The following is a 56,408-nucleotide window of genomic DNA, read 5'->3' as shown; positions in this document are numbered from 1 at the left end:
CCGGTGCACCACCTGTCGTTGTCGAAGCGGTAGGCGAGAACCGACAATCCGTCCCGCGCCACGCGTTCGGCCACGGCGGCGGCGTCTTCGTCACTGATCTCCAGACCGCCGGCGTCGTCCAGCGGAAGCGACGGATGGTTCACCACTGGTGCGACGACAGCGGGTTCGAGCGCCATGGTCAAGGCGAAGTTGCCGGTAAAGCACAGACCGACGGCGCCGACGCCGGGCCCGCCTCGCTCGGCGTGCGCCAGGCGGGCGAGGCCGCGCAGCCATGTGACGACGGGGCTGGTACCGCCACCGGCAAACGCCCGGAACTCGGCGCTGACACACGCGCGTCGAACGATGGTCTCCTGTGCGCCGGCGAGCGGATAGGCACCGTCGACGCCGAAGAGAGAGGGCATGTACACGGAGAAGCCGGCATCGCGCACCCAACGCGCGAACCGAGCGACGTCGGGGCTGATACCCGGCATCTCGGGCATGAGGACGACTGCCGGTCCCGACCCGGCCATGTACACGGTCTTGTCGACGTCATCGATGCTGACGACCCTCCGTGAGAAGTCGTCCAAAGGGTCGTTCCGTCCTCGCATGGTGGTCATGATCGGGATGATGGTGCACGGCCGCTCTTCCTGAGAAGCGGCGGCATCGCCATGTTGCCCGGTAATATCGCCACCTGTTCCCAAGGAAGGTGCCGGAGGGGCGGCATGAGTCCGCTGCGAGTTGGTGTGCTGGCCTACCCCGGCTGCTTCGCTTCGGAGGTGTTCGGAGTCCCCGACCTCCTGGCGATGGCCACTCACGTCGCCGCGGCACAAGGGTCGGTTCGGCCGGCCTACGAGGTCTCGGTCATCTCGCCGCGGCGACGGGTGATCGCGTCCGGCGGCTCGGCCATCGACGTCTCGGCGGTTCGCCCGGTGGACGTTCTGATCGTGCCGGGCTTCGAGCTCTCGCCCACGCTCGATCTCGACGCGACACTCGCAGACCTGGGACCGGAGGTAGCGGCGATTCGATCGCAGGCGGCTTCGGGAACCGCTGTCGTATCGATCTGCGTGGGCGCCTTCCTCGCCGCTGAAGCCGGGCTCCTCGACGGGCGCGAAGCCACCACGTCCTGGTTGTTCGCGGACCGGTTCGCCCGCCGGTACGCCGATGTTCGCCTTTGCTCGGAGAAGTTGGTCGTGACCGACCAGGGGGTGACGACCACAGCGGCCTTCAGCGCCATGTACGACTTCGCGCTGCAGTTCATCCGCGAGCACGACGGTCCCCGCGTCGCCCGCAGCATCGCGCGCATCGCGCTGGTCGATGACGCACGCTCCACGCAGGCCCCCTACGTCGACTCGCGGCTCATCCCCACTGCGGGCGGTGAGTTCTCGCTCGGCGTCAAGCGATGGCTCGACCAGAACCTCGGCACTCGCTATGACCTGCCCGCCCTCGCCCAGGAGTTCCACGTAAGCACGAGAACCATGCTCCGTCGCTTCGGCGACGAAGCCGGCGAGACGCCACTCACGTACCTTCAGACGGCCAGGGTGCGTCGAGCCAGACATCTGCTGGAGACGACCGACAGGACCGTCGCAGGCATCGCCGCCGATGTCGGGTACCTCGACCCCGGGACGTTCAGTGGCATCTTCACCAGACACACGGGCCGGCGGCCGGGGGAGTACCGCGCGATGTTCCGTCGTCGCCGCGACAGGTAGCGCACCCCGCACCGCTGCGCTGCCGCCAGGGCCTTCCTCGTGATCAACCCACCGTGTCTCATTGACGGGGCGGTCGGCTGATCCGGTCGACGCCCCGTCAGCTCCTGCGCACGCCCGGGGCAGGCGCAACGCCATGAGCGGTGTGCGTGACCGAGGACCGCACGCCGAACCACTGCTCGGCGCCGTACTCCTCGAACCGCTCCAGCTCGGTGAACCCCAGCTTCGCCGCGAGGCGCATCGAGCGGTCGTTGGCGGTCTGGGTGCAGAGCACCACCCGCTCGCCGGGAAGCGCGTCGGCGAACCAGTCGAGTGCCGCTGCGCAGGCCTCGGCGGCGTACCCGTATCCCCATGCCTCCGGCAGGAACAGGTAGCCGATTTCCGCTTCCCCGGCATCCGGACGGACGAGACCCGGACGCTCCGTGTCGCGCCGATCGAGCGTGACCATGCCGATCACCGCTCCGTCGAGATCGATCACGAAGAGGCCGGGGCGTCGCCCGGGCACCTCGGGCACCGTGCGTTCGAGCTCATCACGCGGTCGAGAGTCACCGATGTAGGTGCCCACCTCCGGCGAGGCGAACAGCTCGATGAACGCCGCACGGTCCCGGGCCTCGGGCGCGCGGAGTACGAGCCGCTCGGTCCTGATCGGGGCAGGTGGCCAGGCGACGGGTCCGAGTTCAGTCATGGCGGGCAATCTAGTGCAGCCCGCCGGGCAGGAGCCTGGGACGACCACGGACAGCAGAGGCGAGGCGGATCTTTGTGGGCAGCCTGCCGCAGGGCCTGCCGGCCCGATGGTGTGGTCTGCCGGTTCGCCTGCTTGTGGCCCTCGGAGGCCGGCGTGGCCGGTACCTTCAACGCCTCTGCCACCCCAACTGAGGGCCACCGCACACCAGTCCCTCCTTACGGGGTGGTGGCATCGAGCCAGTCGTCGACGGTGACGACGTCCGCCCACTGGGGGAACAGTTTCTCGGTGAGGAACCGGTGAACCTCGGCGTCGGTGTCCAGGCAGGCATCGGCGAGGACGGTGAGGCCGAAGTCCAGGTCGTTGGCCTGGCACAGGGTGTGCAGCACCACGGCGCTGGTGGCGATGCCGGTGAGGACGAGGCTGTCGATGCCTTGCGCCCTGAGCACCACGTCGAGGTCGCTGCCCGAGAACGCGCTCGCCCGTCTCTTGGTGACCACCACCTCGCCCGGCCGGGGCGCGATATCGGGGTGGATTTCGGTGCCGGGGTCGCCCTCGACATGGAGCCCGGCTCGCGCGACGGCGGTGAGTGCCCTGTTGCGCGGGCCGACTTCCGGAAAGCCCGGGCGCAATGCGATGACCACGTAGATGACAGGAATGTCTGCCGCCCGGGCACCGTCGATCGCCTTGCGCAGGCGCGGCAGGTATCCGGAGCCGTCGTCGGCGATGTCCACGACGGCTCGCTGGACGTCCATCACGAGAAGGGCGCTGCTCATACGGTCTCCAGGAACGATGGCGGTTCGGCGCTGAAGCGTGCCGGATTCTCCATGCTCGGGTGGCGCACGGACGCCGGCACCGTGGCAGTGTGCCCCGCCGGGGACGGGTTTCGCCAGGCGGTCTGCCACGGCGAGATGGTCCGGCGCACTGCTGATCGCGCACTCGGGGACGCCGCTCCCGGGCGGGCGCTCCCGCTCGGCGTCGACCGGTACCGGATGCTCCGCCTGCCCGGCCGGTGCGAGTCCGAGGGGCCCTCGGCTTCACCATGACCATCGAATGGTCGGTCTCAACCACGACCTCCGGCACGCCTGTTGAGGTCCTGCCGCCAGGACCGGGGAGCACTCGCGCCCCGAACGGGCCTCGAGGTCGCGAGCGCGGCCTCGAAGCTCGTTCTGCCGCCGAGACGGCAAGCCGCCCGGACAACCGACCTTTCAGCGCCGTGACGCGCGAAGGGCACCCCGGACCGCGCCTCGGCACCCGGTCAGCGGCGAGCGAGGAGTTCGAGCGTGTCGATCACACGGTTCGAGAAGCCCCACTCGTTGTCGTACCAGGCGACCACCTTGACGTGGCGGCCGTCGACGCGGGTGAGGGCCGAGTCGAAGATCGACGAGGCGGGATTGCCCGTGATGTCGGAGGACACGAGCGGGTCGTCCGAGTACTCGAGGATGCCGGCGAGCGGCCCCTGCGCCGCGGCGCGGTACGCCGCCAGCACGTCGTCGCGCGTCACGTCGCGAGCGACGGTCGTGTTGAGCTCGACGATCGAGCCCACCGGCACCGGTACGCGGATCGAGTCGCCCGACAGCTTGCCGTCGAGATTCGGCAGCACCACGCCGATCGCCTTGGCGGCGCCGGTCGTGGTCGGCACGATGTTGACGCCGGCGGCCCGGGCGCGACGGGCGTCGCGGTGCGGGCCGTCCTGCAGGTTCTGCTCCTGCGTGTAGGCGTGCACCGTCGTCATGAACCCGTGCTCGATACCGGCGAGTTCGTCGAGGACCGCGGCCAGCGGCGCGAGCGCGTTGGTGGTGCAGGAGGCGTTCGAGACGATCGTGTGCAGGTCCGGGTCGTAGGCGTCGGTGTTGACGCCGAACGCGAGTGTGACGTCCGCGCCGTCCGACGGCGCGCTGACGAGGACCTTCTTCGCGCCCGCTTCGAGGTGTGCACGGGCGGCCTTGGCCGAGGTGAAGCGGCCGGTGGCTTCCAGGACGATGTCGACGCCGAGTTCGGCCCACGGCAGCTGCGTCGGCTCGCGCTCGGCCAGCACCGTGATCCGACGGCCGTCGACGACGAGGGCGTCCCCCTCGACGGTCACCGGACGCCCGAGCCGACCGGCCGTGCTGTCGTAGGCGAGCAGCCGGGCGAGCGTGGCGGGCTCGGTGAGGTCGTTGACGGCGACGATCTCAAGGGTGCTGTCGCGCTCCAGTAGCGCCCGCAGCACATTGCGTCCGATACGGCCGAATCCGTTGATGGCGATGCGAGTCATGTGGGTGTCCCTTCCGTTCGCCACCAGGCTCTCCCGCAGGTCACGCCGCTGACAGTGGCGTGATCGCCATGGTTCAAAAGGATCCCGCCATTCCGCCGTCCACGGTCCCGAACGATCCCGTCACCCAGGAGCCCGCCACCCGGTGCCGGGCCAGCTACTCGCCCCTGGTGAAGGTGGTCCGGTACTCGCTCGGGGTGGTGCCCAGGATGCGCTGGAAGTGCAGGCGCAGGTTCGCGCCGGTGCCGAGCCCGACATCGGCGGCGATCTGTTCGACGCTGCGCTGCGACAGCTCAAGCAGTTCGCGGGCCCTGTCGACGCGTGCGCGCATCACCCACTGCATCGGCGTGTAGCCGGTCTCCTCGACGAAGCGCCGGGAGAACGTGCGCGGCGAGACCCCGGCCTGCCGCGCCAGGATGTCGAGGGTGAGGGGCTCGCCGAGCCGGTGCAGCGCCCACTCGCGCGTGGCGCCGAAGCGCTCGCCGAGCGGCTCCGGCACGCTGCGCGGCACGTACTGGGCCTGGCCGCCGCTGCGGTAGGGAGCCGCGACGAGACGTCGGGCCGCGTGGTTGGACGCGGCCACTCCCAGCTCGCCGCGCAGGATGTGCAGGCACAGGTCGATGCCGGAGGCGGCGCCGGCCGAGGTGAGCACGCTGCCCTCGTCGACGAACAGGACATTCTCGTCGACCTGGATGAGCGGATGCCTGGCCATGAGTGCTCGTGTGTAGTGCCAGTGCGTCGTGGCGCGCCTGCCGTCGAGCAGTCCCGTGGCGGCGAGCGCGAAGGCACCCGTCGAGATGGCGGCGAGCCGTGCGCCGCGTGCGTGGGCGGCGATCAGCGCGTCGACGACGGGCTGCGGCGGATCTTCGCGGTCCGGGTGCCGGTAGCCGGGGACGAAGACGATGTCGGCCCAGGCAAGCGCGTCGAGGCCATGGGCGACGGAGTACGACAGGCCGTCGCCGCCGGTCACGAGACCGGGGGTCGATCCGCACACCCGTACCTCGTACGGCATGCTCACCCGAGTCGTGAAAACCTGCGCCGGAATGCCGACATCGAGCGGCTTCGCACCTTCCAGTACAAGGACGGCGACGCGATGCAAGGGGGAGGCGGGCATGGGAAAGAGGTTACGTGGGGTGCGACCCCGGTACGGGCGGGGGCGGCCGGCCTCCTGGTGATCACGTGATATCGACGAGGGCCGACCAGGTGTCCGGGCCGACGATGCCGTCGCCGGCGAGGGAGCGGTCGCGTTGGGAGGAGGTCACTCGTGCGGCGGTCGCGGGGCCGAATCCGGCGTCGACGCGTACCCGCGGGCGGTAAGCAGGAGCTGGAGCGCGGCACGGCGCACTCGGCGGAAGCGTCCGGATGACCGAACGGTCCTCAACGCGATCGCAGGCCCGCCCGGGACGGGCCTCACGAAGATGCCGACCTGAACAACAGACCGAAGGTCGGGCCTCTTGCGCGCGGAAGCCTCCTACTTCGTCACAGCGTTCAACGCGTTCACGAGCCCTCGCCCGTAGAACCCGTTGTGGTTCTTCGGCCCCTTGCACACGGCGTCGATCCTGCCGTCGGAGTCGATGTCGTACGGGTTCGTGCACGGTGTGGCGTCGGCCTCGGAGTACAGCAGGGCCTTCACCTGGCCGGCAGTGGCGTGCGGGTGCGTCGACTTGATGAGGGCGGCGACCCCCGCGACGTGCGGGGAAGCCATCGACGTGCCCATCTTGAAAGCCCACTCGCCGCCGGGCATCGTGCCGAGGATCCGACCATTGGTGGCGGGCGCGGCAGGGGGCTGGTAGAGGGGGTCGTCGCCTCCGGGAGCGGCGACGTCCACGACGTTCAGCCCGTAGGTGGAGAACGACGACTTGATGCCTTTCGCACCGGTCGCGGCCACGGTCACGACACCGGGCAGCTGGGTCGGTATGTCCAAGCACTTGTGCGGGTCGATCACGCGGTCGCCCGGCGTGCCGTCGTCCGGGGAAGCAGGGTCGGTGATGGAGTCCGCGTCCAGGTCGTGGCGCTCGTTGCCCGCCGCCGCGACGTTGACCGTGCCCTTGCGCTCCGCGTACTGCGAGGCCCGGGTGACGGCGTCGACGAGCGCCCTCTGGTCCGGGTCGTCGAGGCAGTTGAACTTCCAGGGGTCGGTGTAATAGCTGTTGTTGGTGACGTCCACGTCGTGCTCGGCCGCCCAGACGAAGCCGCAGACCACGGCCTCCGCGTAGATGTAGTCCTCGGGGGTGGACACCTTGATGCCGGCGACCTGGACGCCGGGGGCGACGCCGGTCATGCCGATGCCGTTCCTGGCTGCCGCGATCACACCCGCGACATGCGTGCCGTGGGCGCTCCCCGGCGACACGCCCGGCCGCCACGCCCCGTACGTGGTGTCCGGCTTGCCCGACATGCAGTTGACGGAGGCCTCGCGGTTGAAGTTCGGGGCGAGGTCGGGATGCCCGTCGTCCACGCCGGTGTCGATGACGGCGACCGTGACGCCGCGGCTGCCGAGCGTCTTCTCGTGCGCCTTGTCCGCCTTGATGGCGGGCAAGTCCCACTGCGACGACTCCAGTGGGTCCCGGCCGTCGGCCGCCCGAACGCCGGTGACCGCCTTGGTGCCGAGCACCTTCGTCGTGCCGATCTCGGCCCTCGGCTGTGCGGCAAGGGGCGCGTTGCGGGTGACACCGGCCGACTGCACGCCCTGAACCCTGCGGATGGTCCGGGCGAAGCCGGGGTTCGAGGAGTGGACGACGATCACGCCGATCCGGTCGTACGAGATCACGATGGTGCCGCCCGCTGCGGTGACGGCCCTCTTCACCGCAGTGGACGGGCCTTGTCCGGCAGCTACGTTGACGATGTAGCTGAGGGAGGTCGCATCGGCGGCCGTGACCGTCGGGGCCGTCTCGGCCGCCGACGCCGTGACGTCGGGCAGGAAGGCAAGGGTGGTCGCCAAGGCCATCCCCAGCGGAAGGACGGCGAGGCGACGGGAGCGCGTGCGTGGCGCTGTCATGGAGGGCTCCTGTTGGTTCGCGGTTCGGGTGGCATGACGCGTGCGGAGCCCAACAAGTTGACCGGCGGGGTTACTTGACCGCCCGCAGGGTGTTGACGATGCCGAATCCGAGAACCCTTTCACGCGCTTGCCGCCCGCGCGGGTCCGGTCCACGACCCCGTCGCCGGCACCGCCGACCCGGAGCGCACCGGCTCCCCGGGTGCAGTGTCGCGTCGACGCGCACGGGTCGCCGGGGGCCACCGGTCGGAGAGATGGAGACCGGTGGTCTCGGGGGAACGGGTCAGTCGGTCGGGTCCGGACCGGGAGCAATCGGGGGGAGGCCGTGGGCGGCCAGGAGGCGGTCGGCGAAGCCCGGGTCGGCGAGGGGGACGCCATGGGCGGCCAGGAGGATGAACAGGTCTGCGAGCCGGCGCGGCTCGGTGCCCCGCAGGTGATGGCCGGGGGCGAGGCCGAGGACGCCGACGAGCGGTCCGCGGCCGGTAGCGGGGGTCGTGGTCAGGCGCAGACGCATCGTGAGGCGAGCTGCGTCCGAATCGGGGTCCTCGCCGAAGGTCATGTCCAGGCCCGCGATGTCGTGCCAGCGGTAGCGACGGCGCAGCAGTGCCCTGGAGAGGGTGAGGCCCTCGCTGTCGGCACGCACCCAGAAGCTGACGGGCGCGGGCAGAGCCACGACGGCGACGACCGCGGCGACGATCAGCAGGCTGGGGCCGACGCCCAGCCGAGCCGCTGTGCCGTTCGCGCCGAGGGCAACAGCAACCAGAAGGCCCAGGAGGCAGCCGGGCCCTACGCCCGAGAAACGCCACAGGAAGCCCAGTCGCACGGTCTGGAACCGGCTCGTCATGTCCACAGCCACAATCCTGGAGCCTCGATGTCACCGTTCAGCCACGCTTTCGGGGCCCTTGTGACACGGATCGCGACGGCCAGGACGTGGTCCAGGACGACCGGTGCCGTGCCGTGTCGGGCAGCTGGTTCCCGCAGTACGACGGCCGCACGGCCGAGGCCGCTTTTGGTATCGGCGTCGACCACGGTGTCCCCCTTGAGGAAGCCTGGAGGCCGAGGGCTTCCGAGTGGTCGAAGCCCCAGTGCCGTGCGTTCTCGCACGTCTGCGATCGGACTGCCTTGCCGCGCCTGGTCGGGCGCCTTCAGGAGGTGAGGACGGAGATGCCGTCTCCGAGCAGCTTCAGCCCGAGAACGAAGAACAGGACTGCCATCACGGCGACGTTGTGCTGGGCTGCCCAGTCCTTCCAGCTTCCGAGAGTCGTTTCCGCTCGCTTTCCTCCGAGCAGGAAGACCCCCAGGGGGGCCAGCAGGCCGAGGGTGGCGATCAGGACGAAGATTGCCAGCGACGCGATCTCCTGCCCGACCGGCAGCCCTGCTGAGCCGATCGTGGCGCCCGCGGCGATGGTCAGCGGGGCGTTCTTGGCGTTGAGCGCGGCCAGGGCCGTTCCGAGCCCGAGGACCTTGATCGGCGTGAGGCGGTCGATCACGCCCATCCACTTCGGCAGCTGAGCTTGCGAGGGATCCTTGGGGCGCCGGTGCCACTGCCGGGCGCCGAAGAGGACGAGGAGCACGCCCAGAGCGAGCTTGAGAGCCCCTACCCAGGTGGCCGGGTGATTGTGGGTGGAGGCGCCTGCGGGGGAGTCGATCGCCAGCATCACCGCGCCCAGTGCCGACAGTCCCAGGATCCAGCCGACCGTGAAGAGCAGTCCGTTGAGACCTCCCCGCGGTGTGGCGAGGACAAGGATGATCGCGATGATCGGGAGCGGACTGATCGCGACGCCTGCCGCAAAACCCAGTACGTCACCGAGAACTGTGCCCATGATTGCCTCCAGCTGGGGTCAGGGGTGATCGAGGCGGGCAAGGCCGGGTAGGAGTGCATGCTCCGGCTGCCCGCATGCGCAGCCATGGGACTGTCGTGGACGCGTTCGGGGCGTATGGCAAGGGCCCCGGAACTGGGTCGTCACCTCTCCGGAAGGTCCGCTTCCGGAGAGGTGACGACCTCGGCAGTCAGTACCGTCCGCAACTCGGGCCCGATGCTCCGGACCGCTGAGCGCTTCGCCGCTCAAGCCGACTCAGCCAGGGCGCCGGGGGACACGTGGCCGCCCTTCGACCACGCGGAAACAGTTGCCCGACAATGCGACGAGACCAATCCGGCACGTCCCCCTTCCATGGTCCTGCGCCCCTGCGCATCTGTCCTCGGGAGGTTCTGGGAGCGCGAGGGCTTCGGCCTGCTGGTTGCCGCGGTGCTGTCGACAATCCGACCCTCGGGTGACCACATCACCCCGAGCCGGGGATGCGAGACAGCGGGTGTGTGGTCAGGATGAAAGCGTGAGGGCGACGGCGCCCCATGTCCGGGCGCTTGGCACCCCTCGCACCGATCCGTGGCAGGAGAGCTTCGCGATGACTGCGACAGGTGCAACCCAACCGGCTCATCCTGAGCACCCGGGCAGGACGGACGGGGTCTCCAACGAGTTCACCGTTTTCACCGAGATCAAGGCAGGCGAGGCCGATGCATTGCGCAGGGATCTCACCTGGCTCGGCGATGCGGCGAATGACGAGAACGTCCATGCGGCGCTGCGACAGATCGGCACTCTGCACGACGCACGGCACGTCATTTTCGACGACGACACCCGGTTCATGTTCGCCAGCGTCTTCGACGGCTCCTGGGACACCTACATCGACGACTTCGCCAAGACGGTGGTCGGGGAGCGCTTCGACAAGGTCTTCTCGCACAGCGAAGGGTTCCCCGGCATCAAAGATCCAGGGGTCAAGGACTGGTTCCTCGCCCACCAGGCGCCCGCAGGGGTCTTCGTCAGCGCCTACCCCGAATTGACCGTTCAGCAGATCTACAAGGACCAGCGCGTGGACGAGGCGTTCCAGGAGGTGCTGGACACGCCCGAGTTCCGAACGGCGCTGGAGAACCCGGCCAACGCGGAATTGGTGGCAACGCCCGCCTTCCAGAAGCTGATGGAGGAAGCCGCGGCCTGAGAAACACAACCGACCCTCATCGCCGATCCGACCTCGGCAGGCCGCTTCGGCCTGCGCGCACGAGTGCCTGCGGGGACGCCCCGGCAGAGACCGATGTGGAGACACCAGCGATCATGAACACGGCGGACAACAGCAGTGCCGGCGTACGCGTCGACATCGACGACGTCCAGAGCGGGGCACTGCGCCCGAGGCCCGTCCCGTACGAGGGACGGTTCATCTTCCTGCGCGTCGACGACCGCCGCGCCGGCCGTGCCCTGCTGCGGCGGTTGCTCCCGGTGACCTCGGGTGGCCTGCCCGGCACGGACCGGAGCCAGGACGCCTGGGTGGCTGTGGCGTTCACCTATCAGGGGCTGAAGGCCCTGGGGGTGCCACAGGAGTCGCTGGACAGCTTTCCGCAGGCGTTTCGTGAGGGCATGGCCGCTCGGGCAGAGCTGATCGGCGACGTGGGCGAGAGCGCACCGGACCACTGGGAGGCGCCGTTCGGCACCGGGGATGTCCACATCGCGCTGAGCGCCCTGTCCTCCGATGCAGCGCAGCTCGACCAGGAGCTGGAGCGGGCTCGCGTCGCCTACCAGGACACGCCCGGTGTCCAGGTGATCTGGCAGCAGGACGTCCGCCAGCTTCCGACCGGGCGCACCACCTTCGGCTTCCGTGACGGCATCAGTCATCCGAACATCGAGGGCGTCGGGCTGCCCGGCTCCAACCCGCAGGAAGTGCCCATCAAGGCCGGTGAGTTCATCCTCGGCTACCCCGATGAAACAGGGAACCTGCCACCCATGCCCGTCCCCGACGTCCTGGGCCGCAACGGGACCTACGTGGCGGTGCGCAAAGTCCACACCAACGTGGCCGCCTGGCGCCGGTACCTGCGGGCGAACAGCGCCAGTGCCGAGGAGGAGGCACTGCTGGCGGCGAAGATGGTCGGGCGCTGGCCCAGCGGGGCGCCACTGACGCTGTCTCCGGAGCACGACGACCCGGAGCTGGCGGCTGATCCGCACCGCGTCAACAACTTCCTGTACCGGGAGAACGACGACCGAGGGTTCCGGTGCCCCGCCGGTGCGCACATCCGGCGCACCAATCCCCGCGACTCCACCATCATCGGCGACGCACGGATGCACCGTCTCATCCGCCGCGGCACGACCTACGGCCCGCCGTTGCCCGAGGGGGTACTGGAGGACGACGGGGCCGACCGCGGCCTGGTAGGAGCTTTCATCGGCGCCCATCTGGAGCGACAGTTCGAATTCATCAAGGCCGAGTGGGTCAACGACGGCAACTTCATCGGTTACCCCGGCGAGAAGGACGCGGTGGCCGGGCATCACGGCGGAACCGGCAGCGTGACCATCCCGGAGAAGCCGGTCCGGCGCCGTCTGCGGAACCTGCCCAGCTTCGTGGTCACCCGTGGCGGCGAGTACTGCTTCCTGCCGGGTCTGCGTGCCCTGCACTGGCTCGCCGAACTGGAGGACTGAGGGCAGTTTCCTGCCCCGTGAGGCCCCATCCCCACCACGATCTCAGAGAAGAGGTCGAAGTCATGGCAGCACAGTTCGTCCCCTACACGCCGGACGTCGAAGACGACGACCCGCACTTCGACCAGAACCTGCAAACGGTGATCAAAAAGACCGAGTCGTACATCGCCGAGTCGGTCGAGGCCGGTGGCACCGGCCGGGCCCTCCGCGACGCCCATGCCAAGGGCTACGGGCTGGTCCGGGGGGAAGTGGAGATCCTGGACGGGCTGCCTCCCGAGTACGCCCAAGGCATCTACGCGACTCCGGGAACCCACGACGCGCTCATCCGGTTCTCCAACGGCTCGCCTCACGCCGGAGCCGACGCGCGACTGGGCACCGCCACCGGACTGGCGCTGAAGATCTTCGGCATTGCCGGGCCGACCCTGCTGGAAGACGAACCGGACACTGGCACATTCGACTACGCGAACATCAACGCACCGATCTTCTTCTGCAACACGGTTGAGCACTACCTGTTCATCCAGGAACTGTTCTTGAACGCGCCGGCCTACTTCTCCCAAGGCCGGTCCGGCGCACATCGTTTTTTTGCCGATTTCGTGACCGGGAAGGGCACCCTGGCCCAGGACAACTGGGCATGGGACGAGTTCCTGGCCTTTGTGCGCCTGTCCAAGATCCCACCGGTCAACGTACTGCTGTCGAGCTACTGGACGATGGGCGCGGTCAGACACGGGGACTACATCGCAAAGGTGCGCATCGCCCCGGCCCCGCATTTCGCCGCCGCGGTGGTCCGGCGCGCCATCGACCCGACCTCCGCGCAGGAGGTCTTCCGGCCGGCCCTGCAGGCCGAGCTGCAGGAGCGCCCCTATGCCTTTGACATCCAGGTCCAGCTCTGCACCGACCTGGAGCGCATGCCCGTGGAGGACACCACGGTGGAGTGGCCGGAGCAGCTCTCGCCGTTTGTCACCGTGGCCAGGCTACGGCTGCCACAGCAGGACATCTCCGGCCCGGAAAACCTGGAGAAGATGGACTCACTGTCCTTCACCCCATGGCGGGTCACCGCCGAGCACGCGCCTCTGGGCAACATCATGCGGGCCCGCAAGGAGGTCTACCGGCACTCCTCCATCGCTCGCCACAAGCTCAACCAGCAGCCGCGCACAGAGCCCCGCAGCGCCGACGAGGTCGCCGGTCACCGCGGCAACTCCGCACAGTGACGGCCTCGAAGGCGCGTTCGGCACAGAGGTTCTTGCCGTACAGGTCGAGCACGGGCCGGGCACCGTGGCTCGGCGGGTGCCGGCTCAGTCCAGCCGGTCGTACGCGCCGGCCTCCCAGTCGGCGAACAGCGTCAGCGCCTCCGCCGTTTCGATGCGTTCCGGCGCCGTGGAGGTGGCCGGCCACCAGTTCTCCACCTGATGTGCGCCCACGAGGACGAAGTCCCGGTATCCCTCGAAGTCCCCGGGGTCGTCCGCCACGCCGATATGGATGGGCGCATCATCGGGCAGGTCCTTCAGCGCGTCGCGAAGCTGCGCGGCATTCCAGACCTGCGGGGTGTGCTCGAAGACATCGGTCATGGGCACAGAGTGCCGGACCGGACCGCATTGATGGCCGAGACACGGCTGCGCCCCGGGCCGGAGCACTGATCCGGAGCACATCGCACCGTCGGCGACCTGCACCGCCGTCCCGTCCTTCCATCACACCGCTGGCGGCGGGAACGACTTCGCGTTCGTCGCCCGGCTCACCAACGCAGCCCCCAACTCCCGGAAAATCAGTCACCTTTCGTGGGCGCACGTGGGTCCATGCCTGTCCGATCGGTGGAAGTCGCCGCCGATATCATGCACGGCGTGACGAACTCATACGCGGGCCTTGACGATGCCGGGGTGGCGATAGCGGCAGCACAGGCCGGCGCACACGTGGTGCGCACGATGTACGGCCGGAACCTCACTCGCATCCACAAGGGAGCCGGGGACTTCGCCACCGCCGCCGATGTCGAGGCCGAGAAGACGATTCTCGGCGTCATCCGTGCCGCTCGGCCCGAGGATGCGGTGCTCGGTGAGGAGAGCGGGGAGCAGGGGGCCGCCGGCGCTGCGCGCCGGTGGTTGGTCGATCCCTTGTGCGGCACGCTGAACTACGCCGTCGGCAACATGCTGGTGGCTGTCAACGTGGCGCTGTATGACGGGGCGGCGGCGGTGGCCGACCCGTTCAGTGGCGAGGTCTTCTTCACTGACGGTGAGACCGCGTGGATGCGGCACGACGGTGCTGACGTCCGGCTGTCTCCCACGCCCGCCACCCAACTGGTGGATGTCAACCTGGACCCGCCGTTCCCGAACGCGCCCGGCTTCCGGGCGGTGGATCTGCTGGCCCACCCCGGGTTCATCGAGCGGTTCCGGCCGCGGGTCGTATCCACGACGCTGGCGTTGGCCTGGGTCGCTGCGGGCAAGCGTGCAGCGTATGTCACCGATGGCGGGGATTTCCGCGGCAGCGTGCATTTCGCCGCAGGCATCGCTCTGTGCCGGGCCACCGGCTGCGTAGTCACCGGAATCGACGGAGCTCCGCTCGGGCAGGCAGGCCGCGGACTCGTTGTGGCCGCCGACGCCGAAACCCACGAGCTGCTGATGTCGATGATCCGCAATCGAAGCTGACCTGACACCAGAGGGTGCTCGCGCGGAGAAGACGGCGACAAGCAGCGCACGCCACATCGTGCCCAGCAGCCGGGCCCAGGGGCTCGGGGGCACGTGATCGGCCCCGGGAAGCCGACCGGGCCGGTCCGACAGGGTGGTCGGAGCCGGCCCGTTGGCGGGTGTCCGTGCGGCTACTTGATGTCAAGCAGCTGCTCCAGCGGGTCGATGCCGAAGTAGACGAGGAAGAGCGCCGCGGTGCCCCAGAGCAGCCAGTGGACCTCGCGGGCCTTGCCCAGGCACGCCTTGATGACCACGTACGAGACGAAGCCGGCGCCGATGCCGTTGGTGATGGAGTAGGTGAGCGGCATGACGGCGATGGTCAGGAACGCGGGGACGGCGAGTTCGTACCGGTCCCAGTCGATGTGCTTGACCTGGGTCATCATCAGGAACCCGACCGCGACGAGGGCGGGGGACGCGGCCTGGAGGGGCACGATGGTCAGAACGGGGGTGAAGAAGAGGGCGAGGGCGAACAGGCCACCGGTGATGAGATTGGCGAAACCGGTGCGCGCCCCTTCGCCGACACCGGCGGCGGACTCGATGTAGGTGGTGGCGGACGAGGCGGAGGCGGCGCCGCCCGCGACGGCGGCTGCGCCGTCGATGAGCAGGACGCGGCCCAGGCCGGGGACCTGGCCGCGCTCGTCGAGGAGCCCCGCTTCGGCGGTGACGCCGACGATGGTGCCCATCGTGTCGAAGAAGTCGGACAGGATGAGGGTGAAGATGAGCAGGATGACGGTCAGCACGCTGATCTGGCTGAACGAGCCGAACAGGTCGAAGTTGCCCAGGAGTCCGAAGTCGGGGGCCGCGATGGGCTTGTCGGGCAGCGAGGGCTCGGTCAGGCCCCAGGTCTTGACGTCGGCGATCGCGTTGATGATGACGGCGAGGACGGTCATCAGGACGATGCTGATGAGGATGGCGCCCTTCACCTTGCGGGCCAGGAGGACGATCGTCACCAGCACACCGATGCAGAAGACGAGCGTGGGCCAGCCGGTGAGGGTGCCCGTGCCGAGCTGAACGGGCACGGTGGTGTTCGCGGCGTCCGGGACGCGGGTGACGAACCCGGAGTCCACGAAGCCGATGAAGGCGATGAACAGGCCGATGCCGACACTGATGGCCTGCTTGAGGGGCTGCGGAATGGCGTGCATGACGGCCTCGCGCAGACCGGTCATCACCAGGACGCAGATCAGCAGACCTTCGAGCACGATGAGGCCCATCGCGTCGTCCCAGCTCATCAGGGGAGCGATCTGGAAGGCGACGACGGCGTTGAGACCCAGGCCCGCGGCCAGGGCGAGCGGCAGATTGCCGGCCACACCCATGATCACGGTCATCACGGCGGCCACAAGGGTTGTCGCGGTGGCCAGTTGGGTGGCATCCAGCTGCTCGCCGAACTTGTCCTCGGTGCTGCCGAGGATGATCGGGTTGAGCACGAGGATGTACGCCATGGTGAAGAATGTGGCGAACCCGCCACGTATCTCACGACCGTAGGTCGAGCCGCGTTCACTGATGCGGAAGAACCGGTCGAGCGGTCCGCCCGATCCGGTTGTCGGCTCGTACGCCGGGCCTGTCGTGCTGGTTTGCATGACTGCGTCTCCTGGACCTGCGGGGAAGAGGGAAAGGGGAAAAAGGCATGGCGGTGCCGCCGTGAGCCCGTGACAGTCGGCGGTGCGAACACACGTGCGGCGTCTTGCGAGCGGATCATACGTGGCGACTATTCCGCCACAACCTCTTTGCAGCTTTCTCCAGTTGACTCACACACACCGCCCGTGCGAGTTCCTGCCGAAATGCTGGTGACCTATCCCACCAAAACGGGAATAAGATGAAAGTGCCCTCTGGAATTGACCCGGGTAACTCTTTACTCTCGGCCCGTGCACCCTCCGCTACCTTTCAACAGGCGCGCCGCCCGCATCCTGCGCGAGAAACTCGGGATGGCTCCGGGCCATGTCGCTTACGGCATGCGCGCCTCGTACGGCATGACCCACATCACTCCCGACCACATCACCGCATGGGAACGCGGCACCGCCCTGCCCGCCCACGGCGAGGTCGCCGCCCTGGCCGCAGCCCTGTGGTGCACCCCCAGCGAACTCATGGGCACCCCCCACACCTTGCGCGAACACCGCCTGGCCCGTGGGCTCGCCGCTGAGGACGTCGCCCGCGCCACCGGCCTCACCCTCGACGCCTACCGCCAGATGGAAGAAACCGGCCGATGGGCCGGTGACAAACGGCATTCCGCCAAACTCGGCGAGTTCCTCGGTCTTCCCCCGCGCGACTTCATCGCCATCACCGGCCTGGAGGAAGAACTCACCCGACTCCTCACCGAGGCCGTCTCCACCCGCTGGCAAGCCCATATCCGTGCCATTGCCCGCCTCATCTCCACGGACCGCCGCGCCCTGCAGGACCCCCTGCGCACCATGCATCAGGAGTACCAGGACCTCATGGCCGCCACTCTCAGCCGGGCCGGCGGCACCGGCGCATCCGGCGAGGACGGGCGGCGCTATATCGACGACATCGTCAATCGCTTCTGGTCCCTGCTCCCGGAATCGTAGATCTTCTGTGAGAGGTTGGTCCAGGCCGTGAATCCGGGGATGGTTCGTGGAGATCTGGCGGACCCCCAATGGCCCTGTATGGAAGCGGTGTTGCCGACGCTGCGCACTACGACGGTGTTGTTCCACCCTCGCGCACACGTCGGCGCGATCTGAGCACGCTGGGCCGAAATACAACACCACTCCCGAGGCGGGCCAGACCTGGGAACCGGCTCACCAGGCCCACTTCGGAGTCCAGATGCCGCTGTCGGGGCGGCCGGGGTAGGCAGAGGTGAGGTGGTTTCGCAGTGCGGTGAGGGCGGGGTGCGGATTGTCGGTGCGCCAGATCAGTGAGTGCGGGTAGACCGGGGTCGGGTCGTGCAGGGGGATGCGCCGCAGGTCGTGGCCGGCGGGCCAGACCAGGGGAGTCTGCTCGCTGACGAAGGTCGCCAATGTCGAGGAGCCCGCGATCGTGTCGAGGAGGGGCTCGATACCGAAGTCGGGGCCGACCGGGTCGATGGTGAGACCGAATGCGGCGGCGAGTTCGTCGTAGTAGGCGGCCCACTCGGTGCCAGGCATGTTGCCGGGCATCCAGATCCGGCACCCGGCGAGCTGGGCGGGAGCGATCGCGCGGGCGGCCGCGAACTCGTGGGCCGGCCCGGTGAACAGGTGCAGCGGTTCGTCGAAGACCGGAGTGGCCTCGATACCGTCGGGGAGCTGCCGGCCCGGCATGGTCACGGCGCGGAAGGTCGCGTCGATCGCTCCGGACCGGACCGCGGCGATGGCCGTGTCGCAGTCGAAGAGGGTCACGACATCAAGATCGGTCTCGGGATACGCGCGGTGGAAGTCGCGCAGCAGACCCGCCAGTGAGAGCCGACGGCCGATCACGTCGACGCGCAACGCCCGGCGCCCTGGCCGCACGGAAGCGGCTGCCCGTTCCTCGGCTTGGAGAAGAGCCCGGGCGTAAGGCAGGAACGCCTGCCCGTCGATGGTCAGCCGGGCTCCGCGGGCCGTACGGCTGAACAGTTGCACACCGAGGTCCTTCTCCAGCACGGCGATGCGCTTGGAGACGGCCTGCGGTGTGATCGACAAGTTGGCGGCGGCTTCTTGGAACTGTCCCGCGTCCACGGCGGTGACGAAGGTGCGCACGGCGATGAGGTCCACACCGGTAATCCTAGTTGGACAACCAATCGTTGAGTCTGCCTGGTGAAATGGTTGTTTGATTCCAGTACGCCATGCTCGCTTTGATGTCTCTGGTCAATATGCGGTTTCGCAAGCAGCGCGGCAGGAGGAGTGCTGCCCGACAGCCGGGTGGCTGCTGGGCCTGCATTTGAAGGGCTCGGACCGATCGTGCGCACGGGTGGTTCGACCCTTGGCCGGCCCGTCGACGCGACCGCACCGCGACCGGCCGAGCCGTCACCCATCTGCTGATGCGGGTGCGGTCGGCCACCGACAAGGCCCCCTCGCGCCTCTGGCCGGACGGGGCTTCCTCTTCACCCCGGAGGCGACCCACACGTGCCGGATTCCTTCGTTCACCTGCACAATCACACCGAATACTCGATGCTCGACGGGGCGCAGAAGCTGAAGCCCATGTTCGGCGAGGTGGCCCGGCAGAAGATGCCCGCGATTGCCATGAGCGATCACGGCAACATGTTCGGCGCCTACGAGTTCGCCGAGGTCGCGAAGGGCTTCGAGGGGATCAGGCCGATCATCGGCATCGAGGCCTATGTGGCGCCTTCCTCTCGGTTCTCCCGGAAGCAGGAGTTCTGGGGGCCGGGGGGCCGTCGGGCCATGAGCGAGGACGGCGAGGCGTCGAAGGACGTCTCCGGTGGTGGTCGCTTCACCCATATGACCATGTGGGCGCGGAACGCCCAGGGGTTGCGGAACCTGCTGTGGCTGAGCACGCAGGCCAGCTACGAAGGTCAGTTCCCGGCCGGCAAACCGCGCATGGACCGGGAGCTGATCGCCGAGCGGCCGGACGGCATCATCGCCACCACAGGCTGTCCGTCCGGCGAGATCCAGACCCGTCTGCGTCTGGACCAGTACGACGAGGCGAAAGCCACCGCCACGGCCTACCAGGAAATCTTCGGCCGCGAGCACTACTTCCTGGAGCTGATGGACCACGGCCTGGACATCGAGCGTGACGTCCGTGAGGGCCTGCTGCGCCTGGCCAAGGAACTGCGCATCCCCCTCCTGGCCACCAATGACGCGCACTACGTCACCGAAGACCAGGCCGATGCCCACGACAGCCTGCTGTGCATCGGTGTCGGGAAGAACAAGAACGACCCGGGCCGCTTCCGTTTCAACGGTTCCGGCTACTACCTCAGGAGCGCCGCAGAAATGCGCCGCCTGTTCTCGGAACTGCCGGAAGCCTGCGACAACACACTGCTGATCGCCGAGCGCATCGAGTCCTACGCCGGTGTCTTCGACCACGTCGACGAGATGCCGCAGTTCCCGGACGTGCCCGAAGGCGTGACCCAGGAGTCGTGGCTCCGCAAGGAAACCCTGAAGGGTTTGGCGATGCGCTACGGGGACCCGATCCCCCAGCACGTGCTGGAGCGCTTCGAGACCGAGATGAAGGTCATCGGCCCCATGGGGTTCAGCTCCTACTTCCTCGTCGTCGCGGACATCTGCCGCCACGCCCGGAACAACAAGATCCCCCTCGGTCCGGGCCGGGGCTCGTGCACCGGCTCGATCGTCGCCTACGCCACCCGCATCACCGAGCTGTGCCCTCTGGAACACGGCCTGCTGTTCGAGCGTTTCCTGAACCCCGAGCGCATCAACCCGCCGGACGTCGACCTCGACTTCGACGACCGTCAGCGCGACCGGATGGTCCAGTACGTCACCGAGAAGTACGGCGGGGAGTACACCGCCATGGTGAACACGTTCGGCAGGATCAAGGCCAAGAACGCGATCAAGGACTCGTCGCGCATCCTTGGATATCCCTACGCCCATGGGGAGCGGATCACCAAGGCCCTCCCGCCGGACCAGAACGGCAAGCCCGCCCCTCTGGCCGCCGTCTTCGACTCCTCCCACGAGCGGTACGGCGAGGCCGGCGAGATCCGGCGGATGTACGAGAGCGAACCGGACGTGAAACGGGTCATCGACACCGCCCGTGGAGTGGAGGGCCTCACCCGGGGCACCGGCGTGCACGCCGCGGCGGTGATCCTGTCCAGGACGAAGCTCACCGACCGCATCCCGCTGCACATGCGCGCATCGGACGGCGTGAAGATCACCGGCTTCGACTACCCCTCCTGCGAGGCCATGGGCCTGATCAAGATGGACTTCCTCGGGCTGCGGAACCTGGGGGTCATCGATCAGGCCATCGAGAACATCCGCGAGAACCGGGGCATAAGCCTGGCCACCGTGGATCCTCAGGACGGCGACCCGTCCACCGTCGTGATTCCCCTGGACGACGCCAAGACGTACCGGCTGCTGGCCGAGGGCAACACCTTCGGTGTCTTCCAGCTCGACGGAGGCGGCATGCGGGTCCTGCTGAAGCAGATGGAACCCACCCGGTTCGAGGACATCGCCGCGGTCAACGCCCTCTACCGGCCCGGCCCCATGGCGGCCAACGCGCACACCGACTACGCACACCGCAAGACCGGCCGCCAGGAGATCACCCCGATCCACCCCGAGCTGCGCGACGCCCTGGAGCCGATCCTCGGCAACACCTTCCACCTGCTCGTCTACCAGGAGCAGATCATGGCCATCGCCCGGGAACTCGCCGGATACACCCTCGGCGGCGCCGACCTCCTGCGCCGCGCGATGGGCAAGAAGAAGCCGGAGGTGCTGGCGGCGGAGTGGGAGAAGTTCCACGACGGCATGCTTCGCAACGGGTACGGCGAGGAAGCCATCAAGGCCCTGTGGGACGTCATGCTCCCCTTCTCCGGATACGCGTTCAACAAGTCGCACACCGCCGGCTACGGCCTCGTCTCGTACTGGACCGCCTACCTCAAGGCCAACTACCCGGCCGAGTACATGGCCGCCCTGCTCACCTCGGTCGGCGACGACAAGGACAAGGCCGCGGTCTACCTGGCCGACGCCCGCCAGAACCACGTCCGCGTTCTCCAGCCCGACGTGAACGAGTCCGCATCCGAGTTCACCGCCGTCGGCGAGGACGTACGGTTCGGGCTGAAGTCCGTACGCAATGTCGGTGACAACGTCATCGAGGCAATCATCGACGCGCGCCGCCGAAAGGGGAAGTTCGCTTCTTTCTCCGACTTCCTCGACAAGGCCGACCTGCCCGCGCTGAACAAACGAGCTGTGGACTCCCTGATCAAGGCCGGCGCCTTCGACTCCCTGAAGCACTCGCGCAAGGGGCTCGCCGCCATCCACGAGGACGCCATCGACGCGATCATTCCGGTGAAGAAGGCGGCGAGCTTCGGACAGGACGATCTCTTCACAGGCTTCACCGATGCAGGAAGCGACGAACTCGCCTTCGGCCTCGACTTTCCCGTCGACGCAGCAGAGTGGCCCCGCAGACAACTCCTCGCGACCGAGCGCGAAATGCTCGGCCTCTACGTCTCGGCCCACCCGCTGGACGGTGCCGAGCACATCCTGGCCAGGGCGCGGGACTGCACCATCGCCGAACTGCTCGCCTCGGGCCGCACCACCGGGGACGTGCAGTTGTCCGGACTGATCACCGATATCCAGCTCAAGATGACCAAACAGGGCAAGCACTGGGCCGTCGTGACCCTCGCGGACCGTCATGCCGGCATCGAGGTCCTCTTCTTCCCTGCCGCCTACCAACTCGTGCAGCACGCGCTGGCCGAGGACAATGTCGTCTCTGTCAGGGGCAGGACCGAAGACCGCGACGGGACGGTGAACATGTTCGGCCGCGAACTCTCCGTCCTCGACATCTCCTCTGCCGAAAACGGTGGCAGGTCACCTGTGCGGCTCGTGCTCCCCCTGCACCGCGTCACCGAACAGTCCGTCGAAGAGCTCAAGCGAATCCTCGCGGCCCATCCGGGCGACAGTCCCGTACATCTCAGTGTCCGCGGTGCACGCAAGACCACCGTCTACGCCCTCCGGGCCACGGTGGACCCCACGACCATCGCCTCCGACATCAAAGGCACCTTCGGGGCCGACGCCTGGCGAGGCGTTGCATGAGCCCGCGCAGGCCTGCACGTATGAGCCCGAGCAGGTCTGCGCGGCGTACGGGAAGGCCCAGGAAGGGCGCCACCCCGCCCGGGGCCGACGGTTGCGGACGGCGCCCGGACGCGTGGTATGCACTGTTATGCGGACAGGATCCCCAACAGCGCTGCGCTGAACTCCTCGGGGCGTTCCAGGTGTACCGAATGCCCCGCTCCGGACACGGCCACCTCTCGTACCGAGCCGCCGGCCGCCGCGTACCGGTCCAGAACATGACGGGTCTGTGCCACCATCGGCTGGGCGGGGGTCCCGTCCCAGTCCGGCACCGCGCCGATCGCGCCCAGGTGGGCCAGGTCGAACATCGAGGTGTCGGAGACGATGACGTCGTCCTCGCCGCGTACCCACAGCACCGGCGGCTTGGGATCGATCGTGTGCAGGTCGCCGATGCGGAAGTACGTCGGCGCAAGGCAGTTGAGCACCCCGCGGGTGCCCGGCGCGATCCCCGGCCAGGCGGAGGACGGCGTGCTGTCGCCCGGGTAGTGGTCGTCACCGGTCCGTGTGGTGAGCATGGACTCGACGTACTCGTCCTCGTGCTCGGGGCGCATCGGCGGCTTGACGTAGCAGGTGGCCAGGACGCTGCGGGGCGAGAGCGGCGAATCCTCGCCGCGGTCGCCCTTGGCGAGCAGCTGGACGAACTCGGGATTGGCCGTGCCGCCGCCCGAGCCGGCCCCGTCGGGGGAGTTGAGGGTGCCGTCCGGCCCGTGCGTACCGCCGAAGCCGTACGGGGAGACGGGGTTGACCAGGGTCAGTGAACGCACGGCGGCCGGGTGGTCGCGCAGGTACTGCATGACCACTCCTCCACCCATGGACCAGCCCACCAGGTGTGCCCGGTCGACTTCGAGGGCGGCGAGCAGCGCGGTGAGGTCATCGGTGTAGTCGAGCAGTCCGCGTGTCGCGTCGACCGGCAGCGGGTCCGTGCCGCCGAAGCCGCGCAGGTCCACGGCGATGGGGCGGTAGCGCTGCGGGAGGGCGAGCAGGGCGGTGCGCCAGAAGGCGGAGGAGGAGACGTTGCCGTGGACGAAGACGACCGGTTCGCCCTCGTCCCGGACCTCGAGGATCTGGGCGGTCAGCCGGTCGGTGGAGACGCGGCGGGTGCGGAGTGAGGCCATGTCGGGTCCTTCAGGAGAGCCAGGTGGCGACTTGGGAGGTGGCCGCGCTGTGCCAGCCCAGCTCGAGGTGGTTGGCGGTCGCGATGGTGGCCTTGCCGCCGACCGTGGGGATGCCGGTGGTGTCGAGCGCGCTGGAGATGAAGACGACGCCGTCGCTGGGTCCGCGGTTCTCGTTGAAGATACCGACGACATCGGCGGATCCGCCGGCCAGCAGATACGTGCTGACGGAGGCGGGTACTCCGGCGCTGTGCAGCGGTGCGATCAGCGATCCGGCGTCGATGGCTGCCTGGATGCCGCCGCCCGCGGTGTAGAAGCCCTGGCCGCCGTAGTAGGTCGTGTACCAGTCCTGTGCGGCGCCGTCGACTCCGTACGTGCCGTCCCAGCGTGCCAGCATCTGGCGCTGGCCGGGATAGTTGTCGTATCCGCCGGAGGGTGTCATCGAGAACTCGGGGTGCGCGGTGTACTGGCCGTAGCAGGTCATGTGGGAGTGCGGGGAGGGGGCGTTGATCTTTCCGCCGCACTCGGGCCAGACGGAGAAGTCGTGGGCCCAGCCGTGGGCGTACGGGTAGTCGTAGCCGCCGTTCGGACCGCCCAGTGTGATCAGCTTCCGTACGTCGCCGGCGTACGCCCGCCCCCAGCTCGGCTTCACGGACGACACATACGCGCGGGTCGACATCTCGCCCTTGCTCCAGCCGACCAGATCGACCTTGCTCACGCCCAGCTTCGCCTTGATGACGGCGATGGCGTCGCCGACGATCTGCGCCTGCATCAGGTTGTCGCCCTGCTTGTGCGCGAAGCCGACGGCGAAGACGCGGTGGCCGCGTGCGGACAGGGACTGCATCAGCCCGGTGGACGGGCAGGACAGGGCTCCGCAGCCGTAGCCGCCCGACTCGCCCGGGTTGGCCCAGGCGCGGTCCGCGGTGTCGTTCGCGCCGTGGACGAGGAGGACGGGCGTGGTGCGGGAGCCGGTGTTCCAGCCGGGGGCGGAGTAGAGGAGGAAGCGGCCCGAGGACGGGCGGGAGACGCCACCGAAGTAGGTGACTCGCTTGCCGTCCTGGTCACCTCGGCCGTCCGAGGGATAGCCCTCGGTGCGGAAGCCGCTGGTGGTGTCGAGATAGCGGTCGACACGCTCCCAGCCGTTGGTGACGGTGCCGTCTCCGTAGCTCGCCTCCAGGGTGAGGTACGCGGGTGGTTCGGCGGCCGCGGCGCTTCCGCCGGTGGCCGCCGGCCCGGCCACCACTGCCAGGAGCAGGGCGGGCAGCAGCCGCCACCGGCGCCCAGCGCTCCGTCTTTTCCACATGTCCCTGCCTCCTTGGCCACGATGCCGATGCGACGCACACGCTAGGTAACGGGCGACCGGGGAGGGGATGTGCGTGGACCACACAAGGGGAGCGGTCCGTATGGGGCCGGACGCCGGACAGGGAGGTGGCGATCGCCTCCTCGGTGTCCTGTCCGGCCGCGTGGACCAGGATCAACGCCGTCCGGACCGAGCCGCCCCGGAGCACGCCGAGACCGGCGCCGATGAGGAGGGAAGCCGCGACGACCAGGAGGTCACCGGGGGCTCTGCAGGTCTGCGATCACCCTGCGGATGTCGGGGCGCGGCCCGCGGTTGTACGGCAGCTTGGACAGCATGACGCCCATGGCACAGGAATTACTGACGGCCGCGTACATCAGGCCGGCGCCGATCGCCGTGCCGATCAGGTGCACGCCCGGCACGAACACGCCGACGAGACCGGTCGTCAGGACGACCGAGCCGGCCACGAGCCGGACCTGGCGCTCCATGTCCCATCGCTCGGGCCCACGGTTCACGGGCGCGCCGGCCGTCTCCCAGGCGACGATGCCGCCCTCGAGGACGCGGAGGTTCGGCAGCCCGGCGTCGGCCAGGATCTTCTCGGCCTGGGCGGCACGGGTCCCGGAGCGGCAGACGAGTACGACGTCCTCGTCGAGGTGGGCCAGGAGCTCGGCCCGGTGCTCGCGCAGCGTGGCCAGGGGCACGTTGCACGAGCCCGGGATGTGAGCCGTACGGAATTCAGCGGGCGTGCGCACGTCGAGCAGGCGCGGTGCCCGCCCTTCCTGGACGAGTCGGTGCAGCACGGTCGGGCTGAGGGAGTGGGTGGGTGCGGGAGTGGTGCTCACAGGGGGTTCCCTTTCCGGCCGCTCGCATATACCTGGAGGGATATATGAGCGGATGTGTGGAGGTGTGAGGGGGCCTTGCAGGTTGCGGGGCCCCGGGGGGAGTGGGGATGCAGGTCAGGCCGTGACGGGCTCGGAGGCTGTAAGGGCCCAGGCGGCGTGTCCGCCGAGGAGGTCGGAGACGTCCCGGAAGCCTCGGTGGCGCAGCAGGCTGGCCGCGATGGAGGAGCGGTGGCCGCCGGCGCAGTGCAGGACGAGGGGCCGGTCGGCGGGCAGTTCGCCGCTGCGGGCGGGCAGTTCGCTCAGGGGGATGTGCAGGGCGGAGTCGATGAAGCCGTTCGCCTCGCGCTCGCCGCAGGTGCGGACATCCACGACGACGGGAGGGTTGTCGCCGGCGAGGGCGGTGCGCAGGTGGGCGGCGGTCACACGGCTCGCGGGGGTGACTTCGTCGGCCAACGCCTCCAGGCCGTCCTCGGGGTTGCGCAGGTAGCCGACGGCGCGGTCGAAGCCGATCCGGGCCAGGCGGGTGACGACCTCCTCCTCCCGGTTCTGCGGTGCCATGACGACCAGCTCGTCGGCCGGGTCGAGCACGGTGCCGGCCTGTTCGGCGAACCGCCCGTCGGCGGGCACGTTCACCGCGCCACGCAGGTGTCCGACCGCGAACTCCTGCGGGTCGCGTGCGTCCACGACGACCGCTCCGGCGGCACGCAGCCCGGTGAACTCGGCGAGCGTCAGCGGCCGGGGGGCCGTCGTCGCTCCGTACCGGGCGCGGTCCTTGCGGTTCAGTTCGGCGTCGTAGGCGAAGTAGCCGGGCGCGGCGGACTGGCCGGCGGTGACGAGCGCGACGAACTCCTCGCGGCTCATCGGCGCGCACGCGTAGTTGGTGGCGCGCTGCTCGCCGATGGTCGACTGCTTCTCGGTCGAGAGGTTCTTGCCGCAGGCGGAGCCGGCGCCGTGTGCGGGGAAGACACGGACCTCGTCGGCAAGGCCCATCAGCTTGTTCTGGACGCTGTCGTGCAGCATCGCGCCGAGCTCCTCGGCGGTGACGCCGATCGAGGCGAGCAGATCGGGGCGGCCGACGTCGCCGATGAACAGCGCGTCACCGGTGAGGACGCCGTACGGGTCGGTGTCGTCGGCGTGTTCGTACACGAGGACGCTGATGGACTCGGGAGTGTGCCCCGGCGTCTCCAGGATCTCCAGGGTGACGTCGCCGAGGGAGATCCGCTCGCCCTCGGCGAGCTTGCGGATGGGGTACTCGGTCTCGGCCCGGCGGCCGTAGCCGATCCAGGCGCCGGTCGCATCCGCCATCTCCAGGTGGCCGGCGACGAAGTCCGCGTGGAAGTGCGTGTTGATCACGCCGACCACCGTGAAGCCGCGTGCGGCGGCGTCGGCCAGGTACTCGGAGACGTCCCGGCGCGGGTCGACGACCACCGCCCGGCCCGTGCGCTCGTCGGCGATCATGTACGACGCCTGGGAGAGGCAGTCGAGGTAGTACTGGGTGAAGAACACGGCAATCCCTTCATGAAGAACGCGCACCCTGCGTGGGCGCGGAGGGTGCTGGGGCATGGGGGCGGTTGCACACCCCCGGCGGACGGGGTCCCGGCCGGTGGACCAGGTGTTCAGGCGGTCTGGTGGACCATTCCGCGCACGAGCGGACGGCCGGTGCGGGCCCGGCCGGCCGTGCCGCCTGAGACGGATACGGCGTCCACCCCGAGGGCCGCCGGATGGTCGGCGGCCCGGGCGCTCCGGTTACCGCCGGCACGGACCACGTGCACGGGCCTGTCGCCGGGCAGGCTGCCGAGGGCGGCACCGGGCGCGGACAGCGGGGCGCTGAGCGCGCCCGGGACATGGCCGGCCGTGTACTCGTCGGACTCGCGGACGCCGATGACGAACGCGCCGTTGGCGAGCTCGGCCGCGAAGACGTCCAGACCTGCTTCACGCATCGAGGTATCCCTTGCTTCAATACCCCCTGGGGTATTTATGTACTCGACCGTAAGCCGGTGCCCGGGGGGAAGTCAAATACCCCCCTGGGTATCTTGGGTCACAGCGGTTGCATACGAGGATTCTTGGTCGTTGATACCCGAGGGGGTATTCTGAAGTGCGTATACGCGCCTCCCCGCAGATCGGGACCCTCGGGAATGACGCGCTGGGGCGGCAAGCGAACTCAACGTCGCCGTGGGCGGGCAGCCCTGTCTCTCGTCGTCCGCGACACCGCCGCCCATGTGGCGCTTGAACTCGCCAGCCACACCAAGCCCGTGCCCACCGGCGAGAACACCGGCCTGAAGGCCACCTTCATCACCCGCACCTCCCGGCACAACCGCTCCCTGCGCGGCGCCGGCCAGGCCGGACTGATCAACAACCTCAACGACGGCCTCACCTGGGGAGTCTTCCCTCTGCTGTTCACCGGCCACGGCCTCGGCCTGGCCGCCGTCGGCCTGATCAAGGGCCTCTGCCCCATCCTGTGTGTGGGGCATCGGCCAGATCCCCACCGGCCACCTCGCCGACCGCATCGGCCGCAAACCCCTCATTCGGCGCCAGCGAGCGCCACCCGCAGGACGTCTCCCGCGCCGCCCGCCACGCTCAGCCCTTCAAAGGTCTGGGACGTCGTCGAGGGGTGGGCGGGGACGGGGGATGGGGATCTCACGCTGCACGTTCGTGTCGCCCGTGTTCACGCTCACGCGGACCGCGCCCGGGATGGTGGGGGACTGCTGGATGGTGAGTCCGTACTGGCGGACGTCTGCCGCCTGGCAGAGCAGACCGAGGAGGTCGGCCACGACGCGCTGGGTGTCGGCGATCTGGTCAGGGGGGCAGTGCCGAAGCCGGAGCTCGGCGGCGACGACGCGCCGGGTGTGGCGCATCGAGTCGTGGTCTGCCGGCATGCAGACATACATGTGAGGCCTCCACTCCTGCGGGGGACGACCGGGGAAGGTTTTCGGCCATGTGGCCTAACCCACTATCTGAGGTCGCCCCACACTCTGCAACCCTGCAGAGTGCGAGCAAGCGGTTCTTGCCGGATCGTGGAGTCCGGCACCGCCGACGAGAAGGGACCCCTCCGCCTGTGTCACGGCCCCGCTCCGGCCCCACCGTGGCCCTACGCCTGTTCGCTTCCGAGCTGCGTGCCCGACGCGAAGCCGCGGGCTTCACCCTGGAAGCCGCCGCGACCGCGCTCGGTGTACACGACATGACACTCAGCCGCCTGGAGCTCGCCAGAACCGCTCCACGCCGGGCAACGGTGAGCCACCTGCTGCGCCTGTACGGGACGCCGGACACCGAGACGGAGACGGTACTGGCCTCACTGGACGAGGCACGGCGGCCGGGCTGGTGGCATCCGTACCGCGACATCCTCCCCGAACACCTGGCCGGGGTGATCGACCTGGAGTCAGCGGCCAGCCTGATCCGCACCTACGCCCCCGGCGTGGTCCCCGAACTGCTCCAGACCCCCGGCTACGCCCGCGCGCTCCTGGGGCTGAGGCACCCCCGCGCCGGCGCGGAGGAGATCGGCCGGCGACTGCGGCTCCTGGAGGAACGGCAGGAACACACCCTCTACCGCACGGACCGGCCCATACGCCTGTGGGCCCTGATCGAGGGCGTCGTGCTGGAGCGGGTGATCGGGGACCGGGACGTCATGGCCGAGCAACTCGCCCACCTGGACCGCTTCGCCGTGGACCGGGGGGCAGTGACCCTGCAGGTGATCCCCGCAGCGGCCGGACAGCACCCCTTGCTGCTGAGCGGATCCGTGGACATCCTGCGCTACACCCACCCGCAGCTCGCCGACCGGCTGGTCGTGCACGGCCTTCACCAGGAGGCCGCGACGGTCACGGAGGACAAAGGAGCGGTCCTCGCCTACCTCGCTGCGATGGACGCGACCGCGGCTCTCGCTCCGCCCCCGACGAACCGCATCCGAACCGGAGAGGACTCTTCATCATGACCGACAGCACGCAGGGCCCGGATCTCCAGCCCGAGAAACCGCACTCCGCACGGTTCTGGAACTACCTGTTGGGCGGCAAGGACAACTTCGCCGCGGACCAGGAACTCGGCGAGCAGATCAAGCGCGAGTACCCCGCCATGGTCGATGTGGCCCTCGCCACCCGCGCCTTCCTCGGACGGACCGTCCAGCACCTGGCCGGCGAGGAGGGCTACCGGCAGTTCCTCGACATCGGCACCGGACTGCCGACCGCCGACAACACCCACGAAGTCGCACAGCGCGTCGCACCCGACGCCCGGATCGTCTACGTCGACCACGACCCGATCGTCCTCGCGCACGCCCGCGCCCTGCTCACCAGCACACGCGAGGGCGCCACCGACTACGTGGACGCCGACCTGAGAGACCCGGACACGGTGCTCGCCCACGCCACGCGGACACTGGACCTGGACCGGCCGGTCGCGCTGATGCTGATGTCCGTCATCGGCCACGTCACAGACCCCGCCGAGGCCGCCGCCCTGGTGCAGGCGTACATGGCCCGCCTCGCCCCGGGCAGCTGCCTGGTGCTGTGCACGACCCTGGCCTCACCACAGGCCGACGCCGCGAGCGACTCCTACGGATCCTCCGGGACCATCCCCTACGTGACGAGCTCCGCCGAGACCATGACCGCGATGGCGAAAGGCCTCACCATCCCCCCGCCCGGCCTCGGACCGATCAACCGCTGGTTCCCCGACCCGCACACCGGCCCCGGCCCGGACACCGAACAGTGGGGGTTCGTCGCCTACAAGGCCGCCTGATCCTGCCGGCCGGCTGCCATCGGTCGGGGCAGTCCGGAAGAAGTGCCGGTGGACAGCAGCCGTGCGCCGCCGCACCGTGAAGATTCGGATCGCGCACATGGAACGAGAAGCAGCCACGGACACCGTCGTCCTCATCCACGGTCTCTGGATGACGCCGCTCTCGTGGGAGCACTGGGCCACGCGCTACGAGCAGCGCGGGCTGAAGGTGATCACCCCCGGCTACCCGGGCATCGAGCCGGGTCCCGCCGGAGTCGAGGCACTCCGCAACGACCCGTCACCGCTGGCCGGCCTGGGCGTGCGCGAAGTCTTCGGTCACCTCACGGAGGTCATCGACGCGCTCGGCAGCGAGCCGGTCATCATGGGGCACTCGTTCGGCGGTGCCTTCGTCCAGCTTCTCCTCGACGCCGGTTACGGTACGGCCGGCGTGTCCATCGACGGCGCGGCCGTGAAGGGCGTGAAGGCGCTGCCCTTCAGCGAGATCAAGGCCACCTTCCCTGTCCTGCACAACCCGCGGCCAACAAGAACCGGGCTGTGCCGATCGCCGAGAAGGACTTCCACTACGCCTTCACGAACAACCTCACCGTGCAGGAGTCGAAGGCCGTTTACGACCGCTACGCCGTCCCGGTCTCCGGCCGCATCCTGTTCCAGGGCGGCTTCGCGAACTTCACCCCGAACGCAGCGACGACCTGCAACTTCGCCAACGACGACCGTGCGCCGCTGCTGTTCATCTCCGGCGGCAACGACAACATCCTGCCGCCCGTAGTACAGCGCGAGAACTACGAGAAGAACGCCAAGCACTCCACGGCGATCACGGCGTACAAGCTGTTCGACGGCCGCAGCCACTACACCTGCGGCGAGGACGGCTGGGAAGCCGTCGCCGACCTCGCCCTCGACTGGGCACTCGCGCCCACCCCCGGAGACCTCGACCCCTCCTGACCCGTGCTCGCTCGGCAGGTCAAGGCGTTCCTTTCGTCAGGTCGTGGTCACGACCTGTCACGGACTCGGACGCCGCGATGAAGGCCTGTACGAGGGGACGGCTGTCTCCTCGGCGGGTGGCCATGAAGATCCGGCTCACTGCGGGAGGCCCGTCGAGTTCGAGGCGTCGGGCGCCTGCGGGGAGCAGCGTCGTGACGCTGTAGGGGGCGATGGTGACGCCGAGTCCGGCAGCGACGAACATGATGATGGTGTGCCAGTTCGAGCACTCCTGCGCGACCCGGACGTCGATGCCGGCGTCCCGCAACGGTTGTGTGTTCATGTCGAACGCTTGAGCTCCTGCTGTACGTGGGAACAGGATCAGCGGGTCAGTGGCCAGCGCCGTTGCTTCCACATGGTCATCGCTTGCGGCGGGGTGCTCTGTGGGGACGACGGCGACAAACCGTTCCGTTGCCAGCAGGGAAAGGTCGATATCGTCTCGCTCCTCAGCATCTCGCACGATCCCGATGTCGGCTGTGCCCCGCTCCAGGGCCGCCAGGACATCGACGGTGAAGCCGTCGTGCACCTTGATCTGGACGTCCGGGCGGCGGCGGGAGAATTCACGGAGCTGTTCGCTGACGATCGCGGTGGCGGAAGTGATGAAGGCGACATCCAGGCGACCGGCCTCGCCGCGCCCGACACGGCCGGCCTCGTCAAGGTCGGCTGCCAGACGGCCCAGGAGGTCCCTTGCCCGTGGCTGGAACGTCGCTCCCGCGTCTGTGAGACGGACGCTCCGGGAGGTCCGCCGGAACAGCTCGACACCGACAATCTTCTCGAGCTGCCTGATCTGCTGGGACAGGGCCGGCTGAGCAATGTTCAGCCGCTGGGCTGCACGGCCGAAGTGGAGTTCCTCGGCCACAGCCAGAAAGTACCGCAGATGACGGAGCTCGATGCGCTGATCCATAGTTCAAGCTTATTGATGGAGGCTACTGCTTGTATTGGACATATGGGTGAGTGGGCCGGAGGCTGCTGACGAGAAGCTGCACCGAAAGGAAACCGCCCCATGCCGTACACCTCTGCCTCGACCGTGGTCTCCTCGATCGCCTCACCGAGCGATGCCGACGCGTTCCGCGCGTTGAACGAGGAGTGGATCTCGCGCCTGTTCGTCCTGCAGGAAGAGGACCGGGCGGTTCTCGGAGATCCGTTCGGCCGCATCGTGGGCCCGGGCGGCGATGTGCTCCTGGCGCGCGAGCCGGGCAGCGGCACCGTCGTCGGGTGCGTGGCGCTTCTGGCCTACCCGGACGCCGTGTTCGAGCTGGCGAAGATGGCCGTGTCCCCCGCCGCGCAGGGACGCGGCATCGGCCGCCTCCTCATCGCCGCAGCGATCGACCGCGCCCAGGCACTCGGTGGGGCCCGGCTGTTCCTCGGTACGAACAGCAAGCTGGCTCCCGCAATCCACCTCTACGAGGAAGCCGGGTTTGTCAGGATCACCCGCAACCGTCTCCCGGTGGCCGACTATTACGCCCGCGCCGACATCCTCATGGAACTGAAGTGACGCCCCGGCCCGTGCCGGCTCCGTATGAATGCGTCGGTCGCAGTGGTGAAGGCGAGGACGGCGCTGCGTGGAGTACCCGGCCGAGCCCGATTCGGCTCGCCAGGCCGCCCGGGTCGTTGACGCGCATCACTTCAGTGGGCTCGGCACCGGCGTGGCGCTTTCCTGCATGTCCTCCAGCGAGCGCCCCTTCGTCTCGCCGACGAAGAAGTACACGAGCAGCCACGAGAGCAGGGCCATGAAGGCGTAAACCCCGTAGCTACCTGCCAGAGAGAGGTCGCGCAGGCTCGGGAACGAGAAGTTGAGCAGGACGCCGGCGAGCCAGTTGGCGGCGGCGCACGCCGAGAGCGCGACGCCGCGTATGCGGTTGGGGAACATCTCGCCGAGAAGGACCCAGACGGCCGGCCCCCAGGAAACCGCGAAGGCCACGACGAACACGTTTGCGCCGACGAGGGTGATCGGTCCCCAGGCTCCGGACAGTGCCGGCTCGCCGTCCCCGGCGATGGTGGCGGTGGAGAAGCCCACCGCCACTGTGATGAGACTCGCGAACATGCCTGCTGATCCGGCGAGCAGCAGCCGGCGGCGGCCCACCCTGTCGATGAGAAGGATCGCGGCCACCGTCGCGACCACGTTCATGAAGGAGCTCAGTACCGACAGGGCGAACGCTGCCGACTCGTCGAAGCCGACCGACTGCCACAACGATGTGGAGTAGTAGAAGATGACGTCGACGCCGACGAGGGCTTGAAGGGCTGCGAGCCCGATCCCCACCCAGACGACGGGAAGGAGAACGCGCCGTCGGTCGAGAAGGTCCTGGAAGCGGGCGGATCGGTCGGTTCGCAACGTCGTGGCCATGCGGTCGGTCAGCGTGGTGGCTTCTTCGCCAGAGATGCCCTGGAGCTTTTGCATCACGTCGCGTGCTTCGGTGATTCGTCCGCGAGCGACAAGGAACCGCGGCGACTCGGGGATCGCGAGTGCGGTGATCAGGTAGACGAGAGCCGGCACGATGCCGGCGATGAACATCCACCGCCACGCGGGAAGCCCGACGAACGTCTGCGCGTCCGCGCCCTCGAGCGCGAATGCGATCGAGCTGTCGGAGAGAAGAGCGGCGAAGATGCCGAGGACGATCGCCATCTGCTGCAGGGACGCAAGGCGGCCCCGCACGTTCGCCGGCGCGATCTCCGAGATGTAGAGCGGCCCGATCACTGTCGCGAATCCGACCCCGTAGCCGGTGAGCAGGCGCCAGATCGCAAGGTCCCAGAGGCCCTGAGCGAGGCCGCAGCCGATCGCGGCGACAAGGAAGACGGCGCCGGCGACCGCCATGGTGCGCGGGCGCCCGACGCGGTCGGCGAGCCAGCCGGCGCTGAACGAGCCGAGCGTGGCGCCCAGCAGGGTGACGGCGACGATGGTGCCGAGTCCGATGGAGTCAAGCCCGAAGCTGCTCTCGATGGCGTTCACAGCGCCATTGATCACCGCGGTGTCGAAACCGAAGAGGAAGCCACCGATGGCGGCGGCCGCCGCCATCGTGGCCACGCGACGGGTCAGGCGGCCGCCTTCTTCTGGACATGAATGGGACATGATGAGTCCTTGTCGATTGTAGATTGTCGACCAAGTTGTTCACAGGGAGGAGGGGTAGGCGATGGTGGACATAAGGGCGTTCTCCGCCTGTCGCGAGTCGAGGCGGGTGTGCTGGACGACGATGGGCCGGTCACTTCGGATCACGAGGCAGTAGTCGATTCCCGGAAGGATCGGCTCGGGGCCACGGAGGTCGTTGATCCGTTGATGGTGTGCGCGACGTGCGGGAACGGTGAGCTCATAGGGTCCGACCGGCTCGCGATCGGTGTAGAAGACCTCGATGCGCACGTGCGCGGGGTCGCCGCCTGCGTTCAGCATGCAGATGCTGTCATGGCTGGTCATCGCGGGTGCCGGTCCGGTGCTGCCCGGGGGGATGTAGCCGTCCGCGACCACCCATGTCGTGGTGCCGATTGCCTGAGTCGTCATGCGAGTCCGCCTCTCTGTGGTGGGTTTCGGTTCTTGTCAGAAGTCGTTGGCGCTCTTGGCCGTGAGGCCGCCGTCGCACACCAGGTGACTGCCGGTGACATACGAGGCGTCGTCGGAGAGGAGCCAGACGGCGGCACGTGCGATCTCCGCGGGGTCGGCCATCCGTCCGAGCGGGATCTGGCGTGCCGCGGCGTCCCTCAGGCGCGCGCGTTCCGCTTCGAGCTCGTCACCGTCGAGGCCGAAGTAGAGCATGGGCGTGTCGGTGGCGCCGGGGACGACTGCGTTGACGCGGATGCCGTGAGGGGCGAGGTCGATGGCGGCAGCCCGCACGAACGCGGAGACTCCGCCCTTGGACGCTCCGTACGCGCTGTTCGAGCCGCCCGCGAAGCCGACGAAGGCGGAAGGGGACGACACGCACACGACGGAGCCCGGCCTTCCTGCGTCCTGCAGGGCTTGGGCGGCTGTGCGTACGGTCAGGAAGGTGCCGGTGAGATTCACGTCGAGAACGCGGCGCCATGTGTCGAGGGACATCCGGGGCAGGGGCGCGTTGACCTCGATGCCGGCGCTCGCGGTCACTCCGTCCACCGGGCCCAGTGCGGTGCTCGCTGCACCGAACGCGTCGACGAGCTCGCGTTCGTCGGTGACGTCCGACGCGGCCGACCAGACTCTGCGGGCGCCCATGCGCCGGGCTTCGGCCGCCGCCCGCTCGGCGCTCTCGCCGTCACGGTCGAGGATGCCGACGGCCCAGCCCCGGCGTGCGGCTTCGAACGCGGTGGCGCGGCCGATGCCGCTTCCGCCGCCGGTGATCAAGATCGTCCTGGTCATTCGGAGGGGTCCTCGGTGGCTCTGAAATGGGTGTTGATGTGGGCGGTGACGGTGCGGTCCAGCGCGTGTTCGTCGCCCGCACGGAGCGCGTCGATGAGCTCGCGGTGCTGCCCGGAGACCACGGTCGCGTCCGAGTAGTGGCTCGCGTCGCGCCGGAAGTAGGCGCGCACGCGGGGCTGGATCGACCGCCAGATCTGCAGGCAGTGCTGTTGCCCCGACAAGGTCACGACCGCCTCGTGGAAGCGGATGTCCTCGTCGGCGAGCAGCGCCGCGTCGGACGCGTCGGCCGCTGCCTCCATGTTGCGGACGAGCGACTGGAGATGGTCGTAGTCCGCGTCGGTCAGGCGGGGCATCGCCTTGCGGAAGGCGAACTTCTCCAGGGAGATGCGGACCGGTACGAGCACGTTCTCGATCTCCTCCTGGGAGACGCCGAGCACCTCCGTACCGCGGTAGGGGTAGGAGATCACCAGGCCCTCCTGCTCCAGCTGGCGCAGCGCCTCGCGGACCGGCGCCCGGCTGGTTCCCAGCTGTTCGGCGACTCCCGACTCCGTGAGCTTCTGACCCGCTTGGAGGCGGCCCGAGGTGATGGCTTCGCGCAGGACGTCTGCGACGGTTTCGCGGCGGGAGGCGAGGGAGGCGAAGGGGAGCGCGGGAAGCGCGGGAAGACCAGACATGGCCGGAGCGTAACAGGATCGTACTTTGTCGACAATCGAGTGCGATGGTTTCCGCGACCGACGGGTGCGGGGCCGGGGAGGCGGGTGTGGCGGGGTCGCACGTGCGGTCGGGGGAGTGGTGCTTCGTCGCATGGGTGCTCCCGTGGTGGTGCGGCGCTCTGTGGCCGTCCGTTCGGCAGACTGTAGCCGAATGGTCGATTGTCGACAATGGTCTCTCGGTCGGGTACGGTCCCGAACACAGTCGCCGCCGCCCGCGGCGATGGCACCCGTTATGAGAGGCACTCATGAGAATCACCAGGGTCGAGACATGCGGTCTTCGTGGGGCGACCCCCGAGGGCGGCTGGTCGAACGAACTGCGCCCGGACGATGTCGTGCACACGCTCGTCGCCGTCCACACCGACGAAGGTGTCACGGGCATCGGAAGCGCGTTCACCACCGAGAACCTCGTCAGGGGAGCGATCGACCTCCTGCTCCCGCACCTCGTCGGACAGGACCCGGTGGAGGTCGAGCGGATCACCGAAACGCTGCACCAGACCGCGTTCTGGATGGGCCGGGGCGGCGCGCTCACGCACGCGACGAGCGCGATCGACATCGCCCTGTGGGACATCGCAGGCCAGGCGCTCGGCCAGCCGGTCGGCCGACTGCTCGGCGGGCGCCATCGCACCCGCGTGCGCCCCTACGCGTCGGTGCTCATGGATGAGGCCGGACCCATGACGGACAACCTCACCCAACTCGTGGAGCAGGGATTCACCGCGTTCAAGATCGGCTGGTGGAAGTTCGGACGGGTGGACGCCGCCACCGACGAGCGCACCGTCGCCGCCGCCCGCGCCGCGATAGGCGACCGGTTGCTCGCTGTCGACGCCGGTGGCTCCGAAGGCTTCTTCCCCGGCGGTCTGGCATGGGCGAAGCGAACCGCGCGGATGCTCGCCGACTACGACGTCGCCTGGTTCGAGGAGGCCCTCGCGCCGGACGACCTCGACGGTTTCGTAGAACTGCGCGCGGGTTCACCCGTCCCCATCAGCGGTGGCGAGGTTCTCACCCGCAGGCAGAGCTTCGCCCCCTACCTGCGGCGCCGCGCCTTCGACATCGTCCAGCCCGACACCACGAAGGGAGGCGGTCTGAGCGAGTCGCGCCGGATCGGCTGGGAGGCCCAGGACCTCGGCATCCGCCTGATTCCGCACGGATGGAACACGGCCATCGGTCTCGCCGCCGATCTGCAGCTCTCGTCCGCACTCGCGTCCACCGACCTCGTCGAGTACAAGACCGGTTCAGCCTATGTGGACGACCTGGTCGCCGACGGCTGGCGACTCGACGCCGACGGATACCTCGACATCCCCTCCGGCCCGGGGCTCGGAGTGTCCCTCGCCCCGGAAGCGGTCGAGAAGTACGGCACGCGGCCCGCGTTCGCGGACCCGAGGGCGTGAGACGCCGGCCGAACCCCCTGTCGAAGGGCATCGCGGTCCTCCGCGCCCCGTCGAAAACCCTTCGCCGAGCAAGGTGCCCGGGTTTGCCTGCCGGTTCGGTCGGCGGACCGAGGTACCCCATGTGAAGCCTCTGGTGGTTACGGACATCACCTTGCGGTGAGACCTGTTCCGCCAGAGGTTTTGCGTGTGTCCGTGGCCGGGCCCAGTCCGGCCTGCTCGCGCATGTGTGGGTCATGCCGCTTTACGCAGATCACTGTGCTGAGGAAACATCAGGAGCACGGCGTCCGCAGCTTGCTAGCATCTCAGGATGCTCATTGTGATGTTCATCTGACGGTCCTGGGTCTCTCCCGTCCAGGTTCTGATCCGTTGAGGGTGCGGTCTGTCGTGCCCTCCGGACCTCGACAACCGTCAGAGTCCGGCGGCCGTGCATACGACGCCCGTCGCACATCATCGGAGCTTCCTCGTGCTCGCAGTGCTTCTCCTTCCTGGTGCGCTTCGCGCCTTCCTCCCCGCCCTGATCGGTCGGTCCGCTCTCGCGATGGGCAGTCTTGCCCTCCTCCTCGCCGTCCAAGACAGTACGGGTTCGTACACAAAAGCCGGTTTCGCAACAGCGACGTTCGGGATCGCCAACGTCATCGCCGCCCCCTGGCGCGCCCGGGCCGTCGATCGATTCGGTCAACGAACCGCGCTCACCACCATGGCGTCAGGCCAAGCCTCAGGATTCGTCGCTCTCGCGCTCATCGCACAGGCCGAGAAAGTTGCGGATGTCTGGTTCCTCGTCCTCAGTGTGGCGATCGGCCTGACATCGCCGCCCCTGGGGGCGGCGATGAGAATGATCTGGGCATCGCTCACGACAGCCGGTGACCAGCGAACAAAAGCCTTCAGTATCGACGCGGTGTGCGAAGAGCTGCTTTTCGTCATTGGCCCCGTAGTCATCAGCGCGGTCATTGTCGCCAGTTCTCCCAGCACCGGGCTATGGGTGACCGCGGCAGCCGTTTCCCTCGGCACCGCAGCGATGACGTCGAGCGCGTCCTCGGGGGTGCTTCGCGGAACAGGAGGGGGTGTCGCGCGAGGCGATCGCCCGCTGCGTCAGCCAGGTTTCGCAAGAGTATTGATCGTTCTCCTGGGCGTCGGTGGTGTACTCGGTGTCGCGGAGATCGCGGCTCCGGCAGCGGCTTCGCACCATGATGCTGTCGCAGCTTCGGGCTGGCTCCTGGCAGCCTTTGCCGGCGGAAGTGCTCTCGGAGGATTTCTCTATGGGCAGCTGAACCTCAAGGGAGGAATCGGCAAGAGACTGTTCGTCCTGTGCCTCGGCATGGGACTCGGCGCGGTGCTCGTGTCGCAGTTGGACACGCTCGGTGCCTTCGCTGCGGGCCTCGCACTCGTCGGCCTGTTCCTCGCTCCGTCTCTCATCACCGGGTATCTCATCGCCGACACCATCGTTGCGGAATCCGGCCGGACAGAAGCGTCGACATGGATCAACACCTCCGTGAATCTCGGCGCATCGCTGGCGTCCGCGGCAGCTGGAGCCGTCATCGACAGTTCCGGCCCATGGTTCGCCCTCTTGCTCGTGGGAGCGATTGCTCTCGTGCTCGCCTCGGCTGTGCCGTTTACACGACTGCGCAAGATCGAGCCGCCTGTGGTCCACGCTGTCGATCATTGTGAGCACAGCTGATCAGCAACCCTACGGGCGGACGGGACGTGCGCTCTGCGGCGAGCGCTGTGTCCACTCGGTCCGTCTCCCGGCGTCACGGCTTGCAGCTCGCGCCCTGGTCCACTACCCACCCGGCCACCTACCGTGTCTGCCGGAAGGCGGTCCCGGCAACGGGCCTTTTCGGTCAGGTCGATGGCTTTGCCCGGGACCGGGGCTTGGCCCGGACGTGCACGCGTTCCCCTTGGGGGCCGAACAGGTTGAGCACCTCCACGGGGGGACTCTCCTGCGGGTCCGAACCAGTGTGGCAGGCGGGTGTCGAACTCGGCTGCCTCGCCCGGCTCCATGATCAGGTCGTGGTCGGCCAGGATGAGCCGGACCGTCCGGACAGGACGTACAGCCACTCGTGTCCCTCGTGCGTGACCAGATCGGGCCGGCTGTGTTCCGCGCGGATGACCGACTTCCAGGCTTGCAGGCGCCCCGGCCGTGTCGACAGTGGAATCGCCGTACGACCGTTGTGGACGCGGGGCTTGCAGCGGACCCTCGGGTCGCCGACCTCCGGCGCCCCGACGAGTTCGTCCAGCGGTACCTGGTGGGCCTGTGCGATGGGCAGCAGCAGCTCCAGGCTCGGGCGGCGCTGACCCGACTCCAGCCTCGACAGTGTGCTTTTGGAGATGCCAGGGGCCTCGACCAACGCCGCAGCAGTTCGAGGAAGCCGCGTCGGAACAGGACCTCGACGAAGCATTTGTCGAACTGGACCACTGGGCCGCTCATGGCGCGCTCGAAGACGGACGGCTGGTGTGCGTGGCGAGCATGTACCCATGGAACGATGCTCCGTTGGCCGACCTCGGCGTACTGACACTCCCGCCCTACCGGGGAAAGGGCCACGCCCGGCGCCTCGTACGGGCGATCTCCCGCCACGCCCTCGCACGGAAACACGAACCTCAGTACCGCTGCCAGCTTGACAACCATGCCTCGGTGGCGGCCGCCGAATCAGCCGGCTTGACACGATTCGGCCCATGGGATGTCGTCTCGCCGGTGAAGCTCTCCATGACGTCGGCGGCGGTGTTGGTGGACGGTGTCATGAGGTACATCGCTTCGCGTTCCACCGCGGTCGGCCTGCCGGACGGAGTCGGTGCGCCCACCCCGGCCGCGGACCGGAGTTGGGCAAGCCGGCCGTCGGTCGCCGGTCGGACCTTCGTCGTACGGACCTTTTGGCTCTGACCGCACCGCACGAGGGGGAGGCCTCGTTGCCGGACGCAAAGTCTCGCCGAGTTCACTGCTGGGGCTCGGCCCGGGACGACCGGTCGGGCCTGTCGGGGCCGGGGCGTACGTGCGCACGCAGCCCCTGCGCGCCGAACAGAATGAGGAGCTCGACCGCCCGGCCGTCGGCGCTGCCCAGCCAGTGCGGCAGGGAGGTGTCGAACTCGGCTGCCTCACCGGGTGACAGCATCAGGTCCCGCTCGCCCGTGACGAGCCGCAGCCGGCCGCCCAGTACGTAGAGCCATTCGACGCCTTCGTGGTTCTGCGGGGTCGGTTCGAGGGGTGTTGGCCGGGCGGGGATGATCAGTTTGAAGGCATGGACTCCGCCGGGGCGCCGGGACAGGGGTACGAAGGTCATTCCGTACCGGCTGATCGGCTTGAGGTGGATCCGGGGGTCGCCGGTGCGCGGGGCGCCGACGAGGTCGTCGAGCGGGACGTCGTAGATACGGGACAGCGGCAGCAGCAGTTCCAGGGTCGGTCGGCGTTGCCCGTTCTCCAGCCGGGACAGGGTGCTCTCCGAGACGCCCGTCGTCGCCGCGACGTCGGCGAGGGTGATGCCGCGGTCGCGGCGCAGGGCGCGGAGCCGCGGCCCCACCGCGTCGAGTACGTCGTCGTCACTCTTGGGATCGGGGTGCATGGAGCCCATCTTGCCTTCGGGGCCCGTCTTGCCGTTACCGCAAGATTTCGTGCCTGGTTGCGGTGTGCCTGGCAAGACTGGGCGTCCATCGACACGAGGAGTCGTGAAATGAGCACCACCGATGCTGCGGTCGCTTTCTGGGACGGCGTCCATGCCTCCCGGCCGACGGCCGACGACCCGCAGCCGAACGTCCGCCTCACCGAGACGGTGGCGGCCCTGCCGGCCGGTGACGCGTTGGATCTCGGATGCGGCAACGGCGGCGACGCGCTGTGGCTCGCCGGGCAGGGGTGGCAGGTCACCGCCGTCGACATCTCGGCCGTGGCGGTCGAGCGGCTCGCCGCCCTCGCCCGCTCGCGTGGCCTGGGCGAGCGTCTCACCCCCGTACAGCACGACCTGCGCACGTCCTTCCCGCCCGGTGCGTTCGACCTGATCAGCGCCCACTACCTGCACACCGGGCGGGCGGCTGCTGGTCGTCGATCACGGTTCGACCGCCCCGTGGTCGTGGAACCAGGCCCCCGACACCGGCTACCCGAGCCCGCAGGAGGTGGCCGCCGGTATCGAACTGGCCCCGGACACATGGACGGTCGAGCGGGCCGACGCACCCCGGCGGATCGCGAACGGGCCGGACGGGCGTACCGCCGAGGTCACCGACCATGTGCTCGTCATCCGCCGTACCGCCCTGACGCGAGGGAGGCGACCCCTGATGTCCGGCTCGTCCGGCGCCACACCCCGCAATCGCCGCCGCGACACCCCGCCGCCCCGGACCGGGAACAGCGAGGCCGAGGTCCTGCGCGGGTTCCTCGACCATCTGCGGACGTCGATCGCGGCGAAGGTCGACGGTGCGCCCGAGCCGCAGGCGCGAGCTGCCGCCGTGCCGTCGGGCACGAACCTGCTCGGGCTGCTCAACCACCTGACGTTCGTGGAGCGTTCGGTGTTCCTCGGCGACGACGTCAGTGACTGGCCGGCGACGTTCCGGGTCGCGTCGTCCGACAGCGTGGCCGATGTCGTCGTCCGCTACCGGGAGGCGGTCAGGCGCGCCAACGACGTACTCGACGGGTGCACCGATCTCGGCGCACCCGTCCCTCGACCGCGGCCCGGGCGTCCGGTTCCCAGCGTCCGCTGGGCGCTGACCCACATGATCGAGGAGACCGGCCGTCACGCGGGGCATGCAGACATCCTGCGCGAGCTCATCGACGGTTCGACCGGGCGTTGATCCGCCTGTTCTTCTCCCGTGCCGCCTGCTCCCCGCTGGCTGCGGGGCTGCAGGCGGCAGGGTGTTCGGCTGCCGCGCAGCGGGCAGGGAACGGCGTACGTCGTGTCGAAGTCGCCGGGGTGCCCGCGACGGCGAGGTCCTGACACCGTGATGCCGTCCGGCATCCGGTGCTACGGGCCCGCGGCCTTCGGAAGCCCTCCCTGCCGGCAGTCGGTGTGGCCAGCGCCGCGCAGCAGCATGCCGAGGGAGAGCATTGCGGACAGGCTGAGCAGCAGCGTGGACCAGAACCAGAACCGCACCCATGTATCGGGGACAGGCAGCAGGATCACCAGCGCGGCTGGATACAGAACCAGCAGCCACCCCAACCGGCGCTCCGCTCCGGACTGTTGGCGCAGTCGCCTGGTCGCGCCCTCGCCCGACCCGGGGGCCCCACGGGTGACCAGCATCAGCCCATCGGCGATGGTCAGCCGACACGTGTGCACGAGCGCGCCGATCATCGTGAGGAGCAGGGCCAGTCCCAGTAGCTGGGTCCATTCGGGCACTCGGGGGTGGTCCGCGGTGGTGACCATCAGCGTGGGCACCGTGAACAGCACAGTGCTCAGCGCCTCGAAGGCGAAAAGCCGGTTGGCCGGTGTGCGGCTCAGTGCCGTGGACACCAGCGGCTTCCTGGACGGACATCTCCGGTGGCCGCAGGTGCGACCGGTCGCTCGGGGGTGGCGAGGATCCGTCATGACCCTGGCTGCGCTTCGCCGGCGCCCACCCGGTCGGACCCGCCGGAGATGTGACTGTCCTGGGTGTCGCGTGACGCTGTCAGCACATACTCCTTCGGGTCGATGGTCCGGGTGCGACGGCGAAACCGCCAGGTCGGCGCGGGCCAGATGGTGGTGACACGGCCCGTGCGGTCCTGGTACCAGCCGGAGCAGCCGCCCGAGGCCCAGACAGTGGGAGTCATCCGGTTCTGCAGTTCGGCGTTGTACGCCTGCTGCGTCTGTGCGCGTACCTCCACTGCGCCCAGGCTGCGGTTGCGCATCAGCCGCAGGGTGCTGATGAGGTAGTTGATCTGTGACTCGATCATGTAGATGAGGCTCGTGTGCCCCACGCCGGTGTTGGGGCCTGCCATCAGGAACAGATTGGGAAATCCCGCGACGGTCGTGCCCAGGTGCGCCTGCGGGCTGCCCTGCCAGACCTCGTGCAGGGACCGTCCGCCACCACCTATGACGCGCTGCGTGTAGGAGGCGTCGTTGACACGGAATCCGGTTCCGAAGAGCAGTACGTCCACCGGATACGCGGCGGTGTCACCTGATGCGGCTTGCGCGCCGCCCGGCGTGGTGAGGACCGCGTCCGGCCCGATGCCGGCGATCGGGTCGGTGACGACGCGGACGTTGGGCTGAACCAGCGCCGGGTAGTAGTCGTCGGACAACAGGACCCGCTTGCAACCCAATGCGTAGTCCGGGGTGAGTTTGGACCGCAGCTCAGGATCCTTGACCTGGCGGTGCAGATGGGCCAGTGCCTCCCGACGCCCCAGCGCGGCCATGGCGCGGTTGCCGAGCAGCGCCGGCAACGTCGCTTCCCGGAGCATGTACTCCCAGCCTCGCGCCAGTTGCTGCACCGGCGGAGCCAGCCGGAACAGGCGCCGTTGCCATGCCGGGACCGGCTGATCCCGGCGCGGGGCGATCCACGACGGAGTGCGCTGAAAGACCGTCACCTGCTGGGCCGTGCGCTGCAGGTGAGGGATGAACTGGACGGCGCTCGCGCCGGTCCCGATCACCCCCACCCGCTTTCCGGAAAGGTCCAGGTCGTGCCTCCACCCGGCGGAGTGGAACGCCTCTCCGGTGAAGTCTTCCAGGCCGGGCAGCGAGGGGATGGCCGGTTCCGAGAGGGGCCCTTGAGCCATCACCAGCAGCCCGGCGCTGACCGGTCCCGTGCTGGTGTCCAGGTCCCAGCGCAGCCGCTCGGCGTCCCAGGTGGCACGCTGCAGCTCGCAGCCGAGCCGCAGGCGGGGCGTCAGACCGTATCGGGCGACGCAGCGCTGCAGGTAGCGCTCGATCTCCTCCTGAGGAGCGAAGCGCCTGCTCCAGGTGGGGTTGGGCGCGAACGAGAACGAGTACAGGCGCGAGGGCACATCGCAGGCGCACCCCGGATAGGCGTTGTCCCGCCACGTGCCGCCCACCTCATCGGCCCGCTCCAGTATCAGCAGGTCGTGGTGGCCCTCCTGCAGCAGTCGGATGGCTGTGCCGAGTCCCGCGAATCCCGCGCCGACGATGACGACGGACACGTGACGTCCGGGCGAGGCGCTGCCCGGCCCGGTACGCCGCTGCCGCGCCACGACCGGCCCATGAGGGGCCGGATCCGTGCTGTGCGAGTCGGTCATGATGACCCTCCTCCAATGATTGCTCGAAACGAATACGATCGTATAGCCTATGATCGTATTACACACGATGAATGGAGTGCGCGATGAGGATTCTGGCTCTTGGAGGACCGGGCGCGATGGGTGCCGTAGCGGTACGTGTGGCGGCCGGGCTCCCCGGCGTCACCGAGATCGTGGTGGCCGACCGGCACCTGGAGGCGGCCCGTGCGCTGGTGCGCCGGCTCGCCGAGCAAGGCATGGGTGCCGTGCCGATGCGTGCGCTCAGGGTCGACGTGACCGACAGTCCCGCCCTGCGCGCCGCTCTGGAGGGTGCGGACGTCGTCCTCAACACCGTCGGCCCGTACTACCGCTTCGGTCTCACCGTGCTGCGGGCCGCGATCGCGACCGGCACCCACTACCTGGACATCTGCGACGACTGGGAGCCGACGCTGCAGATGCTCGGTCTGAACGAGGAGGCCCGGGCCGCCGGCGTCCGCGCCGTGGTGGGAATGGGAGCCAGTCCCGGCGTCAGCAATCTGCTGGCCGCACGTGCCGTCCGGCAACTGGACCATGTCCAGGACCTGTACACCGCATGGCCCGTCGACGTCTCCGGCAGTGGCGGGGACGACGAGCAGCTGAGCGACCCCGGCGGGCGCCCCAGCGCGGCCGCCGTGCACTGGATGGAGCAGATCAGCGGGAAAGTGGCGATGGTCAGCGACGGCCGGCTCGTCCACCGGCGTCCACTCCGGCCGGTCACCCTCTCCGTGTCCGCCGGACGCTCCGGCACGGCCTACACAGTCGGTCACCCCGAGCCGGTCACCCTGCACCGCAGCTTCGGACCGGCCGGCGAGGCGGCCAACCTCATGGTCGTCACCCCGGGCACGGTGGCGTATCTCGACGTCCTGCGCCGCGACATCGACGCCGGGAAGCTCACCAACGAGACCGCGGCGGCCGACCTGGCAAAGCCCTCGGTGTCCCGCGCACTGCGGGCCACCGCAGGTGCCATGACCCGTAAGGGGCCCGGGTCACTGCCCCCGTTCTTCGCCACCGCCACGGGTACCCGCGACGGCCGTCAGGTCACCGTGCTGGCCCGGCTCGCGGATACACCCGGTGCCGCGGCGCTGCTCAACGACATGGCGGAGGCGACCGGTCTGCCCCTGGCTCTTGGGCTCGCGCAACTGCTGGACGGCACCGGTGGCCAACTCGGCGTCCACCCACCGGAGACGGCCATCGACGCCGAACGCTTCTTCCTCGACCTGGCACGCCACGTGCCCGACCTTCCCGACGACGACGGCCCCAGCGACGGCGTGATCGTCGACGTGACCACGAACGAGTGAAGCAGAACAGGAGATACGCCGTGCCTTCAAGAGAAGTGGCCACGCCCCCCACCGCGTTCCTCGACGTGGCGGGACGCGCCGTCCGGTACACCGCAGTGGGCAGTGGCCCCCCGGTACTCCTGCTGCACGGCCTGGACCGCAGCCTGGCGGACTGGGCGCCGCTCCAGGCCGCCCTGCCGGACCACCGGCTCATCGCGATCGATGTTCCGGGGTTCGGCCGGTCACAGCCTCTGCCGGACTGCCGGCTCGCCTCCCTGAGCGGGCACGTCGAGCGGGTGCTCGACCGGCTCGAAGTCGCCTCCGCCGTGCACGTGGTGGGCAACTCCCTCGGTGGCGCCATCGCGATGCAGCTCACCGCTCACGCCCCCGGGCGTGTGTCCTCACTGACGCTGCTGAACAGCGCGGGATTCGGCCGCGAGGTCACCTGGGCGCTGCGCATCCTCGACCTGCCACTGCTCTGGCGGCTGCTCCTGCGCCCCGATGAGGGGAGCGCGCGGTTGACGGAGCGTTCCCTCTTTCATGACCCGGACTTCGCGACCCCCGAGCGGATTGCCGCGGCACTCGCCCTCGCCCGCCGCGAAGGGGCTGCCCGGATGCTGCGGCAGGTGGCCCGCGACCTCGGCTCCTGGCGCGGTGTACGCCCCGGCTGGCGCGCAGAACTGCTCGCGGAGGTCTCGGCGCTCGATACCCCGGTACTCGTCGTCTGGGGCACCCACGACCGTATCCTCCCCGCCCGCCACCTCATCAACGCCGCGTCCGCCCTGCCCCGGGCACGCACCCACCTCTTCCCGCGAACCGGTCATCTGCCGCAGATCGAGCGCACGGCGGAGACAGCCGCTCTGCTCAGCTCGTTCTGGAACGGCCTGTGAAGTGCGTCGTGCGGGTGTGAGGGCCTGGGCGGCCGGAGCGACGGGCAGGGCGGGTCGCGGCATTGCCAACGGTACTTTAATTTGTAAACGATCGAACGATTTCCGATCGCTCATCGATTGAGTATCCGGACGCAGTGCCTTGGCCAACCATCTCAACCACGCTCGAAAGGTCCACCACCCCATGACCGGAACGGATTCACCCCGCACGCCGGAACCGGCCGTCCAAGTCCCCACCCGGACGCTCGTCGAGGCCCTGATCCGAGCCGATCACACCGTCGACACCGGCGAGCTCTACGCCATCGCCCCACTGCTCGGCATGACCGACCCGCAGGTGCGGCTGTGCGTCAAGAGGCTGGTCACCGAAGGACGCTTCACCCAGGAAGGCCGGGGGCGTAGAGCAGTGCTGCGGGCCACCGGCGCGACCGAGCAGACTCTCGGACCCGATGTCGAATTCGTCACCCACGCCTTCCGGCAGGACGCGGGCCTCGAACCCTGGGACGGCATCTGGCACCTGGTCGCCTTCGCGGTCCCCGAGACGGCCCGCACCGCACGCGATGCCCTGCGGGCCGCACTCACCCGGCTCGGCGGCGCTGCCGTGCAGGGTGGGCTGTACATCAGCGCCAACACCTGGGAGCCCCACGTCGAAGACCAAGCCCGCCACCTCGGCGTCCTCGACCACCTCACGCTGCTGACCACGGACAACCTGCGCCAGGGCAACGAACAAGCCCCTGCCGTACTCGCCCGCACCCTATGGCCGCTGGAAGAGATCGCCGACCGCTACCAGCGACTCGCCTCTGTCGCCCGACCCCGGCTGCGCCGACTCCAGGCAGACGACCTCTCCGGCCCCCAGCGGCTGACCATCGCGGTCGAACTGGCCGCCGAGTTCACCCGCGCCATGGAGCCCGACCCCCTCCTGCCCCCGGAGCTGCTGCCCCAGCCCTGGCCCGGCACCCAGGCCCGTGAACTCGTCGCACAATGCTGGTCGCTCCTGGAAGAGCACACGGACGAGAGCCGACGAGTCAGCCTCTTCCATCTCTACCGCGACGTGCTCCGCCCAGCAGCCGCCGACAACTGAGGACCGCGACACCGGTCGACTCACGCCGCTCGGCGCCGGGCAGGGCGTGTGGGAGAAGAGCCGGTTTCTGGGCGTTGCTTCCCTGGCGCCTTACCCGATGGGCCCTCACCAACCGCCCTTGTACACGCTCTGGACGACGCTCTCGACGGTGAGCCGGTGCACAGGTGGGACCCGTGGTCAACGGGCCCGGACCAGGCGGCGCCAGAACAGGATCACGGGCAGGACGAGGACCGCTGCTGCGGCGTTGAGGCCGCCGAAACCGATGCTGTGCATGAGTGGCCCGGCCAGGCCGGCGCCCACCGCTGCGACGACGTTCATCGCGGTGTCCGTGGCGCCTTGCACGCCCGGCCGAAGCGCCGTGGGCGTGGCCTCGCTGAGCATCGCGGAGCCGGCCACCAAGCTGAAGGACCAACCGAGACCGAGCAGGAACAGCCCTGCCGTCACCATGGCGACCGAGGCGTGGCCCAGTCCCGAAAGCAGCGCAGAGACGATGAACACGGCCTGCCCGGCGACCGCGACCGACAGGTGGCCGAACCTGTCGCTGAGCCAGCCGACGACGGGGGAGAACGCGTACATCCCCAGCAGCTGGAGGCTGATGGTGACGCCGACGAGAGTGAGGGAGGCTCCGTGTTCGGACATGCTGACGGGAGTCATCGTCATGACCGCACCCATGACAGTGTTGGCCACGACGATGGTCACGAACGCGAAGGCGGCCCGCGGCGAGTGGCGGAGATGGCGCAGGCCCGCGCGCACCGTGCCCGGCTGTGATTCCCGCGTCGGTGCATTCCGTATAGGCGATCCGGTTTCCGGCAGCCCTTCGGTGTCGGGCTGCTGCCGGGTGAACACCAGCGGGTCGGGGCGGAGCCGGATCCACAGCAGGAGCGCTGCCAGTGCCGTACAGGCGGTGGCCAGGACGAACGCCCCGGTCAGCCGGGGCAGATGCAGCGCGGACGCCACCTGGCGGTGCGGGCCAGGCCGGCGTAGGTCTCGTTGTGGGCGACGGACTCGGCCAGCAGCGAACCGTTCGACACCGACACCCCGATGCCGATCCCGCCGACGATCTGGGCCGCCGACAGCAGCCGGATCGTGCGTTTCTGCACGGCACGAGCGCGTGCCTCGGCCCGCCACGGCACGGCGCGTATGCCCTGTTCCTGCCCTTGTGACGCGGTCACGTGCTGGTACTCCCTCCCGATGCCATCTGGTGGCACACGGCACAGCAGACATCTCGCACATAGCCTTTGGTTATGTTGGACGGACGGCGGCCTACCGTAGGAGCAGGGCACGGCCACGGGTAGGGCAGTGCGGTGAATGCAGGGATAGGCAATGGTTATGACCGAGCGGCTGAATACCGAAGGGCTGCGATATGCGCGGGCGGTCGGTGAGACCAAATCGTTCAGTGCCGCCGCCCGGGCGTACGGGGTGACACAGCCCGCGCTGTCGAACGGCATCGCCAAGCTGGAGGAGCGACTGGGGGACAAGCTCTTCGACCGTTCTCCGAGCGGGGTGACCCCCACCGCCTTCGGCGCGCGGATGCTGCCGCTGATCTCTTCTGCGGTGGCCGCGCTGGACGCCGTGGTGGCGGAGGCGAGGCGACTGACCGAACCCGGCGAGCAGAAGATCCGCATGGGGGTGTCGCCGCTGATCGCACCGGACCTGGTCGCGCGCTCCTTCGGGATGGTCCGCGACCTGCCCGTGGTCCGTGACCTCGTACTGCGCGAGGCGGACATGGAAGACCTCCGTGCCGCGCTGCACGCCGGCGAGCTCGACATCATCCTGATCCCGGCCGTAGCAGCGATGCCGCGCTATGAACACCGGGTCATCGGCGTCGAGCCGGTCGTCGTCGTCGGCTCCGGGGACGAGGGCGGTCGGACTCCACTGGAGCTGACGGAGGCGGGGGACGAGCAGTTCATCCTCGTGCCCGACACCTGCGGCCTGACGACGTTCACCAACCAGCTGTTCCAGTCGCACGAGATGCCCCTGCGCGCCTATCCCGGAGAGGCCGCCACCTACAGCGTCCTGCAGCACTGGGCGAGGCTGGGCCTGGGCTCCGCGATGGTCCCGCTCTCCAAACTCGTCTCTCCCGAGACCCCGTACCGTCCGCTCATGGACGGCGGACGCGAGGTGCAGATCTCCTTCGAGGCAGTGTGGAGCGCCGACTCCTCGCTCGCGCCGGATCTCCTGCGGCTGGCCGACGGGCTCGCAGCCACCCGCCGAACGGCAGGCTGAGCAGTCCCGGGCCATAAACACCGCCTATGCCCGGATTCACTTCTCTCCGCTACCGGGCACCGTGGAGGGGCCGTAACTTCGCAGGAGTCGAGCGATTCATCTCTGCATCGCACCCCCCCACGTCTGCGAGGCATCACCATGGCTCATCTCCGGATCACGCCGCAGACCGACCCGGCCGACTGGGTCACCGGCGCCATTGGGGACGTCGACGGCGGAATCATGGCCGGACGCGAATGACCCGCTCCCGTCCCCACCCACGCTTGATCCGGGAAGAGTTCCTCATGACCTACGACAACCTTCACGACCACCGAGCCGCGCAAGTGGCCGAGGCGAAGGCGCCGGTACGGGCCGTCGCGGTGGAGGCGCGACACCCCGGACCCGGATCTGTACGGGTGGACGTGGCGGCCTCCGGGATCTGCGGCGCGGACCTCGGCACGGTCCGCTTCGCCCGCCCCGACGGCGGGTTCCCGATCACGCCAGGGCATGAAGTCGCGGGCCGGGTAGCGGAGTTGGGGCCCGGGGTGACCGGCTGGGAGGTCGGCGAACGGGTGGCCGTCGGCTGGTTCGGCGGGAGCTGCGGGCACTGCATCGCCTGCCGCCGCGGGGATGTCGTTCACTGTCCCCAGCGTCAGATCCCAGGCCTGTCGTATCCGGGCGGCTGGTCCACCACGATCACCGTGCCGGCCCCGGCGCTCGTCCGGATCCCCGAGCCGCTGTCCTTCGCCGAGGCCGCACCCTTCGGGTGTGCGGGGGTGACGACGTTCAACGCTCTGTGGCACTCAGGTGCCGAGCCCGGGGACCGGGTCGCCGTTCTGGGCATCGGCGGGCTCGGCCACCTGGCCGTTCGGTTCGCGGCGGCCATGGGCTTCGAGACGGTGGCGGTGGCACGGGGCGAGGAGAAGCGGGAGGTCGCCCGCGAGCTGGGAGCGCACCACTACATCGACTCCACACGGCAGGTACCGGGCGATGCGCTGCGCGCCATGGGCGGCGCTCGGCTCATCCTGTCCACGGCCACCAGCAGCGCACCGCTCGCGGAACTGGTCGACGGACTCGCCCCGCACGGCCGGCTCACCATCGTCGGTATCGACGGCACCCCGCTCCAACTTCCCCTGGGCAAGCTCGTCATGAACGCCCAGAGCATCACCGGCCACCTGACCGGCAGCCCCACCGACACCGAGCAGGCGATGCGCTTCGCCGTGGCGACCGGCGTACGGCCCCGGGTGCAGACCGTGCCGCTTCAGGACGCGCAGCAGGCCGTCGACATGGTGCGCGAAGGTCGTGCCCGGTTCCGGGCAGTGCTCACCACCGGCGCCTCCGGCGCGTGAATCGCGTAGAGAGAAAGGGATGGATATGTCTCAGCAGGAGACCCATGACGTCGTCGTGGTCGGTGCCGGCGTCGGCGGCCTCGCCGCCGCCACCGCGCTGACCGCCGCCGGACGCGAGACCGTGGTCCTGGAGGCCCGCGACCGGGTGGGCGGCCGCCTGCTGAGCATCCCCGCCGAAGGTGGCGCGATGGACCTGGGCGCCAGCTGGTTCTGGGACAACGAGCCGTTCGTCGCGCAGCTCGCGAAAGACCTCGGCCTCGAGTCCTTCGCCCACCGGCTCGCGGGCGACACGATGCTGCAGACCGCCGAGGGAGTGCGGCGCTACTCGGGCAACCTGGTCGAAGGCCCGTCCCGCCGCTTCGTGAACGGTACGTACGGTCTCGCCCGCGGCATGGCGGTCCGCCTCCCGGAACGGGCGCTCCGCCTGAACACTCCGGTGACCGCGATCCGACCCGCCGCCGATGGCCTGGAAGTGCGCGCCGCGGACACAGTCCTGCGAGCCGGGCACCTGGTGCTCGCCGTACCTCCCGCACTGGCCGTCGCCGGGATCGACTTCGACGGGCGACTGTCCGCGGATCTGGTCGAGGTGGCCCGTTTCACCCCGGTGTGGATGGGGGCCGTCGCCAAGGTCCTCGCCCGCTACCCGCGCCCGTTCTGGCGCGCGGCAGGGCTCGCGGGCGCCGGCATGAGCCGCGTCGGCCCGCTGCAGGAAGTGCACGACATCTCTGGTCCCGACGGCACCCCCGCCGTGCTGTTCGGCTTCGCCCCGACCCGGCTCGCCGGCCGCCCAGGATTCGAGGAGGAGGTACGAGCGCAACTGGCCGCCATGTACGGTCCGGAAGCCGGCGAACCCTCCGAACTGCTCGTACAGGATTGGGGCCAGGAGGAGTGGACCTCCCCCGGTGACGGGCACCGCCTGACCGCCTACCAGCTGTTCGGTCATGACCTCTACCAGCAGCCGGCATTGGACGGACGGCTGCACTGGGCCTCCACCGAGACCTCGCCGGACTTCGCGGGCCACGTGGAGGGGGGCACTCGTCGCGGCGGAGCGAGCGACCCATGCGATCCTGGCCGACTGAATCCCACGTTCCGCTACCTGAGAAAGGCGACTGCATGCACCGCATCGACGCCCTGCTGCGCGAGTACGACCGTGCCCGTGCGTACACCGACGACCTGTGGAAGGACCTCGCCCCGGACGAGGTGACCTGGCGTCCGCACGAGAACTCCAGCGCCATCGGCTGGCACCTGGGCCACCAGGCCCACGTCGCCCACTTCATGGTCCGCAACCTGACCGCCGCAGAGCCCAGCCCCGACCCCGAACTGGACGGACTCATGGACTCGGCGAACCCGGAGAAGTTCCGCGGCGCCCTGCCCACCATCGAACGGCTCACCGCCTTCCGCGACACCGTCGCCGAGCGGGTGCACGCCCGTATGCGCGCCATCGCATCCGGAAACGTCACGGCACCGGAGCAACTCACCATCGTCGCGAGCCACTTGCTCACCGCGCTCATCAACCACGAGTACCAGCACGACCAGTGGATCAGCGAAGTCCGCGCGGACAACCTCGGGCATCCGCTTCCGCCGGACCCGGAGGGAGACTGCGTACGTCGCCTCGACGGCTACCTCGTCGTCGACGGCCTGTAGGGCCACGTACGGAGCTTCAGCTTTCCTCGTTGACGCGGGCCGAGGGTCCGGGCAGTCCAGGAACTCATCGAGAAGCTCGACTTCGAACACGAGGAACGGCAGTCGGCGACGCAGAACGTCGACTGGTACATGCAGGACACCCAGTCCGGGACGTGATCCACCGGTTCGCGGTCGTCGTCGCCAATCAGTGGCGCCGAGCCTTCCGGTAAGGGGTTCACCGTTTCACCCTACTGCCGTGCCGGCCATGCGAACGCGACGCAAGTCGGTGGAAGCAGCTCCTGCACGCTGAGCGGCCTTGGGCCTGTGCAAGGATCGGACCATGGACGAAGCACGTTTCTGGGCCCTCATCGCATCGTTCGACTGGGAACGGTCCGGTGATGACGACGCAGTGCTCGCTCCTGCTTCGCGAGTGCTCCAGGGATTGCCACCCCGGGAGATCGTCGCGTTCGAGGACCTGCTTGCCGCCAAGCTCTACGCACTGGATACACGAGAGCACGCTCGTTGGTGCTATCAGGGAGAGGCGGATCCGGACAATGGAGACGAATACATCTCCGCTGACGACTTCTTGTACGCGCGTTGTGTCGTGGTAGCGAACGGAAGGGAGTTCTACGAGGGGGTACTCGCGGATCCCTCGCGTTTCCCGACCGGGCTGGAATTCGAGTCTCTCCTGTACCTCGCCAGCAATGCGTACGAGGCCCGGACCGGAGTGCCGCACGATGAGCTCACGAGCGTGTCCTGGGAGAGCTTCAGCAACACCGACGGATGGCAGCCCACCCGGAGCACGACGGGGGGACGCTACACCGGACCTGAGATGCCGCCATTGAACCGCCGGCCCGTATGAAGCAGCTTCCCCGGGGCGCGGGTGCCGAGCTTGACCACCACGACCCCGCCGGCGTCGTTCTGACAGCCCGACGGCGCATCTGCCGAATCCAGGTACTCGGCGTGAGGTATCCGGTGTCCGGCGGAGGCAGTCTCCGCCGGACACCGGGATCGGAACCCGCAGTTGACTTGGTCAGAGGCCGAGAGGGTTCCGCCGTGGTCTTGTCAGGCGCCGGTACGGAAGACGAGCAGATAGCGCCAGAACAGCAGTCTGCGAATGCTGCATCCGGGCAGCAGCACCGCGGCCTCCCGGCGGATATCGTGCAGGGGCATGGTCGGTGGCATCACCGGAGCCCTGACCCGCCCCCGGCCGGCCGACGCAGCAGAGCGGTTCATGTCCACTGCGGCAACGGCGAGCCTGGCGACGGCGTTGACAGGCACGGCCGCCAGACTCCACGCCCAGTCGAGACGGCTCTTCTCCGGATAACACCCCAGGATCACCAGAACTCCACCCGGCGCGAGCGCATCACGCAGAGCGGCGACGACGTCGAAGGACATGTGATGGATGCTGGCCAGGCACGAGATGAAGTCGTAGTGCCCCTTGGCGAGTTCGACATCAGTGACATCCGCCTGCCGGAATCGCGGACTCTTGGCGCCTCCTGCCGACTCCGACAGAGCATGAGCCTCCGCGACAGCCTCCGCGGACGGATCGACCGCATCGACCTCGATACCCAGATCGGCGAGGCGCCGCGCAAACCGGCCAGTCCCGCAGCCAACATCCAGAGCCGCACCGCAATTCCGCGGCACCTGGCGCAACAGCAAGCGGTGATAGTGGTCGTTGTGGTCGAAAGGCATGGTCCGACCCTGCCACAGCGAACGCGCCCACCCGGGCTCTGATGCTGCCGGCCCGCTCCCACCACGCCTCAGTCCGCTCCCCGGAACGGTACCGCCCGCCCCGACGCCGACGCGGTCGCGGTCGCGGTACGTTGCCGAACGTGCCGCCTGCCGCCCGTCGCAGGGCGCATCGGCTGCCCTGTTTTCGGTGTGGGTCAAGAGACAGGCGACCGGGCCTTGAACGAGTGCAGCTCGGCTACAGCGAGGGTTTGCTCCGCGTCATACGCCTCGAAGGTGCTCATGTGCTGGAAGCCGAGACGGGCGGCGAGCTTGAGGGAGCGCTCGTTGGCCGTCTGGGTCACCACCAGGACCGGCTGGTCGGGCAGCTCGTCGGCGGCGGCACGCAGCATGGCCGTGGCGGCCTCGAATGCCAGCCCCGCACCCCAACATCCGTGCCGGAGGAGGTAGGCCAGCTCCAGCTCCCCGCCTTCCTCGGTGATGTGTCCGGGAAGGTCGGCGCAGCGGCGGTCGAGTACGAGTGTGCCGATGAACCTGTCGGTTTCCTTGTCGGCGATGACGTAGGTACCGGCCTTGCCCGCAATGGCGCTGATGCCGTTCGCGTCGAAGTACTGCTCGACAGCGGTACGGGGCCGCGGGCCGCCGAGGTGGGCACGGACCTGTGGATCGGTCTGGAGCTCGATGAGGCCGTCGATGTCGGCGTCGTGCGCCTTTCGCAGCCGGAGACGATCAGTGGCGATCTCAGTGGCAGACAGCGTGGGCAGTGCGTTCATGAGATCCATTGTCCCGGCTCATTGGATCGAGCCACCGGTCCCGATGCGGTGGTCGGCGCGCCCTCGGGGATGTGTGGTCGGAGCACTGCTGGTCCCGGGCGGCTGGGCAGTGTCTTCACATGATCTCGAACGGTGGATCACGGGGTCGCGATACTTCGTCATGAACTGTCCAGCACCGGGCGGGAGTTCGCCGGGCCGCTGCTGCCTGAGTCGTTGCGGGGACGGAATCGGCTGGACGACCAGGACGATCCGCACCTGGCTCCGCCACCCTGGCATCCCGCACATCCACAAACGGGCCGACCAGGCCCGCAACCGACTCGTGGCCGGCCGCTGCGGCGGCCGGCCACGACAACTCCCAGCCTTCCCCGTCCTCTACATCTGTAGTGACGGTGGTACTCTACTTCTGTAGAGGGATTCGGTATGTGAAGAGGGAACGGTTGTGGCGGAGAGCTCGACACGACGGAAACAACTGGCCGACGCGGCGATCGGGACGCTGGCCGCGGAGGGCATGCGGGGGCTGACCCACCGGGCCGTCGACCAGCGGGCGGGGCTGGCGGAAGGCTCCTGCTCCTACTACTTCAGGACGCGGCAGGCGCTGCTGCAGGCGGCCGTGGAACGGCTGGCCGAG

The 56,408-nt window shown here is 68.9% G+C and carries 54 protein-coding genes and 2 pseudogenes (1 of these 56 running past the window's edge); 25 read left to right on the top strand and 31 right to left on the bottom strand.

Annotation, left to right across the window (positions count from 1 at the left end; all coding sequences use genetic code 11):
• Positions 1–680 carry the 5' portion of a dienelactone hydrolase family protein gene (locus IE107_RS18635; protein ID WP_229867070.1) on the bottom strand. It extends 229 nt beyond the left edge of the window, so 680 of the gene's 909 nt are visible here — the first part of the coding sequence; it begins with the start codon at positions 678–680; its stop codon lies beyond the left edge, outside the window.
• Positions 681–722: 42 nt separating this feature from the next.
• On the opposite strand from IE107_RS18635, the gene IE107_RS18630 reads away from it, so the two are divergent.
• A complete protein-coding gene (locus tag IE107_RS18630) occupies positions 723–1,685 on the top strand; it encodes a GlxA family transcriptional regulator (RefSeq protein WP_229867068.1) in 963 nt (320 codons plus the stop codon).
• A 97-nt stretch (positions 1,686–1,782) separates the two neighbouring features.
• Here the strand turns inward: IE107_RS18630 and IE107_RS18625 are convergent, their stop codons facing one another.
• From IE107_RS18625 to IE107_RS18595, 8 genes are all read right to left on the bottom strand, one after another.
• Positions 1,783–2,367, bottom strand: a complete 585-nt coding sequence (locus IE107_RS18625; RefSeq protein ID WP_189544933.1) for a GNAT family N-acetyltransferase — start codon at positions 2,365–2,367, stop codon at positions 1,783–1,785.
• Positions 2,368–2,582: 215 nt separating this feature from the next.
• Positions 2,583–3,140, bottom strand: a complete 558-nt coding sequence (locus IE107_RS18620) for a cysteine hydrolase family protein (protein ID WP_189544932.1) — start codon at positions 3,138–3,140, stop codon at positions 2,583–2,585.
• A 482-nt stretch (positions 3,141–3,622) separates the two neighbouring features.
• A complete protein-coding gene (gene gap, locus IE107_RS18615; protein ID WP_189544931.1) occupies positions 3,623–4,621 on the bottom strand; it encodes a type I glyceraldehyde-3-phosphate dehydrogenase in 999 nt (332 codons plus the stop codon).
• Between the two features lie 154 nt (positions 4,622–4,775).
• A complete protein-coding gene (locus IE107_RS18610) occupies positions 4,776–5,732 on the bottom strand; it encodes a GlxA family transcriptional regulator (RefSeq protein WP_189544930.1) in 957 nt (318 codons plus the stop codon).
• Between the two features lie 61 nt (positions 5,733–5,793).
• Positions 5,794–5,880 (bottom strand): peptidoglycan-binding domain-containing protein, encoded by an 87-nt coding sequence (locus IE107_RS36150; protein ID WP_373302465.1) that lies wholly within the window; start codon positions 5,878–5,880, stop codon positions 5,794–5,796.
• Positions 5,881–6,089: 209 nt separating this feature from the next.
• The gene (locus tag IE107_RS18605; protein WP_189544929.1) at positions 6,090–7,613 is read right to left on the bottom strand and encodes a S8 family serine peptidase; all 1,524 of its coding nucleotides are present in this window, start codon (positions 7,611–7,613) and stop codon (positions 6,090–6,092) included.
• 280 nt (positions 7,614–7,893) lie between these two features.
• Complete coding sequence (locus IE107_RS18600; RefSeq protein WP_189544928.1) at positions 7,894–8,454, bottom strand: hypothetical protein; 561 nt, start codon at positions 8,452–8,454, stop codon at positions 7,894–7,896.
• Between the two features lie 301 nt (positions 8,455–8,755).
• Positions 8,756–9,433, bottom strand: coding sequence for a GAP family protein (locus IE107_RS18595; RefSeq protein WP_189544927.1), 678 nt, complete (start codon positions 9,431–9,433; stop codon positions 8,756–8,758).
• Positions 9,434–9,941: 508 nt separating this feature from the next.
• Between IE107_RS18595 and IE107_RS18590 the strand changes: the two genes are divergently transcribed.
• The 3 genes from IE107_RS18590 (at position 9,942) to IE107_RS18580 (ending at position 13,269) form a co-directional block, all read left to right on the top strand.
• Positions 9,942–10,601, top strand: a complete 660-nt coding sequence (locus IE107_RS18590; protein ID WP_189544926.1) for a hypothetical protein — start codon at positions 9,942–9,944, stop codon at positions 10,599–10,601.
• A gap of 113 nt (positions 10,602–10,714) precedes the next feature.
• Complete coding sequence (locus IE107_RS18585; protein WP_189544925.1) at positions 10,715–12,064, top strand: Dyp-type peroxidase; 1,350 nt, start codon at positions 10,715–10,717, stop codon at positions 12,062–12,064.
• Between the two features lie 62 nt (positions 12,065–12,126).
• Entirely contained in the window at positions 12,127–13,269 is a 1,143-nt protein-coding gene (locus IE107_RS18580) for a catalase family protein (protein ID WP_189544924.1), read from the top strand.
• Between the two features lie 84 nt (positions 13,270–13,353).
• Here the strand turns inward: IE107_RS18580 and IE107_RS18575 are convergent, their stop codons facing one another.
• Positions 13,354–13,626: a DUF6225 family protein gene (locus IE107_RS18575; RefSeq protein WP_189544923.1), complete on the bottom strand. Its 273-nt coding sequence runs from the start codon at positions 13,624–13,626 to the stop codon at positions 13,354–13,356.
• A 270-nt stretch (positions 13,627–13,896) separates the two neighbouring features.
• On the opposite strand from IE107_RS18575, the gene IE107_RS18570 reads away from it, so the two are divergent.
• Positions 13,897–14,694, top strand: a complete 798-nt coding sequence (locus IE107_RS18570) for an inositol monophosphatase family protein (protein ID WP_189544922.1) — start codon at positions 13,897–13,899, stop codon at positions 14,692–14,694.
• Between the two features lie 170 nt (positions 14,695–14,864).
• Here IE107_RS18570 and IE107_RS18565 read toward each other — a convergent pair whose 3' ends face one another.
• Positions 14,865–16,310: an NCS2 family permease gene (locus tag IE107_RS18565; RefSeq protein WP_189544921.1), complete on the bottom strand. Its 1,446-nt coding sequence runs from the start codon at positions 16,308–16,310 to the stop codon at positions 14,865–14,867.
• Positions 16,311–16,595: 285 nt separating this feature from the next.
• On the opposite strand from IE107_RS18565, the gene IE107_RS18560 reads away from it, so the two are divergent.
• On the top strand, positions 16,596–17,273 hold the full coding sequence (locus IE107_RS18560; protein WP_189544920.1) for a helix-turn-helix domain-containing protein: 678 nt from the start codon (positions 16,596–16,598) through the stop codon (positions 17,271–17,273).
• A 210-nt stretch (positions 17,274–17,483) separates the two neighbouring features.
• On the opposite strand, the gene IE107_RS18555 is transcribed toward IE107_RS18560, so the two are convergent.
• Positions 17,484–18,413 (bottom strand): LysR family transcriptional regulator, encoded by a 930-nt coding sequence (locus IE107_RS18555; RefSeq protein WP_189544919.1) that lies wholly within the window; start codon positions 18,411–18,413, stop codon positions 17,484–17,486.
• A 351-nt stretch (positions 18,414–18,764) separates the two neighbouring features.
• Between IE107_RS18555 and dnaE the strand changes: the two genes are divergently transcribed.
• Positions 18,765–22,361 (top strand): DNA polymerase III subunit alpha, encoded by a 3,597-nt coding sequence (gene dnaE / locus IE107_RS18550; protein ID WP_189544918.1) that lies wholly within the window; start codon positions 18,765–18,767, stop codon positions 22,359–22,361.
• A gap of 125 nt (positions 22,362–22,486) precedes the next feature.
• Here the strand turns inward: dnaE and IE107_RS18545 are convergent, their stop codons facing one another.
• From IE107_RS18545 to IE107_RS18520, 6 genes are all read right to left on the bottom strand, one after another.
• Complete coding sequence (locus IE107_RS18545; RefSeq protein WP_189544917.1) at positions 22,487–23,512, bottom strand: alpha/beta fold hydrolase; 1,026 nt, start codon at positions 23,510–23,512, stop codon at positions 22,487–22,489.
• Between the two features lie 10 nt (positions 23,513–23,522).
• A complete protein-coding gene (locus IE107_RS18540) occupies positions 23,523–24,812 on the bottom strand; it encodes an esterase/lipase family protein (RefSeq protein WP_189544916.1) in 1,290 nt (429 codons plus the stop codon).
• 251 nt (positions 24,813–25,063) lie between these two features.
• Complete coding sequence (locus IE107_RS18535; RefSeq protein WP_189544915.1) at positions 25,064–25,648, bottom strand: rhodanese-like domain-containing protein; 585 nt, start codon at positions 25,646–25,648, stop codon at positions 25,064–25,066.
• A 114-nt stretch (positions 25,649–25,762) separates the two neighbouring features.
• Positions 25,763–27,154, bottom strand: coding sequence for an MBL fold metallo-hydrolase (locus IE107_RS18530; RefSeq protein WP_189544914.1), 1,392 nt, complete (start codon positions 27,152–27,154; stop codon positions 25,763–25,765).
• 110 nt (positions 27,155–27,264) lie between these two features.
• Positions 27,265–27,588 carry a rhodanese-like domain-containing protein gene (locus tag IE107_RS18525; protein ID WP_189544913.1) on the bottom strand — a complete coding sequence of 108 codons (324 nt, stop codon included), beginning with the start codon at positions 27,586–27,588 and terminating at the stop codon, positions 27,265–27,267.
• A gap of 645 nt (positions 27,589–28,233) precedes the next feature.
• Positions 28,234–28,524, bottom strand: a complete 291-nt coding sequence (locus tag IE107_RS18520; RefSeq protein WP_189544912.1) for a hypothetical protein — start codon at positions 28,522–28,524, stop codon at positions 28,234–28,236.
• Between the two features lie 206 nt (positions 28,525–28,730).
• Here IE107_RS18520 and IE107_RS18515 point away from each other — a divergent pair, with 206 nt between their 5' ends.
• The 3 genes from IE107_RS18515 (at position 28,731) to IE107_RS36145 (ending at position 31,127) form a co-directional block, all read left to right on the top strand.
• Entirely contained in the window at positions 28,731–29,573 is an 843-nt protein-coding gene (locus IE107_RS18515; RefSeq protein WP_189544911.1) for a helix-turn-helix domain-containing protein, read from the top strand.
• Positions 29,570–30,364, top strand: a complete 795-nt coding sequence (locus IE107_RS18510) for an SAM-dependent methyltransferase (RefSeq protein WP_189544910.1) — start codon at positions 29,570–29,572, stop codon at positions 30,362–30,364. Before IE107_RS18515 ends, IE107_RS18510 begins: the two co-directional genes overlap by 4 nt.
• A gap of 97 nt (positions 30,365–30,461) precedes the next feature.
• Positions 30,462–31,127 carry an alpha/beta hydrolase gene (locus tag IE107_RS36145; protein ID WP_373302464.1) on the top strand — a complete coding sequence of 222 codons (666 nt, stop codon included), beginning with the start codon at positions 30,462–30,464 and terminating at the stop codon, positions 31,125–31,127.
• Positions 31,128–31,319: 192 nt separating this feature from the next.
• Here IE107_RS36145 and IE107_RS18500 read toward each other — a convergent pair whose 3' ends face one another.
• Positions 31,320–32,240 carry a LysR family transcriptional regulator gene (locus tag IE107_RS18500; protein ID WP_189544909.1) on the bottom strand — a complete coding sequence of 307 codons (921 nt, stop codon included), beginning with the start codon at positions 32,238–32,240 and terminating at the stop codon, positions 31,320–31,322.
• Between the two features lie 99 nt (positions 32,241–32,339).
• Here IE107_RS18500 and IE107_RS18495 point away from each other — a divergent pair, with 99 nt between their 5' ends.
• A complete protein-coding gene (locus IE107_RS18495) occupies positions 32,340–32,831 on the top strand; it encodes a GNAT family N-acetyltransferase (RefSeq protein WP_189544908.1) in 492 nt (163 codons plus the stop codon).
• 126 nt (positions 32,832–32,957) lie between these two features.
• Here IE107_RS18495 and IE107_RS18490 read toward each other — a convergent pair whose 3' ends face one another.
• Genes IE107_RS18490 through IE107_RS18475 form a run of 4 tightly spaced genes read right to left on the bottom strand, consistent with a single transcriptional unit; the run spans position 32,958 to position 36,325 of the window.
• Complete coding sequence (locus IE107_RS18490; RefSeq protein WP_189544907.1) at positions 32,958–34,403, bottom strand: sugar porter family MFS transporter; 1,446 nt, start codon at positions 34,401–34,403, stop codon at positions 32,958–32,960.
• Between the two features lie 39 nt (positions 34,404–34,442).
• Positions 34,443–34,826, bottom strand: coding sequence for a sensory rhodopsin transducer (locus tag IE107_RS18485; protein WP_189544906.1), 384 nt, complete (start codon positions 34,824–34,826; stop codon positions 34,443–34,445).
• 36 nt (positions 34,827–34,862) lie between these two features.
• Positions 34,863–35,651 (bottom strand): SDR family NAD(P)-dependent oxidoreductase, encoded by a 789-nt coding sequence (locus IE107_RS18480; RefSeq protein WP_189544905.1) that lies wholly within the window; start codon positions 35,649–35,651, stop codon positions 34,863–34,865.
• Positions 35,648–36,325 (bottom strand): GntR family transcriptional regulator, encoded by a 678-nt coding sequence (locus IE107_RS18475; RefSeq protein ID WP_189544904.1) that lies wholly within the window; start codon positions 36,323–36,325, stop codon positions 35,648–35,650. Before IE107_RS18475 ends, IE107_RS18480 begins: the two co-directional genes overlap by 4 nt.
• Positions 36,326–36,609: 284 nt before the next feature.
• Here IE107_RS18475 and IE107_RS18470 point away from each other — a divergent pair, with 284 nt between their 5' ends.
• Entirely contained in the window at positions 36,610–37,749 is a 1,140-nt protein-coding gene (locus IE107_RS18470; protein WP_189544903.1) for a mandelate racemase/muconate lactonizing enzyme family protein, read from the top strand.
• 538 nt (positions 37,750–38,287) lie between these two features.
• Positions 38,288–39,424 carry an MFS transporter gene (locus IE107_RS18465; protein ID WP_189544902.1) on the top strand — a complete coding sequence of 379 codons (1,137 nt, stop codon included), beginning with the start codon at positions 38,288–38,290 and terminating at the stop codon, positions 39,422–39,424.
• A 163-nt stretch (positions 39,425–39,587) separates the two neighbouring features.
• Here IE107_RS18465 and IE107_RS18460 read toward each other — a convergent pair.
• A pseudogene (locus IE107_RS18460) lies at positions 39,588–40,145 on the bottom strand (helix-turn-helix domain-containing protein).
• Between IE107_RS18460 and IE107_RS18455 the strand changes: the two are divergent.
• A complete protein-coding gene (locus tag IE107_RS18455; protein WP_229867066.1) occupies positions 40,061–40,624 on the top strand; it encodes a GNAT family N-acetyltransferase in 564 nt (187 codons plus the stop codon). The pseudogene IE107_RS18460 and the gene IE107_RS18455 sit on opposite strands and share 85 nt — an antisense overlap.
• A gap of 52 nt (positions 40,625–40,676) precedes the next feature.
• On the opposite strand, the gene IE107_RS18450 is transcribed toward IE107_RS18455, so the two are convergent.
• Positions 40,677–41,309: a helix-turn-helix domain-containing protein gene (locus IE107_RS18450; protein ID WP_189544901.1), complete on the bottom strand. Its 633-nt coding sequence runs from the start codon at positions 41,307–41,309 to the stop codon at positions 40,677–40,679.
• A 99-nt stretch (positions 41,310–41,408) separates the two neighbouring features.
• Between IE107_RS18450 and IE107_RS18445 the strand changes: the two are divergent.
• Positions 41,409–41,979 (top strand): annotated as a pseudogene (locus IE107_RS18445) (SAM-dependent methyltransferase); the annotation flags it as partial.
• A 24-nt stretch (positions 41,980–42,003) separates the two neighbouring features.
• Positions 42,004–42,513, top strand: a complete 510-nt coding sequence (locus IE107_RS18440) for a DinB family protein (RefSeq protein ID WP_189545069.1) — start codon at positions 42,004–42,006, stop codon at positions 42,511–42,513.
• A gap of 170 nt (positions 42,514–42,683) precedes the next feature.
• Here the strand turns inward: IE107_RS18440 and IE107_RS18435 are convergent, their stop codons facing one another.
• Both IE107_RS18435 and IE107_RS18430 read right to left on the bottom strand, forming a co-directional pair.
• Positions 42,684–43,169 carry a hypothetical protein gene (locus tag IE107_RS18435; RefSeq protein WP_189544900.1) on the bottom strand — a complete coding sequence of 162 codons (486 nt, stop codon included), beginning with the start codon at positions 43,167–43,169 and terminating at the stop codon, positions 42,684–42,686.
• A gap of 71 nt (positions 43,170–43,240) precedes the next feature.
• Complete coding sequence (locus IE107_RS18430; protein WP_189544899.1) at positions 43,241–44,884, bottom strand: flavin-containing monooxygenase; 1,644 nt, start codon at positions 44,882–44,884, stop codon at positions 43,241–43,243.
• An 83-nt stretch (positions 44,885–44,967) separates the two neighbouring features.
• Here IE107_RS18430 and IE107_RS18425 point away from each other — a divergent pair, with 83 nt between their 5' ends.
• The 3 genes from IE107_RS18425 (at position 44,968) to IE107_RS18415 (ending at position 48,141) form a co-directional block, all read left to right on the top strand.
• Positions 44,968–46,197: a saccharopine dehydrogenase family protein gene (locus tag IE107_RS18425; protein WP_189544898.1), complete on the top strand. Its 1,230-nt coding sequence runs from the start codon at positions 44,968–44,970 to the stop codon at positions 46,195–46,197.
• A 20-nt stretch (positions 46,198–46,217) separates the two neighbouring features.
• The gene (locus tag IE107_RS18420; RefSeq protein ID WP_229867065.1) at positions 46,218–47,066 is read left to right on the top strand and encodes an alpha/beta fold hydrolase; all 849 of its coding nucleotides are present in this window, start codon (positions 46,218–46,220) and stop codon (positions 47,064–47,066) included.
• A gap of 181 nt (positions 47,067–47,247) precedes the next feature.
• Positions 47,248–48,141, top strand: a complete 894-nt coding sequence (locus IE107_RS18415; protein ID WP_189544897.1) for a PaaX family transcriptional regulator C-terminal domain-containing protein — start codon at positions 47,248–47,250, stop codon at positions 48,139–48,141.
• Positions 48,142–48,318: 177 nt separating this feature from the next.
• Here the strand turns inward: IE107_RS18415 and IE107_RS18410 are convergent, their stop codons facing one another.
• Together IE107_RS18410 and IE107_RS18405 are read right to left on the bottom strand one after the other, a co-directional pair.
• Positions 48,319–49,098: an MFS transporter gene (locus IE107_RS18410; protein ID WP_189544896.1), complete on the bottom strand. Its 780-nt coding sequence runs from the start codon at positions 49,096–49,098 to the stop codon at positions 48,319–48,321.
• Positions 49,068–49,313, bottom strand: a complete 246-nt coding sequence (locus tag IE107_RS18405) for a hypothetical protein (protein WP_189544895.1) — start codon at positions 49,311–49,313, stop codon at positions 49,068–49,070. The genes IE107_RS18410 and IE107_RS18405 overlap by 31 nt, the downstream gene beginning before the upstream one ends.
• Before the next feature lie 157 nt (positions 49,314–49,470).
• Here IE107_RS18405 and IE107_RS18400 point away from each other — a divergent pair, with 157 nt between their 5' ends.
• The 5 genes from IE107_RS18400 to IE107_RS18380 all read left to right on the top strand — a co-directional run bounded on the left by IE107_RS18400 (position 49,471) and on the right by IE107_RS18380 (position 54,177).
• The gene (locus IE107_RS18400; RefSeq protein WP_189544894.1) at positions 49,471–50,367 is read left to right on the top strand and encodes a LysR family transcriptional regulator; all 897 of its coding nucleotides are present in this window, start codon (positions 49,471–49,473) and stop codon (positions 50,365–50,367) included.
• Positions 50,368–50,648: 281 nt separating this feature from the next.
• Positions 50,649–51,692, top strand: coding sequence for an alcohol dehydrogenase catalytic domain-containing protein (locus tag IE107_RS18395; protein WP_189544893.1), 1,044 nt, complete (start codon positions 50,649–50,651; stop codon positions 51,690–51,692).
• A gap of 19 nt (positions 51,693–51,711) precedes the next feature.
• Positions 51,712–52,896, top strand: coding sequence for a flavin monoamine oxidase family protein (locus tag IE107_RS18390; RefSeq protein ID WP_308434241.1), 1,185 nt, complete (start codon positions 51,712–51,714; stop codon positions 52,894–52,896).
• The gene (locus IE107_RS18385) at positions 52,806–53,336 is read left to right on the top strand and encodes a DinB family protein (RefSeq protein WP_189544892.1); all 531 of its coding nucleotides are present in this window, start codon (positions 52,806–52,808) and stop codon (positions 53,334–53,336) included. The genes IE107_RS18390 and IE107_RS18385 overlap by 91 nt, the downstream gene beginning before the upstream one ends.
• Before the next feature lie 319 nt (positions 53,337–53,655).
• Positions 53,656–54,177, top strand: coding sequence for a DUF4240 domain-containing protein (locus IE107_RS18380; protein WP_189544891.1), 522 nt, complete (start codon positions 53,656–53,658; stop codon positions 54,175–54,177).
• Between the two features lie 203 nt (positions 54,178–54,380).
• Here IE107_RS18380 and IE107_RS18375 read toward each other — a convergent pair whose 3' ends face one another.
• Both IE107_RS18375 and IE107_RS18370 read right to left on the bottom strand, forming a co-directional pair.
• Positions 54,381–55,010, bottom strand: coding sequence for a class I SAM-dependent methyltransferase (locus IE107_RS18375; protein ID WP_189544890.1), 630 nt, complete (start codon positions 55,008–55,010; stop codon positions 54,381–54,383).
• A 194-nt stretch (positions 55,011–55,204) separates the two neighbouring features.
• Positions 55,205–55,780 carry a GNAT family N-acetyltransferase gene (locus IE107_RS18370; RefSeq protein WP_189544889.1) on the bottom strand — a complete coding sequence of 192 codons (576 nt, stop codon included), beginning with the start codon at positions 55,778–55,780 and terminating at the stop codon, positions 55,205–55,207.
• 439 nt (positions 55,781–56,219) lie between these two features.
• On the opposite strand from IE107_RS18370, the gene IE107_RS18365 reads away from it, so the two are divergent.
• Positions 56,220–56,408: TetR/AcrR family transcriptional regulator (locus IE107_RS18365; RefSeq protein ID WP_189544888.1), on the top strand; the 189-nt coding region annotated here is incomplete at its 3' end.

This window comes from Streptomyces gelaticus, from assembly GCF_014649535.1.
In the GTDB taxonomy this organism is placed as follows: Bacteria; Actinomycetota; Actinomycetes; order Streptomycetales; family Streptomycetaceae; genus Streptomyces; species Streptomyces gelaticus.
The sequence above is the reverse complement of the archived record's forward strand: the minus strand, read 5'-3'. Positions and strand labels throughout refer to the sequence as shown.

Bases quoted from the DNA above. Each gene is read 5' to 3' on its own strand.
- IE107_RS18625 (WP_189544933.1), bottom strand. From the start codon at position 2,367: ATGACTGAACTCGGACCCGTCGCCTGGCCACCTGCCCCGATCAGGACC.
- IE107_RS18620 (WP_189544932.1), bottom strand. From the start codon at position 3,140: ATGAGCAGCGCCCTTCTCGTGATGGACGTCCAGCGAGCCGTCGTGGAC.
- gap (WP_189544931.1), bottom strand. From the start codon at position 4,621: ATGACTCGCATCGCCATCAACGGATTCGGCCGTATCGGACGCAATGTG.
- IE107_RS18610 (WP_189544930.1), bottom strand. From the start codon at position 5,732: ATGCCCGCCTCCCCCTTGCATCGCGTCGCCGTCCTTGTACTGGAAGGT.
- IE107_RS18605 (WP_189544929.1), bottom strand. From the start codon at position 7,613: ATGACAGCGCCACGCACGCGCTCCCGTCGCCTCGCCGTCCTTCCGCTG.
- IE107_RS18600 (WP_189544928.1), bottom strand. From the start codon at position 8,454: ATGACGAGCCGGTTCCAGACCGTGCGACTGGGCTTCCTGTGGCGTTTC.
- IE107_RS18595 (WP_189544927.1), bottom strand. From the start codon at position 9,433: ATGGGCACAGTTCTCGGTGACGTACTGGGTTTTGCGGCAGGCGTCGCG.
- IE107_RS18585 (WP_189544925.1), top strand. From the start codon at position 10,715: ATGAACACGGCGGACAACAGCAGTGCCGGCGTACGCGTCGACATCGAC.
- IE107_RS18580 (WP_189544924.1), top strand. From the start codon at position 12,127: ATGGCAGCACAGTTCGTCCCCTACACGCCGGACGTCGAAGACGACGAC.
- IE107_RS18575 (WP_189544923.1), bottom strand. From the start codon at position 13,626: ATGACCGATGTCTTCGAGCACACCCCGCAGGTCTGGAATGCCGCGCAG.
- IE107_RS18565 (WP_189544921.1), bottom strand. From the start codon at position 16,310: ATGCAAACCAGCACGACAGGCCCGGCGTACGAGCCGACAACCGGATCG.
- IE107_RS18545 (WP_189544917.1), bottom strand. From the start codon at position 23,512: ATGGCCTCACTCCGCACCCGCCGCGTCTCCACCGACCGGCTGACCGCC.
- IE107_RS18540 (WP_189544916.1), bottom strand. From the start codon at position 24,812: ATGTGGAAAAGACGGAGCGCTGGGCGCCGGTGGCGGCTGCTGCCCGCC.
- IE107_RS18525 (WP_189544913.1), bottom strand. From the start codon at position 27,588: ATGCGTGAAGCAGGTCTGGACGTCTTCGCGGCCGAGCTCGCCAACGGC.
- IE107_RS18520 (WP_189544912.1), bottom strand. From the start codon at position 28,524: ATGCCGGCAGACCACGACTCGATGCGCCACACCCGGCGCGTCGTCGCC.
- IE107_RS18510 (WP_189544910.1), top strand. From the start codon at position 29,570: ATGACCGACAGCACGCAGGGCCCGGATCTCCAGCCCGAGAAACCGCAC.
- IE107_RS36145 (WP_373302464.1), top strand. From the start codon at position 30,462: ATGGAACGAGAAGCAGCCACGGACACCGTCGTCCTCATCCACGGTCTC.
- IE107_RS18500 (WP_189544909.1), bottom strand. From the start codon at position 32,240: ATGGATCAGCGCATCGAGCTCCGTCATCTGCGGTACTTTCTGGCTGTG.
- IE107_RS18495 (WP_189544908.1), top strand. From the start codon at position 32,340: ATGCCGTACACCTCTGCCTCGACCGTGGTCTCCTCGATCGCCTCACCG.
- IE107_RS18490 (WP_189544907.1), bottom strand. From the start codon at position 34,403: ATGTCCCATTCATGTCCAGAAGAAGGCGGCCGCCTGACCCGTCGCGTG.
- IE107_RS18485 (WP_189544906.1), bottom strand. From the start codon at position 34,826: ATGACGACTCAGGCAATCGGCACCACGACATGGGTGGTCGCGGACGGC.
- IE107_RS18480 (WP_189544905.1), bottom strand. From the start codon at position 35,651: ATGACCAGGACGATCTTGATCACCGGCGGCGGAAGCGGCATCGGCCGC.
- IE107_RS18475 (WP_189544904.1), bottom strand. From the start codon at position 36,325: ATGTCTGGTCTTCCCGCGCTTCCCGCGCTCCCCTTCGCCTCCCTCGCC.
- IE107_RS18470 (WP_189544903.1), top strand. From the start codon at position 36,610: ATGAGAATCACCAGGGTCGAGACATGCGGTCTTCGTGGGGCGACCCCC.
- IE107_RS18465 (WP_189544902.1), top strand. From the start codon at position 38,288: ATGGGCAGTCTTGCCCTCCTCCTCGCCGTCCAAGACAGTACGGGTTCG.
- IE107_RS18450 (WP_189544901.1), bottom strand. From the start codon at position 41,309: ATGGGCTCCATGCACCCCGATCCCAAGAGTGACGACGACGTACTCGAC.
- IE107_RS18440 (WP_189545069.1), top strand. From the start codon at position 42,004: ATGTCCGGCTCGTCCGGCGCCACACCCCGCAATCGCCGCCGCGACACC.
- IE107_RS18430 (WP_189544899.1), bottom strand. From the start codon at position 44,884: ATGACCGACTCGCACAGCACGGATCCGGCCCCTCATGGGCCGGTCGTG.
- IE107_RS18425 (WP_189544898.1), top strand. From the start codon at position 44,968: ATGAGGATTCTGGCTCTTGGAGGACCGGGCGCGATGGGTGCCGTAGCG.
- IE107_RS18415 (WP_189544897.1), top strand. From the start codon at position 47,248: ATGACCGGAACGGATTCACCCCGCACGCCGGAACCGGCCGTCCAAGTC.
- IE107_RS18400 (WP_189544894.1), top strand. From the start codon at position 49,471: ATGACCGAGCGGCTGAATACCGAAGGGCTGCGATATGCGCGGGCGGTC.
- IE107_RS18395 (WP_189544893.1), top strand. From the start codon at position 50,649: ATGACCTACGACAACCTTCACGACCACCGAGCCGCGCAAGTGGCCGAG.
- IE107_RS18390 (WP_308434241.1), top strand. From the start codon at position 51,712: ATGGATATGTCTCAGCAGGAGACCCATGACGTCGTCGTGGTCGGTGCC.
- IE107_RS18385 (WP_189544892.1), top strand. From the start codon at position 52,806: ATGCACCGCATCGACGCCCTGCTGCGCGAGTACGACCGTGCCCGTGCG.
- IE107_RS18380 (WP_189544891.1), top strand. From the start codon at position 53,656: ATGGACGAAGCACGTTTCTGGGCCCTCATCGCATCGTTCGACTGGGAA.
- IE107_RS18375 (WP_189544890.1), bottom strand. From the start codon at position 55,010: ATGCCTTTCGACCACAACGACCACTATCACCGCTTGCTGTTGCGCCAG.
- IE107_RS18370 (WP_189544889.1), bottom strand. From the start codon at position 55,780: ATGAACGCACTGCCCACGCTGTCTGCCACTGAGATCGCCACTGATCGT.